The sequence below is a fragment of the Streptomyces sp. NPDC048290 genome (assembly GCF_040652095.1).
Taxonomy (GTDB): domain Bacteria; phylum Actinomycetota; class Actinomycetes; order Streptomycetales; family Streptomycetaceae; genus Streptomyces.
In genome coordinates, this window is the sequence record NZ_JBEZLM010000009.1 from 137976 (window position 1) to 195646 (window position 57671).

Consider the following 57671-nt stretch of genomic DNA (forward strand, 5'->3'; position numbering starts at 1 on the left):
GAGGACCAGGGACCGCCGTCCAGCGGCGCGAAGCCGCCCGAGGACCAGGGACCGCCGTCCAGCGACGCGAAGCCGCCCGAGGACCAGGGACCGCCGTCCAGCGACGCGAAGCCGCCCGAGGACCAGGGACCGCCATCCAGCGACGCGAAGCCGCCCGAGGACCAGGGACCGCCATCCAGCGACGCGAAGACGCCCGAGGACCAGGGACCGCCGTCCAGCGACGCGAAGCCGCCCCCAGGAGCCCGGTCCAGCGGCGTGAAGACGCCCCCAGGACCCCGCTCCGGCAGCCGGAACACGGCCCTCAAGGGCGCCGCCCAGCACCCCGAAGACGCCTCCCAGGAGCCCGGTCCAGCAGCGCGAACCCGCCTCTTAGGGGGCTGATACAACCATTTGGCGATCAACGTCGCAGGTCAGCGCCCCGCCGCCAAACCGACCACTCAGTTTGGCGAAAACGCCACGCGCGAACCTAACTGGCGAGTAACGTGCGTGCCCCGCCCTCCACCTCCCCGCGGTCCGCCGCCCGGACCCTGAGCCGCGCAAGGAGCACGGGATGTCATACGACCCGTTGCCGCAGCACGACCCGCCCTTCCCGCCCCGTCCGCCGCACTCCCCGTACACCCCGCCCCCGTCGCACAACGACTACTTCTGGCAGCCCGAGCAGCCGGGCCGACCCGAGGAACCCCCTATACCCCCCATACCTCCCATACCCGCGGCCTCCTACGGCCTGCCCACGCACGCCCCGCTGGGACAGCACAGCGATCTGCGGGTGCTGCGCGGCGCGTACCGCATCCAGCGGCGTACCGCCACGTTCACGGCGCTCGGCTACTTCACCTTCTTCCTGTTCCTGTCCGCCGGGGCGCCCTCGGTGATGGGCTGGACCCTGACCGACGGACTGCCGCTCGGGATGCTGCTCGCGCTGGCCCAGCTCCCCGTCACCTGGCTGGCGACCGCGCTCTACGAGCAGACCGCCCGGCGCCATGTCGACCCGATCGCCGAACGGCTGCGCCGCCAGGCCGACATCGACGCCCGGCGGGAGGGCGGTGCCCGATGAACGGATTCAGCGACTCCGACCAGTCCATGGCGCTGGTCGCGTTCACCGCGGTGGTCACCGTCACCCTGCTGCTCTGTGTGATGACCGGCCCGGACCGCGACGAGATCGACGAGTTCTACACCGGTTACGGCGCCCTGTCCCCGCTGCGCAACGGTCTCGCCATCGCGGGCGACTACATCTCCGCCGCGACCGTGCTGGGCACCGGCGGGGTGATCGCGCTCTACGGCTACGACGGTGTCGTCCTCGCCCTGAGCACCACCCTGTCGCTGTTGCTGCTGATGTTCCTGCTGGCGGAACCCCTGCGCAACGCGGGCCGCTTCACCATGGGCGATGTCTTCGCCCGCCGGATGCCGGGCCGCACGGTACGGATCGCGGCCTGTCTGGTGACGCTGGCGGCGCTGCTGCCGCTGATGCTGGTGCAGCTCGCGGGCACCGGTGAACTCCTCGCCTTCATCCTGGGCTTCTCCGGGGAGGGGCTGAAGACCGCCTGCATCGTGGTGCTCGGGGTGCTGATGATCTTCTACGCGGCGATCGGCGGCATGAAGGGCACCGCGCTGATCCAGGTGCTGAAGATGGTGATGCTGCTCGGGTCCGGCGCGGTGGTCGCGGCGCTGGTGCTGAACCAGTTCGACTGGAACCCGACGGCGCTGTTCACCGCGGCGGCGGACAACAGCGGCGCCGGTACGGCCTTCCTGAACCCCGGACTCCAGTTCTCCGCCGTCCCCCACCCGGGGATCGACATGATCACCGGACATCTGGCGGTGGTGCTGGGCGGCGGGGTGCTGCCGCACGTCACCATGCGGATGAACGCGGCCTCCAGCGCGCCGCAGGTACGCCGGTCGATGTCCTGGGCGGTGTCCAGCGTGGCCCTGTTCGTGGTCCTGATCACGGTCATCGGGTTCGGCGCGACCGCGCTGATCGGCCGTGCGGTGCTCTCCGCGGCGGACCCGCAGGGCAACTCGGCGTTCCTGCTGGGCTCCCGCGCGGCGTTCGGCCCGGAGGAGGCGACGCTCGGAGAGACGTTCCTGCTCACCACCGTCACCACCGCGGTCTTCCTCACCGTGCTCGCCTCGGTCGCCGGGATGATCCTGGCGTGCGCCAACTCCCTGGCCCACGATGTGTTCGCGACCCGGATGCGGGGGCTGTCCACGCGCCGCGAGATGACTTTCGCCCGGCTGTCCGCGCTGGCCGTCGGCGGGGTGGCGATCCTGCTGGCCACCATGGTCCAGCACCGCAGCCTCCAGCCGCTGGTCACCCTCTCCTTCTGCCTCGGCGCGTCCGCCCTCGCCCCCGCCCTGGTCTACAGCCTCTTCTGGCGCCGGTTCACCCGCACCGGCCTGCTGTGGACCCTGATCGGCGGCTCACTCTCGGTCCTGGCCCTGATGCCCGGCACCAACCTGGTCTCGGGCTCCCCCCTGTCCGCGTTCCCCGAGTACGACATCAACTTCTTCCCCTTCACCACCACGGGCCTGGTCACCATCCCCCTCGGCTTCGCCCTCGGCTGGCTCGGCACAATGGCCTCCGGCCGCCGCAAGGCCGACGAACAACGCCACCAGTACGAGGCGGTGGAGGGCTGGATCTTGGCGGGGGTGGTACGACGCCGGGGGTGAGGCGGCTGAGGGGAAGCCGCGCAGGGCTGTAGCCGCCGGAAGGACCGGCCGACCCTCCACCGTCCCCTCACTGACCGACGACAGATCCCGTCAGGCCCAGGCAGTCTCGCCCCGACCACTCAGGTCGGGGCTTCCCTCTTCATTGCGTTCCAGCGTCGGTACCCGATGTCAGCTTCCGAACCATGACCGCATACAGCGGAGAGTCGCCGGAAGGCTTTGCCTCGCCCACCTTGGCGTAGCTCCAACGCTCATACATGGCCTGGACTCCGGGGCGTTCAGTTTCCACCATGAGCGAAGCAACATCGGCCGTCACTTCTCCTATGAGAGCGTCGTGAATTCTCTGCGCACGCCCCGTGCCGCGCCATACCGGAACGACCATGAGTTCTGAGAGCGCAAAGACGGAGCCTCGCAGGTCGCGGGGGCGCGGATGCCCCTTCCACCAGCCACCCGGCCTGAGCATGGAGCCATACGCATAACCGACAGGGCGACCCTCCTCCCACCCTGAAATACATAGCCAATTTTCTCGGGAAGACCAGATATCGAAGAAGTAGGAAAAGCGTTCACGCGAGTGAAACTCGTCCGGGGTGTCGGCGTATGCCTCGTCATGGATATCCAGCAGCAGAGAACGCACATCCCGTGCGTCCACGTGCGTGTAGCGCTTCAGATCCATGCGGCAGACTCCTCAATCCATTCGACGACCTCGGAAGCGCTCGAAGCAGTCCCGGCCTGACGACCAGGGCTGCTTCATTGATTCAGAACTGCCAAGCGCCATCGATACGCTCTATGCTCTTGAAGCTGCCCTCGGCAACCCGCCGGGAGACTTCCACCCATTCTCGGACCACCCTCCGCTTGCCGTCCGGGATGAAAGGCCAATCCGCGCGATTCGCCAGCCTCCCCCCGTAAATCGGCTCCCATGAAACTGCGTAAATTTCCCCCAACTCGGGAGCGAGGGTTGCAAGACAGTGAAGGGTTCGGCGGTGGAACCACTTGCTCACGGCCGTGACCTTCAAACCGGATTCTCTGGCTTCTTGCAAATCCGGAAGCGTGAATTCAACATTCTCCCATGTGTTCGCGGCACGATCCTCACACCGAATAACAGAGTCAGGAACCCCTCGCTCCATGAGCTGCTGCCGGAAAACCTGCCCTTCTACAATTCCGTCATGCCGGTTGACTCCGCCCGTGACGATGATGAGAGGTGCCAGTCCCTGACGAAATCGCCGTGCGGCAATCTCGACCGGATTGACTTGGTTCGTACCGAAAAGGAAGAGGGCGGTCGGCTCGTTCTCCGGTGGAGGTGCCTCGATGTCCACGAAGTCCGTGATCTCGCTGACCTCCCCGAGGTTCAGTTCGTCGCCGCTCATACCAGTCCCTTCAAAACGAGACGCTCGATCCTCTGGACATCTGGCTAGAAATTTCCTGATACCGGATGCGGTATTCTTCGACTTCACGCGCTTTAGCGAAATTTCGCTTGAATGCGTCATCGAGCTTTTCCGCAAGGGCTATGGTCGGCCACGCTGGTCGGCTCCCCGCGAGTGCGGCGTGCCCGGCAGATACCGCTTCGTCAAGGTTTCCTGAGCCCGCATGGGCAAGTCCAAGAATGAGCAGGGCACGGGCATAGCTGGAGGGGTGTTCACCGCGCTGCCGCGCTTCGGAATTGTAGAGTGAATCCAATACGCGGTTCGTCGCGGACACGGCCTCTTCGTGACGCCCGAGCAGCATCAGCGATGTCGCAGTATAGGGCGGGTCTTCACCAGGAGAGATAGAGAAGGCCCCCGTCGCCTTCGAGCCGTCAGGCAGCTTGGCGATTTCCCCGGAGGCGTACTTCCTCGCCAATTCTGTGCGCCCGGCATCTCCAGCCATTGCTGACGCTCGCATTTCTTGTGTTGCCAATCTTGCGTGAACTACAGTCCCGGATCTAGTCACACTCTGCCCTTGCACTGTCAAGTTAACTGATTCATGAGGGCGCCCCTGATAAAAGGAGACGAGAGACTTGGTCAGAATCGCCCAGCCCGATAGTTCGGGATGACCTACTTCCTCACTGCGGCGTTGGGCATCACTACACCAAAGATGAGCTGCCGCGTGCGCTCCCATATCGCACGCGGCGATACCAAGCAGACAAGAAAGCCAGCCAATGGAGAGGGTCAATTCCTGACGAGTCCCAGAAGACGTCCCAGCGCCAAGGAACCGACTGGCGTAGCCCCGTACGGCCAATATTTCGTCGTATACCTCTGCGGGCGATACAGAGTAAATCCTCAGAGTGTAGTGGCTGATCAGATCCCCGAGGGCGATGGACACCATGCTCGAACTCTCGTCTCCGATTACCTCAAGGGCTTGCATGGCTCGATGGCCACGATCTATCTGCATCGCCTCATTCGAGGGGAAAGCGGTCGCCCCGTCTCGCCCGGCGTTCTCGATTCGCTTCTGAACGGAATCCGTTTTCGGATTCGCAGGCCCTTCAGCACCTTCCCACGGGCGGGGCGGCAAGCCCAACATCTCCCCTGGAATCCCGAACCCATCCGCCACCCGCGTCACGACTTCATGCCCTCGGATGCTTCTCACACCGCGGATAATGTCGCTGACCCGTGAACTGGTCATCTTTCCAACGGCAGCAGCCATGACGCTATGACTGGAACCGGTCCGTCGATTGACCAAACGAAAAATCTCCTGGAAGTCCCTGGCCATACAGGCTTGGCGCATGGCGTCACTCGTCAGGAGTGCGTCAGGAATCGTCAGTGGATACCCACTCCGCAGAGTTGTGCGGTCATCCATGGAGCCACCTCACCCGAACCGAAGTAATCCCTTCACAGCGTAGCCTCACGGCTACAGCGGGGAACCCCAGTTGAGTGCAGCCGGGGTTCCCCGCTCCGGCATGAGGGGTTCCCCGTTCGGCGTTCACGGATGGGTCGTGGCGGGTCGAAGCTCTTGAGGCAACAGGACCCCCGCGACGAACAAACGTCCGGGGGCGTGGCCACCAACCACCAAGGGGTTGACGACAGTGCCCAAAGCCACCTCCGGGCATCCGGTGAGCGGTCAGCGCGCGGACGTTGCCGCCGCCGCGCAGAGCAGCGACAGTCCAGCCGCGCTCCCGGACGGCTGGACGTCGTTCCGGTCGAAGTCCGACGGCGGCGAACCCCCGCACTGGTACGCGACAGCGCCGTACGACGTGGACGCACTGCGGGACCGCATCGGCGCCGACCGGGCCGGTGACCCCGCCTGGAACCTCGCCCACACCGTGGACGCACCGAGCCTGCCGGAACTGCGCGCGCGGGTCGCGGAACAGGTGGCGTTGCACCGTGCACTCGTGGGAGGGGAATCATGACGGCCCCAGCGAAGCGAGGCAGTACCCGTACCGGCTCGCTCCCGGCCCCGGAGTCGGTCATGCTCACCGACACCTCGGCTCAGCCCCGGCAAGCCGCCGAGAACCCCTGGTGGGAGGAGTACGGCGGACGGCTCGACCCAGTGTCCGGCGTCGTGGCCTTTCCCCGTTGCGCGCTCCCGCCATGCCCCTTCACCTGCCCGCAGTGCGGCGGGAACGGCAGTGCCGCGACCGTCTGACCCCCGCACGCCACGCCCGGGACTGAGGCCCAACGGCCTCAGGGCAGCCAACCCACCCCCGATCGACCACCCCACGAACTACTCCGCCGGTGCCCGCCCCCCGGTCAGCGCCGAAAGACTGCTGCGTACCTCATCCATCTGCGCCCGTACGTCGTCCCACCGCTCCCCGTGGTCGCACAGCACCCGTTCCGTCTCGCGGGCGATCCGGTCCGCGTGGAGTCGGGCGTCCGTGAGGAGGTCGGTGGCGCGGGCGTGGGCCTCGTCCTGGGCGCGGCGGGCGGAGTCCTCCGTCGCGGCGAACGCCCGCTTCGCGGCGGACAGTGCCGCCTCCGCACGGGCCACCCGGTCCGCGAGATGCGCGTCCGTCGCCGCGAGCGACGCGACCGCCTCCCGTTCCGCCGTCGTCCACCGCTCGGCGTGCTCCTTCTGCTGCTCGGTCAGCATCCCGGCGGTCCGCTGCCGTAGCTCGCGCAGCGCCGAGAGGGCCTCGCCGCGGCCCTCCTTGATCTCGCGCCGGGCGCCGACCCGCAGCGCGTCGGCCTCCGCGCGGGCCGCGAGCAGCCGCTGACGGGCGCGTTCCTCGGCGTCGGCGCGCAGCGCGTCCGCCTCGTCCCTCGCCTTCTCGCCCACGGTGAGGGCGTACGACTCGGCCTGCTCGATCTCCTCCCGCCCTGAGCGCCGGGCGCCGTCCCGCAGTTCCGCCGCCTCCTCGCGGGCCAGCCGGAACACCTCCCGCGCCCGCTCCGAGAGCGTGTCGTACGTCTGCGGCGGCAGCCCGGCGACCGTCTCGCGCAGCCGCTCCGCCTCCGCCTCCATGTCCTTGGCCAGCACGGTCAGCCGCGCGGCCCGCTCCCACGCCGCGTCCCGGTCCCGCGCGAGGTCCGCGGTGAACGCGTCGACGTGCTCGGGGCGGTAGCCGCGCCCCCGGACGGTCGCAAAGCCGTGTGGCGCCATCGACGCGCTGTTCATCCTGAACCCCTCTCCGCCGGACCGGACATAGCTGTGCGCTCAGTTCGATGTGCCGCACATCTTGGCGGATCAGGAAGAAAGGTTCATAACGCGACACTCCGCTTATACGTTACGAAGGTCGTCAGCATGGTATTCGTACGGCCATATGCCGGTACGTATGCGGAAGGGCCGTCCCCGGTACGGCGACCGGGGACGGCCCTTCCTCGACCCGCCTCAGCGGGCCGGGCGGATCACAGCAGTCCGTCCCACATCTGTTCCAGCAGCACGGACCACCAGCTCTCCGGGGAGCTGAGCGCCGCCGGGTCGAGGGCGGCCAACTGGGCCTGGAAGTCGACGGTCCAGCGGCCCGCCTGCTCCTGGTTCAGTCCGAACCGCAGCCGCCACATCCGCCCCAGCAGCGCCAGACAGCGGACGAACTCGGGCAGCCCGGTGTTCACGAACTGCGGCGGCACCGGCGCCCCGCCCGGCCCCGGCTCGACCGGCACGGCCACGATGTTCGCCGTGCCGTACTGCACACAGATCGCCTTGCCGAAGTCACTGCCCATGACGAGATACGACCCGGCGTCCGCGGCCGGCCGCACCCCGCGCTCGGCGGCCAGCTCCGCCAGCGTCGGCACCGGCCGCCCCGGCTGGGCCTGCGCCCAGAAGAACGGCCCCATGTCGGCCGGGAGTCCGGCCACCACCAGCGTGTGCGCCACGACCGGCGGCACCCCCTGCCGGGACACCGCGGCCTGCTCGAACCGGAACACCCCCGGCCCGAACGCGCCCGCCAGCTCCTGCGCCACTCCCTCCGGCGGGATCGGCGGCGCGGGCGGCACCGGCGGCAGCGGGGCGCGCACCGGCGCCGGGCGCGCGGGCCCGTCGGCGACCTGGTGCAACTCGCCCTGATGGGCGAGGAGTTGCCGCATCCCCTGCTGTCGTCCGGCGTGATCGGCGCCGTAGGGGGCGATGCTGGTGATGCGCGCCTGCGGCCACTGCTCCCGGATCATCCGCGCGCAGTAGGCGCCCGGCAGCTCGCAGGACTCCAGCTCGGTGTGCAGCTCCAGCACCTGGTCTGGCGGCACGTTCAGACCGCGCAGCTCATGGAAGATCTGCCACTCCGGGTGCGGGGTGCCCGGCGCGGACCGCCGGATCACCTGCTGCTCGGAGCCGTCCTGCGCGCGGTAGCGCAGCACGGCCTGATAGCCGGGCCCGACCGTCGGCTGCCCCTGCGGCGGATAGCCGTACGCGGGCGGCACCGGCCCCGGGGCCCCGGTCGGCACCCCGGGCGCGGGCGGCGGCGGAGGCACGGCCCCCCGCCCCACCGGCGGCCCGGCGAGCACGGTCTCCTCATGGTGGACGGCGTTCCGCGCGCCCCCGACCGGTGCGCCGGGCGGCGCGGGCGGCCCGACCGGCGGCACCATCTGCGTGGGCACGTACGCGCCGGACCCGCCACCGGACGAACCCCCCGGTACGCCCGGTGCTCCTGGTACGCCCGGCGGGGGCGGCGGCGGAGGCGAGGCCGCCCCCGGCCGTCCGCCCGGGACCCCCGGGGCCCCCGGAACTCCCGGCGCCCCGGGAGGCGGTGGCGGGGCGCCGCCCCGGCCGCCCCGGCGCGGCGGAGGAGCCGCCTTGCTGGTGGCGGCGTCGGCGATGTCCCCCACGTGCCCGGCCCCGGGCACACCCGCGGGAGGCGTCCCCGGCATCCCGGGCGCCTGCGGATAGCCGTACGAGGATCCGGGCGCACCCGGCCCCCCGGGCGGAGGCGTACCTCCCGGCGGAACGGCCCCGTGAGGAACATGCGAGGAAGGCGTCCCGTGCGAAACGGCCCCCGGCGGAGGAGGCGTCCCGTGTGGCACCGCCCCCGGCGAAGGCACCCCCGGCGGAGTCACCGCACCCGGCGGCACCGCCCCATGAGGCCCGCCGCCCGCTCCGCCCGGCGCCCCGTTCGTGTCGTCCAGCGCCGGTGCCGAGACCGTCGGCGGCAACCCGCTGCCCCCGGCCATCAGCGCGGTCTGCGCCTCCGGCGCCACCTGCGGCGGGGCGTCCTCGTCGTCGGCACCGCTCAGCGGCGGCGCGAACACGGTCACCGGCAGCGGTACGGAGCCGTCGTCGGCGCCCCCGGCGTTGGTGTCGGTCCCGGCCCAGGGCGTCGCCCCGGCGGGCGCCCCGGGCACCACCCCGGGCTGGGTCTCGGCCAGACCGCCGGACACTCCCCCCGAGGTCCCGACCCCGGACCCGGACCCGACCCCGATCCCAGACCCGGACCCGGACCCAGACCCGGACCCGATCCCGACCCCAGACCCGGACCCGATCCCGACCCCAGACCCAGACCCGATCCCGACCCCAGACCCAGCCCCCGTCCCGCCTCTCCCGCCACTCCCGCCTCTCCCGCCGGTCCCCCCACTCCTCCCGTCCGGAATCCCCAGCCGGTCCGCCGCCTCCTGGAGCCACTCCGGCGGAGTCAGCAGGAACGACGTCTGGTTGAGGTCCATCCGGGACGCGGCGGGCGCGGGCGCGGGAGCCGCGTCGGCGACCTGGCCGTACTCCTCCTCGTACCGGCGGACGACCTCGCCCACCGGGAGGGACGGCCACAGGGTGGCCTCGCCGCTGTCCCGGGCGAGGACCAGCCGCTGGGTGCCGCCGCCCGAGCGGGGACCGTCGGCGCGGTCCTCCGCCCACACCACGAACCCGAGGTCGAACTCCCGCACCCGCACCTCCCGGTGCTGGTAGGCGGGCAGCTCGCCGTTGATCCACTCCTCGCCGCGCTCCTGCGCCTGTGCGAACGTCACCATCGTCAGCTCACTCCCCCGCCCCGGACGCGACCGGCACGGTCTGCGCGAAGCCGCCGTCCACCATCAGGTTCGCCACCGTCTCCAGCTCCGGCGGAGAGCCCGCGAGCCGCGCCAGGAACGCGTCGAAGTCCTCGCCGCAGGGCAGCAGCAGCCGCGCCACCCGCTCGGCGGGCGGTACGGACGGGTCGGTGTCGCGGGCGTCGTCGTAGGCGCAGAACCACACCGAGCCGATCCGGTCGCCCTTCACCTTCACCGCGAGCAGCCCGCCCTGCACGAACCCCACCCCGAGGTAGTCCTTGGTGAGATGGTCGCGCAGACACTTGTTGACATAGACCAGGTCGTTGACCGCGGCCTCGTCGCGGACCGTGAAGAACGGCTGGTCGACCAGGAGTCCCAGCTCCGCGTCCAGCGCGGTGCCGACCGGGGCGCAGCCGCCCGCCGCCTTCAGGAAGGTGCGGTAGGCGCCGGGCAGCTGGTAGCCGAGGTCCTCCTCGACGCCACTGACCTGCTGTTCGGTCACCGCGACCCCGGACTTGGGCAGCCGGATGTGGGCGGGCCGGGTCTCCTGGAGCGGGCGGGTGCCGCGCTTGTCCTGGTCCACGGCGGACGTGGCGATCCCGCCGTGGTGCCGCAGCAGCGCCTTGACCTCGACGGGGACGAGTTCCAGCCGCCGAGTGCCGACCACGTGGTGCCAGGTCCAGCCGTGCGGGGTGGCCACCGGGGCGACCGTGTCCCACAGGGCGTGCCCGGCGGCGGACTGCGCCGCGTTCGCCGACACATAGTCCGTGAGGCGCAGTTCGTCGACGCCGAAGCCCTCCGGCGGCTCCGCGATCTGCGCGGCGGCGCGGGCGTAGGGCGAGAAGTCGGGGTAGCCGTGCTCGTCCACCCGTACCCCATGGGGATGACGAGCGGCCCGGACCGGGTCCGGGAAGTGCACGACCTGCCCGGCGTAGGCCGCGTTCGGCGGCGCGGCTCGCTGCCCGAGCCGACCTGCTGTCATGGCGGTTGCCCCCTGCGGCACTCTGTACGGACAGCGGTGACCCCGTTCGGCCCACCACACCCCGTATCCGACTGTCACTCGCTGTCTGCTGTCCGTTCCGCGCGGACCGCCGTCGTCATCGACACTCGTCGTCGATCGCCATCATCGACCGTCGTCATCGACCGCCGTCGTCGCCGATCGCGCGCAGCACGTGGCGACAGCCTATGCGGAACGCGAACACCGGTCACCGGCACCGGTGGCGGCGCCCGTCACACCTCCCGCACACCCCCACGACCCTTCACCGAACCCCGTGACCACCCGTCACGCCCTGGTCACAGGCTGCCCGGACGCTGGCGTGTCGGACCGCCCCAGCTTCCGCACGGGCCACGGCATTTGGCACTCTGGATCGGGCCGGGGGGATGCAAGGAGGGGAAGAACGATCATGAACGCGACACAAACGGGGGCGCACCAGGCCCCGTCCGGTGATCCACGTGTGGGCTGGAGCAGCGCCGAGCCCACGCACGCCCCGGCCCTGCTGCACCGCCGGGACGGGATACTCCCCACCGTCGCCGCGGCGCTCTCCGTGCGCGGCGCCACCCTCACCGGCACCGCCGCCCGCGGCGACCAGCCGCCCGCGCTGCACCCGTTGGTGCAGGACTTCCTGGACTCGCTGCCGAGCGACCGGCGGGACCGCTTCACCGGCCGCTGCGCCGAGACGATCCTGGTCTCCCGGCACATCACCACCGCCGACGCCGGGCGCAGCAAGCGCGCCGCGCGCAAGCCCATGACCAACGGCGAGGCCCGCAAGGCCCTCAAGCACGCCCGGCTCACCGCCCGCCACATCCGGGAGGACGGCGATCCCCTGCACGGCGGCTTCGCCGAGCCGTGCCGGGCGTGCGCCGCGCTGACCGCGCACTTCGGCGTCCGGATCGTCGACCCCGCCGACCGGGGCGCCTGACGGGCGCCGAGCCGCGCGCCCGCCGTCCGACCGAAACAAAGGCCAGATGCATCCCGACCGCACCTCCACCACCCGTTTCCCGGTCCCCGTCGACGCCGCCCTGCGCGCGGCGGGATGGACACCGGGCCGCTGGGACATCAAGCAGGCCGAGATCTGGGCCGACGCCCTGCGCGAGCACTCCTCCCCGGCGGGCCACACGCACGCCGTGTTCCCGGCCGCCGTCGAGGCGTGGGCGGAGTTCGGCGGGCTGCGCATCATCCCGACGGGGCCGGGCCGCCGGCTCGCCCCCGTCGGCCTCCATGTCGACCCGCTGCACGGACTGCACCTCGCCCGCACCCTGGGCGACCTCGGCCGCGCGCTGGACACCGAGGTCAGCCCCCTGGGCGCGGAACCGCACTCGCAGGCGCTGCTGGCCATAGACACCGGGGGCCGCGTGTACGCCCTGGACCACACCGGCGACTGGTACCTGGGCCCGGACATGGACCAGGCCCTGACCACCCTGATCTCCGGCACAGAACCCCACCGCCTCACCACCCCCTGACCCCCCGGTCCCTCGGAGAGCCGGCGAACGGGGGCCGCACGGCGAAACGGCTCCGCCCAAGAGGTACGGCCACCCCCGCCCCCTCCACCGCCGGGCCCGTGGACGCGCGCTCCCCGAGCCCCGGCATCGGGAGCACGGATCGTCGGCGGCTGCTCGAAGAAACGCGCGGCCGGGAGCCATGCCACGAACCGGGCCCGCCCACGCCGTACGACAACCGCACGTGAGGTGTCACGGCCCGAGGGGACCCCCGTCCAGCCGCCCGCCGGGTGTCACATCGCCGGGATGACCGCCGACACCCGGAACCCGCCCGCGTCCGTGGGGCCGGAGACGAACACGCCGCCGAGGCCGACGACCCGTTCCTTCATGCCCACCAGACCGTTGCCCCCGGACGGGAGCCGTACCAGCGACACCGCCGCCAGCTCGGGCGGCGGCTCGTTCTCCACCTGCATCGCGATCTCCGCCGCCCGGTGCGCGAGCCGGACGTACGTCTTCGCCCCGGCCGCGTGCTTGTGGACGTTGGTCAGCGCCTCCTGCACCACCCGGTACGCGGTCTGCTCGATCTCCCGGGCGTACGCCCGCACCTCGCCCTCGATGGACAGCGCGACGACCATCCCGGCCGCCGCGGACTGCCCGACCAGCTCGTCCAGCGCCGCCAGCGCCGGTCCCTCCGCGGCGCCCTCCTCGGCGGCCCGGTTCGCGGCGGCGGCAGCGGCCACCCCGACGGCCGCGAGCGGCACCGACGGCCCGGGAGCCGCCGTATGGCCACCGCCACCGCCGCCACCGGCGCCCTCGCCGCTGCGCAGCACGCCGAGCATCTCGCGCAGCTCGGTCAGCGCCTGCCGGCCCATGTCGCCGACCAGCGCCGCGTTCTTCACGGCCTTCTCGGGGTCCTTGCGGGCGACCGCCTGGAGGGCCGCCGCGTGCACCACCATCAGGCTCACCCGGTGCGCCACGACGTCATGCATCTCCCGGGCGATCCGGGTGCGCTCCTCGCCGCGCGCCCACTCGGCCCGCTCCTCGGCGCGCTCGGCGAGCAGTTGCAGCTCCCGCTCCAGGGAGTCGGCCCGCTCCCGCAGGCTCTCCATCAGCCGGCGCCGGGCGCCGACGTAGAGCCCGAGCAGGACGGGCGGCAGGGTCAGGCCGACGGCGGTGGTGATGGACGCGAAGGGGACGAACCAGTCACCCAGGTCCATGGGTCCGCTCTGGGCGCTCTGCCGGACCCGGACGAAGGTGACGATCGCCGTGCCCACCAGGGACATTCCGGCCAGTGAGCCGATGATCCGGCGCGGCAGCTCGGTCGCGGCGAGGGTGTAGAGGCCGACCAGGCCCATCAGGAAGCCCATCTGGGCCGGGGTGATCGCGATGGCGACCAGCACCACGGCGATCGGCCAGCGCCGCCGCACCAGCAGCGCCGCCCCGGCCATCAGCCCGAAGACGATCCCGGCTCCCACCGGAATCCCCGCGTCCCGCGCGAAGGGGATGCCCTCCAGCGCGCACTCCAGCGCGGAGACGGTGGCGAGCAGGATGTCGAACACCGCGCTGCGCCGTCGTGTCCACCACCACAGCCCCCCGGCAGCCCCGGCCGGGGCCGTGGCGTGGTCTACCCCCGTCGTGGTCATGCCTCCCAGCCTACGGGCGTGGCCGCCCCGTTTTCCGATGAGTTTCGACGACCGGGTCACCGCACCCCCGGTGATCGCCCGGCGACCGAACCGTCCGGACTTGTACCGTCGCCCGGAGGGCTCCCGGTACGGCATAGTGGTGTCCGTGCGCGAAGCCGATCAACGACATCGGGTGCAGCGCGTACGCCATCCCGGATCGTCTAAGGGCAGGACAAACGGTTTTGGTCCGTTGAATGAGGGTTCGAATCCTTCTCCGGGAGCCGACAGAGCGTCACCCTCGTGTCCGGGCCCTGACCGCAACAGCACCGTCAGGGCCCACTCTCATGTCCGGCCCGGGTGCCCCCGGTATTCTGCGGGTGTCCACACCCCTCTCCACAGCCGAAGGGCATCCCGTGAGCGCCATTCGCCCGGCCGCCGTCGTCGTACTCGCAGCGGGTGAGGGCACCCGTATGAAATCGGCCACACCCAAGGTTCTGCATCGGATCAGCGGTCGCAGTCTGGTCGGCCATGTGCTGGCCGCCGCGGACGAACTGGACCCGGAGCGGCTCGTGGTGGTCGTGGGCCATGCCCGGGAGCAGGTCACCGCCCATCTCGGGGAGATCGCCCCGCGGGTGCGCACCGCGGTGCAGGCCGAGCAGAACGGGACCGGGCACGCGGTACGGATGGGCCTGGAGGAGCTGGGCGGGGTCGTCGGCGGGACGGTCGTCGTGGTGTGCGGGGACACCCCGCTGCTGACCGGCGCCACGCTGGAGGCGCTGGCCCGCACCCACACCGAGGACGGCAACGCGGTCACGGTGCTGACCGCCGAGGTGCCGGACGCCACCGGCTACGGCCGGATCGTGCGGGACGCGGCCTCGGGCGCGGTGACCGCGATCGTGGAGCACAAGGACGCCTCCGACTCGCAGCGGGCCATCCGGGAGATCAACTCGGGCGTCTTCGCCTTCGACGGTCCGCTGCTCGCGGACGCGCTGGGCAAGGTCCGCACCGACAACAGCCAGGGCGAGGAGTACCTCACCGATGTGCTGGGGATCCTGCGCGAGGCCGGGCACCGGGTGGGGGCGTCGGTCGCCGGGGACCACCGGGAGATCGCCGGGATCAACAACCGGGTGCAGTTGGCCGAGGCCCGCCGCATCCTCAACGAGCGGGTGCTGACCGCCGCGATGCTGGCCGGGGTGACCGTGGTCGACCCGGCGTCCACCTGGGTCGATGTGACGGTCACCTTCGAGCAGGACGCCCTCGTCCACCCCAACACCCTGCTGCACGGCACGACCCATGTCGGCGAGGGCGCGGAGGTCGGCCCCAACAGCCGTCTCACCGACACCAGGGTCGGCGCGGGGGCCCGGGTCGACAACACCGTGTCCGACGGCGCCGAGGTCGGGGCGGCGGCGAGCGTGGGCCCGTACGCCTATCTGCGGCCGGGGACCCGGCTGGGCGCCAAGGCGAAGATCGGGACGTACGTGGAGACCAAGAACGCGTCCGTCGGGGAGGGCACCAAGATCCCGCACCTGTCCTATGTCGGGGACGCGACGATCGGCGAGTACAGCAACATCGGCGCCGCCAGCGTGTTCGTGAACTACGACGGTGAGCACAAGCACCACACGACGGTCGGCTCCCACTGCAAGACGGGTTCGGACAACATGTTTGTGGCGCCTGTCACGGTCGGGGACGGCGCCTACACCGCCGCCGGGTCCGTGATCACCAAGGACGTGCCGCCCGGTTCGCTGGCCGTGGCCCGTGGTCAGCAGCGGAATATCGAGGGCTGGGTGGCCCGCAAGCGTCCCGGCAGCGCGTCGGCGAAGGCGGCCGAGGCGGCTTCCCGGGAGCCGGGCGGCGAAGGCTGACCGGAAACCGATGCTCCGAACACGGCGTACCGTGATAAGTGCCCACCCGCACCCCACCAGCTGAGACGACGTCTCTCGCCCAGCTGAGACGCCGTGTCCACTTCCAGCTGAGACACCTCTGAGGAGACAGTGCTGTGACCGGGATCAAGACGACCGGCGAGAAGAAGTTGATGTTCTTCTCCGGCCGCGCCCACCCCGAGCTTGCCGAGGAGGTCGCCCACCAGCTGGGTGTCGGGGTCGTGCCGACCAAGGCGTTCGACTTCGCCAACGGTGAGATCTATGTGCGCTACCAGGAGTCGGCGCGCGGCGCCGACTGCTTTCTGATCCAGAGCCACACCGCGCCCATCAACAAGTGGATCATGGAGCAGCTGATCATGATCGACGCGCTGAAGCGCGCGTCGGCCCGCTCCATCACCGTCATCGTGCCGTTCTACGGTTACGCCCGTCAGGACAAGAAGCACCGCGGCCGTGAACCGATCTCGGCCCGGCTGATCGCCGATCTGATGAAGACGGCCGGCGCGGACCGGATTCTGGCCATCGATCTGCACACCGACCAGATCCAGGGCTTCTTCGACGGCCCCGTGGACCACCTGTTCGCGCTGCCGCTGCTCGCGGACTACGTGGGCGCCAAGGTCGACCGGGAGAAGCTGACCGTGGTCTCCCCGGACGCCGGCCGGGTCCGGGTCGCCGACCGCTGGTGCGACCGGCTCGGCGCCCCGCTGGCGATCGTCCACAAGCGCCGTGACAAGGACGTGGCCAACCAGGTCACCGTGCACGAGGTGGTCGGCGAGGTCCGCGGCCGGGTGTGTGTCCTGGTCGACGACATGATCGACACCGGTGGCACGATCTGCGCCGCCGCCGACGCGCTGTACGCGCACGGTGCGGAGGACGTCATCGTGACGGCCACCCACGGTGTGCTCTCCGGTCCCGCCGCGGACCGGCTGAAGAACTCCAAGGTGAGCGAGTTCGTGTTCACCAACACCCTGCCGACGCCGGGTGAGCTGGACCTCGACAAGATCACCGTGCTGTCCATCGCGCCGACCATCGCCAGCGCGGTCCGCGAGGTCTTCGAGGACGGCTCGGTGACAAGCCTCTTCGACGAGCAGTGAGCCCCGCGCGCTAGCCGCAGGTTGATCGATTTTTCCACGGCCTCCCCCGCCGAGTACTCTGGTGCAGTTGCTCGGCGAGGGAGGCCGTACCGCTGCTGTCGTGGTGGTGGGCTCTCCGTTATCGACGCGCTCTTCGTAGCAGGCCGTTCGTGGCCGGGTGACCACGTCCGTATCTACCTCTACGAGGAGTGATCCATGTGTCCGAGGTGAAGCTCGCCGCCGAGACGCGCACCGAGTTCGGCAAGGGCGCCGCCCGCCGTATCCGCCGCGACAGCAAGGTTCCCGTCGTCCTGTACGGGCACGGCACCGACCCCGTCCACCTGACCCTCCCGGGCCATGAGCTCCAGCTCGCGCTGCGCACCCCCAATGTGCTGATCGCGCTGGACATCGACGGCAAGCGCACCGAGCTGGCCATCCCGAAGGCCGTGCAGCGCGACGCGATCAAGGGCTTCCTCGAGCATGTCGACCTGCTGCTGGTCAAGCGCGGCGAGAAGGTCACGGTCGACATCCCGGTGCAGGCCGAGGGCGAGCTGGCCCCGGGCGGCAACCTGCTGGAGCACGTGCTGAACGCGCTGCCGGTCGAGGCCGAGGCCACCCACATCCCCGAGAACGTCACCGTCTCCGTCGAGGGCCTGGAGGCCGGCGCGTCCGTGCTGGCCAAGGACATCACCCTGCCCAAGGGCGTCACCCTGGCCGTCGAGGAGGACGCGGTGGTCCTCCAGGTGCTGGCCGCGCAGGCCGAGGAGGAGCCGGCGGAGTCCGCCGACGCCGCCGACGAGGCCGTCGCCGAGGCGTGATCGCCCCGGCCCGGCAACGGTAGCTTTCCAGCCGCCGCTCCTTCTCTTGTGGAGCGGCGGCTGTTTCCGTATTCAGTGGGAGCGTACGAGGGAGATGTGGACGTGACGAGCGGCGCCGATGCCCCCTGGCTGGTCGTGGGACTGGGCAATCCCGGGCCCGAGTACGCGATGAACCGGCACAACGTGGGGTTCATGGTGGCGGATCTGCTGGCGGACCGGATCGGGGGGAAGTTCAAGCGGGCCGGGAAGGCGCAGGCCCAGGTGGTCGAGGGGCGGATCGGACCGCCCGGACCGGCGAGCAGGCGGCTGATCCTGGCCAAGCCGATGTCGTACATGAATCTGTCCGGCGGGCCGGTGAACGCGCTGCGGGACTTCTACAAGGTGCCCCTCGCCCAGGTGGTGGCCGTCCATGACGAACTGGACATCGACTACGGGGTACTACGGCTGAAGCTGGGCGGCGGCGACAACGGGCACAACGGGCTGAAGTCGATGACCAAGGCGATGGGCCCCGACTACCACCGGGTGCGGTTCGGCATCGGGCGCCCGCCGGGCCGGATGCAGGTCGCCGACTTCGTCCTCAAGGACTTCTCCTCCACCGAGCGCAAGGAACTGGACTACTTCGTGGACCGGGCGGCGGATTCCGTGGAGGCACTGCTCGCGGAGGGGCTGGAGCGGGCGCAGAGTACGTACAACTCCTGACTTGTCCCCGGCTCGTCCGGACGGCCCGGCCCGGCGGGAGTTGACCGGGTGCGCGGTCATGGCCAAGGATCGCCGCCATGCCTTCTGCCGTCGCATCCAGTCAGGGCGCGGGCGCCGCGCTGCGCTTCGGGCGGTTCGCGGCGATGGGCACGGTCGCCGCGCTCATCCTGATCGCCGGGGTGTGGGCGTCCTGGGGCTCCGCGCAGTACGTGATGCTGACCAAGGGACGGGAGCGCGGCACCATCGAGGTCGCGCGCTGCGCCGACGCGGTCTGTACGGGGGCGTACACCCCGCTGTCGTCGGGGTCGACGGCGCGGAGGAGCGTCGCCCTGGAGGACACCGTGGCGGTGACCGAGGGGCAGACGTACACGGTGGTGATGAAGCCGGGCGGGGCCGAGGCCGTGCGCTCGGGGCCCGGTGGGGTGCTGTACGCGTGGGTGCCGCTGGGCGGCGCGCTGCTGCTGGCGTCGGTGGTGGTGGCCGGGGGGCTGCGGCGGACCCGGGCGGCGCTGGTGCTGGCGGGGGCCGGCGCGGTGCTGCTGACGGCGGCGTTCTTCGCCGTCTGACCGCGCCGACCCCTTTTGCTCTGCCGTTGCCCGTCAGCCCGTGTTGCGCAGGCCGGCCGCCACGCCGTTCACCGTGAGGAGCAGTGCGCGGGCGAGCAGCGGGTCGGGCTCGTCGCCGGCCGCCGCCGCGTCGCGCTGGCGCTTGAGCAGGGCCACCTGGAGGTAGGAGATCGGGTCCAGGTAGGCGTCCCGGATGGTGAAGGTCTGCTTCAGGACGGGCTGGGCGTCCAGCAGATCGGCCTCACCGGTGATCTTCAGGATCTCCGCGACGGTCCGTTCGTGCTCGGCTCGGATGGCGGCGAACACGTGCTTCAGCTCGTCGGGGACGAGGGTGTCCACATAGTGCCCGGCAATCCGCAGATCCGTCTTGGCGAGGGTCATCTCCACATTGGAGATGAAGTTCCGGAAGAAGTGCCACTGTCCGAACATCTCGTCCAGGACGGTGTCCAGACCCGCCTCGCGCAGCGCCTTCAGTCCGGAGCCGACGCCGAACCAGCCGGGCACGATCTGCCGGGACTGCGTCCAGCCGAACACCCAGGGGATCGCCCGCAGCCCGTCGAGACCGGCCCCGGAGTCGGGGCGGCGCGAGGGGCGTGAGCCGAGATGCAGATCGGCGAGCTGGTCGACGGGCGTGGAGGCGAAGAAGTACGCGGGCAGGTCGGGGTCGTCCACCAGCCGCCGGTAGGCGGCCTCGGCGGCGTCGCTGACCACGTCCATCGCCGCGTCCCAGCGGGCCAGCGCCTCCACCGACTGGCGGGGGGCGGTGTGCAGGGCGGACGCCTGGAGCGTGGCGGCGACGGTCAGCTCCAGGTTCTCCCTGGCCAGCGACGGGATGAGGTACTTGTCGGAGATGACCTCGCCCTGCTCGGTGACCTTGATCTCGCCCTCCAGGGTGCCCCAGGGCTGGGCGAGGATGGCGTCATGGGTGGGGCCGCCGCCCCGGCCGACGGTGCCGCCCCGGCCGTGGAACAGCCTGAGCCGCACGCCGTAGCGGTGGGCGACATCGCGCAGTCGGCGCTGGGCGCGGTGGATCTCCCACTGGCTGGTGGTGATGCCGCCGAACTTGGAGGAGTCGGAGTAGCCGAGCATGACCTCCTGGACATCGCCGCGCAGCGCGACCAGCCGCCGGTACGACGGGTCGGACAGCATGTCCTCCAGGATGGAGTCGGCGGCCTTCAGCTCATCGGTGGTCTCCAGCAGCGGCACGATGCCGACCTTCGCCCACCCGGCGTGCAGATCCATCAGCCCGGCCTCGCGGGCGAGCACGGCGGCGGCGAACACATCGTCGGCCCCCTGGCACATCGAGATGATGTACGACTCGACGACCTCGGGCCCGAACACCGCGAGGGCCCGCTTGACGGTCTGGAACACCCCGAGCGTCTTGGCCCCGGCCGCGTCGACCGGCGCCGGGCTGGGCGCCAGCGGGCGGCGCGAACGCAACTCCTTGGCCAGCAGCTTCGTCCGGTACTCGCGGGGCATGTCGGTGTAGCGCCAGGACTCCTCGCCGAGCCGGTCGAACAGCTGGCCGAGGGCGTGGTGATGGGCGTCGGCGTGCTCGCGGACGTCCATGGTGGCGAGCTGGAGGCCGAAGGCGGCCAGTGTGCGGAGGGTGCGGTTCATCCGGCCGTCGGCGAACAGGGCGCCCCGGTGCTCGCGCAGCGAGGTCTGGATCAGGGTCAGGTCGTGCAGCAGCTCGGTGGTGCCGAGATAGTCGCGGCCCGGCTCGTGCGGGATGCCCTTGGCGAGGCGCTGCTTGGTGTTGACCAGCTTCTGGCGGACGCAGGTGGCCTTGAGCCGGTAGGGCTCCTCGGCGTTGAGCCGCTTGTAGCGAGGGCTGATCTCGGGCAGCCGCTCCAGGTCGGCCTGGAGGGAGGCGAGGAGTTCCTCGGTGGCTCCGGTGTAGCGGATGGAGTTGGAGAGGAAGCCGCGCAGCTCGTCGATCATCTCCAGGGCGTCGTTGATGCCGTGCTCGTGCTGGAGGATCAGCACGTCCCAGGTGACCTCGGGGGTGACATTGGGGTTGCCGTCGCGGTCGCCGCCGATCCAGGTGCCGAAGGTGAGCGGACGGACGTCGGCGGGCAGCTCGACCCCGACCCGCTCCAGCTCCGCGGTGAGGTCCTCCAGGACGTCCCCTACGGCATTCGCGTGGAGTTCGTCGAGGTAATAGATGGCGTTGCGGGCCTCGTCGGCGGGCTCGGGACGGACCACCCGCAGCTCGTCGGTCTGCCACACCAGGTCGATGTTCTCGGCGAGCCGGACATCGTGGCGGCGCCGGTCGGACTCGATGACCGGGGTGTCCAGCAGCGCCGCGATCCGGCGGAGCTTGTTGAGCACGGAGCGGCGGGCGGCCTCGGTGGGGTGGGCGGTGAAGACCGGGCGGACGCTGAGATGGCGGACGGTCTGCCGCAGATGCTCGGGGTCGGCGTCCTTCAGCATGTCGGCCGTACGGGCGAGGAGTCCGCCCTCGGCGGCGCGCTTGGCGCGCAGTTCCCGGCCGCGGTGCACCTGTTCGGTGACATTGGCCAGGTGGAAGTAGGTGGAGAACGCGCGGACCAGCTTGGCGGCGGTCTCCAGCTCGGTTCCGCGCAGCAGCTCGGCGGCGGCCTCGCCGTCCTCGCGGGTGAGGCGGCGGACCTTCTCGACGAGTTCCAGCAGTTCGGGGCCTTCCTGGCGGACGAGGGTCTCGCCCAGGAGGTCGCCCAGCCGGCGGATGTCGGCGCGCAGTTCACTGCCGGTCGTCGGGGTCTGGTCGTCGGCACTGCTCACAGGTGCGGCTCCTTGCAGTGTGGAGGCTCGGCTGATGAGTTCGGGGCTCGTGTCGGGGGGAGGCCCTGGGCCGTGGCGCGGGGGGACCGCATTACGGGCCGGGCTTCCGGGCAGAAGTAAGAGCGGACCGCGCTGTCCGACCGCCTCCAAGGATAGGTGTCGGGCAGGACGCGCAGGCTGTCGGGCTCTTGCCGCCGGGCTACGCGCTGACATACTTACGACGCCGTAGGTTACGGAACCGTAGGGAAGCATCTGTCCAGGTGTTTCCCCTGTTCCGGTATCCCGGTACTTGTCCCGACCCACGACCCCACAGGGGACGCGCCATGACCACGAGCTCCGATGTGATCGACGAGACCACGCAACCGACCGCCCAGGCGACCGGGGAGCCACCGCAGTCCGCCACGCTGGGCGGCGACCGCAAGGGTTCTCTTGAGCAGTCCGCCCTGCTCCTCTTCATCGTCGTCCCGTTCCTCGCGCTGATCGCGGCGGTGCCGCTGGTGTGGGGCTGGGGCGTCAGCTGGCTGGACCTCGGCCTGATGGTCTTCTTCTACTTCCTGGGCTGCCACGGCATCACCATCGGCTTCCACCGGCACTTCACCCACAGCTCCTTCAAGGCCAACCGCCCGCTGAAGATCGCGCTGGCCATCGCCGGGTCGATGGCGGTCGAGGGGCCGCTGGTGCGCTGGGTCGCCGACCACCGCAAGCACCACCAGTTCTCCGACGCGGAGGGCGACCCGCACTCCCCCTGGCGGTACGGGGAAACCGTTCCTGCCCTGATGAAGGGCCTGTGGTGGGCCCACATCGGCTGGATGTTCGACGAGGAGCGCACCCCGCAGGACAAGTACGCGCCGGATCTGATCAAGGACCGGACGCTGCGCGCGATCTCCCGCCAGTTCATCGTGTGGACCTCCGTCTCGCTGGCGCTGCCCGCGCTGATCGGCGGGCTGGTGACGATGTCGTGGTGGGGCGCCTTCACCGGGTTCTTCTGGGGGTCCCTCGTCCGGGTGGCGCTGCTGCACCATGTGACGTGGTCGATCAACTCGATCTGCCACGCGGTGGGCAGGCGGCCGTTCAAGTCGCGGGACCGCTCGGGCAATGTGTGGTGGCTGGCGGTGCTCTCCTGCGGCGAGTCCTGGCACAACCTGCACCACGCCGACCCGACCTCCGCGCGGCACGGTGTGGACCGCGGCCAGATCGACTCCTCGGCCCGGCTGATCCGCTGGTTCGAGCTGGCGGGCTGGGCCTACGACGTGCGCTGGCCGTCACGCTCACGTATCGATTCCCGGCGCAACCAGGACCTGGACGGCTCCCGGCGCCGGAAGGAGACCGCCGAGGCGGCATGATTGACGCCGTGGCGACCGACTCCAGCATCCCCAGCAACGACAAGCCGCGGCGTACGACCCGCCGCACCCGGATGACCGGTGCGGAGCGCCGCCAGCAACTGCTGGAGATCGGTCGCACCCTGTTCGCCGCGAAGGGCTTCGAGGGCACATCGGTGGAGGAGATCGCGGCGAAGGCCGGGGTGTCCAAGCCGGTGGTGTACGAGCACTTCGGCGGCAAGGAGGGGCTGTACGCGGTGGTGGTCGACCGGGAGATGCGGCGGCTGCTGGACGGGGTGACCGGTTCCCTGACCGCCGGGCACCCGCGTGAGCTGCTGGAACAGGCCGCGTTCGCGCTGCTCGACTACATCGAGGAGTACACGGACGGCTTCCGCATCCTGGTCCGGGACTCCCCCATCCCCCAGTCGACCGGTTCCTTCGCCTCGCTGATCTCCGACATCGCCACCCAGGTCGAGGACATCCTCGGCAAGGAGTTCAAGAGCCGCGGCTTCGACCCCAAGCTGGCCCCGCTGTACGCGCAGGCCCTGGTCGGCATGGTCGCCCTGACCGGCCAGTGGTGGCTGGAGGTGCGCAAGCCGAAGAAGGCGGAGGTGGCGGCGCACCTGGTGAATCTGGCCTGGCACGGCCTGGACGGCCTGGAACCCAAGCCCCGCCTGATAGGCCACCGCAAGAACTGACCGGACCCTGCCACTTCAAGGGTAAACAACATTAACGTTGTGCCATCATGTGCGCATGACTGAGATCACGATCAGCGCGGCCCGTGCCCAGCTCGGCGATCTGGTGCGGCGCGCGGCGCACAGCCGGGAGACCATCGCGATCACCGACCACGGCCATGTGGCGGCGCTGCTCGTCTCCCCGCAGGTGATAGAGGATCTTGAGGACTCGCTGGCGGTGGCGGACTACCAGCGGCGCAAGCTCGCCGGGACGCTCGGCCCGGGTATCCCGCACGAGGAGGTCGGGCGCATCCTGGGGCTGCGACCGTGACCTACCGCATCATCTGGGAAGCGAGCGCCACCGATCAGGCCACCCGCTTCCTGAAGGAGGACCCGGTCGGCCTCGCCGCCGTCTACGAGGCCGTCGACCAACTCGCCGAAACACCCCGCCCCACGGAGTCGGTGGCCTACGGCCTCGACATCCGCCGCCTCCGGGTCGGCGACTATCGCGTCCTCTACGTCATCGACGACGACATCATCCACATCCTCGTTACCCACCTGGGCCGTACGGCCTGAACGACCGCCCGTCACCCCGGGACCGACGCCACCGCGAAGATACGGCGGAACGGGAACGGGGTGCCGTGCCCGGTCGCCGGGTACGCCTCGCGGAGCCGGACGCGGTAGTCGGTGAGGAAGACGTCCCGGGACGCGGGGTCACCGGACAGCGCGGTCAGCACCGGCCGCAGCGCGGTCCCCTTCACCCACTCCAGCACCGCGTCCTTCCCCTGGAGCAGATGGACGTACGTGGTCTCCCAGACGTCCGCCGCGCAGCCCAGGGCGGTGAGCGCGGCGTGGTACTCGACCGGCGTGCGGACCGCGTCCGCGTGGCGCAGCACGCCGGACAGCCGGGGGTCGGCGGCGGCCAGCTCGCGCAGCAGACGGTGGCTCGGGGCGTCGAAGTTGCCGGGGACCTGGAAGGCGAAGGTGGCGCCGGGGGCGAGGGCGGCGATCCAGTCGGAGAACCGGTCCAGATGCCCCGGCACCCATTGCAGCGTGGCGTTGCTGATGATCAGGTCGTGCGTCTCCTCCGGCGTCCAGGTGCGCGCGTCGGCCTCCGCGAAGTCGAGACCGCCGCCGCCCGGGGTGGGTCCGGCGAGGGATTCGGCGCCCGCCAGCATCTCCGTCGAGCTGTCGTAGCCGGTGATGTGGGCGGTGGGCCAGCGCTCGGCGAGGGTGGCGGTGAGCGTGCCGGGGCCGCAGCCGAGATCGGCGATCCGGGGCCGTTCGGCGGGCAGGTCCGGGACGCGGGCCAGCAGATCGGCGAAGGGGCGGGCGCGCGGCCCGGCGTGCCGCAGGTACTGGGCGGGGTCCCAGACGGGGCTGGTCATGGCGGTTCTCCTCGGGACGGCTGCTCGGGCGGCGGGCGTGATCGCCGCCCCGCCCTGTCCCACACGGCGTGACCGGCGCGATCCCCCTCCGCCTTTCCCAGACTGCAACCTAAACTATCTTGATGTCAAGAGACTTCATGTCGACACAACCACTACACTGATCGTCATGGAGGACGAGGTCGATCGGCTGGTCGCAGCGTGGCGCCGGGAGCGTCCGGACCTCGATGTGGAGCCGCTGGAAGTACTCAGCCGGGTGAGCAGGCTCGCCCGGCATCTGGACCGCGCGCGCCGACTGGCCTTCGCCGAGCACAGCCTGGAGCCCTGGGAGTTCGATGTGCTCACCGCGCTGCGCCGCGCGGGCACGCCGTACCAGCTCTCCCCCGGTCAGTTGCTCACCCAGACCCTGGTCACGTCCGGCACGATGACCAACCGTATCGACCGGCTCGCCAAGAAGGGGCTGGTCGAGCGGTTGCCCGACCCCAGCGACCGGCGGGGCGTCCTCGTCCGGCTCACCGACGAGGGGCGCGACCGGGCCGATCAGGCGCTCGCCGGGCTGCTCGACCAGGAGCGGGCGATCCTCGCGGAGCTGTCCCGCGCCCAGCGCGGCGAGCTGGCCGCGCTGCTACGCCAGCTGACCGCCCCGTTCGACAACATCCCCGGATAGGTCCACCGGCCCCACCCCGGCCCGCCGCGCCAGCGCGACCGCCGCCAGCGTGGAGTGCACGCCCAGTTTGCCCAGCACGTTCTGCATATGGGTGCGGACCGTGTGCGGCGACAGGAAAAGGCGTTCGGCCACCGCCTTGCGGCCCAGCCCGGCGACCATACAGCGCAGCACCTCCCGCTCACGCGGGGTGAGCGACTCCACCAGACGCTCACTCTCCGTGCGGTGCTTGCGGGCCGCCGTCAGCTCCCGCAGGACCCCGGTCAGCAGGGCGGGCGGCAGATGCGTCTCGTCGCGCAGCACGCCCCGGATCACCGTCAGCAGCCGGGACAGCGAGCAGTCCTTGGCGACCCAGCCGGACGCCCCGGCCTGGAGCGCGAGCGCCGCCCGCCGCGGATCGTCCTTCTCCGCGAGCACCACGATCCGGACGCCGGGCTGCGCCGAACGCACGCCCGCGACCAGCGAGATCCCGTCGACCAGACCGTCCTCGCCGACCTCCTGCACCGCCGGGCGTATCCCCGGCAGGGCGGCGCCGAGATCGGCGTCCACCAGCAGCACGTCGTAGCGTCGGCCCTCGGCCGCCGCGCGCTCCAGACTGCGCAGCGCCGCCGGGCCGCTGCCGGCCGCGGAGACATCGACGTCGGGCTCGGCCGCGAGCGCGGCAGCGAGCGACTCGGCGAAGATGCGATGGTCGTCGACGACCAGTACTCGGATGCGAACCACTGACAACCCCCACTGGTCCGGACTGCTACGACCGACGCGGGTACGACGCCCAGGAGGTCGTCACAGCCGCACGGCCGCCGCCGTGCAGAGACTGCTACCCCCCGATCGGGCGTCGTACCCGACTTTGGTCTCGCCCCCTGATGCACGCCGGCCCCCACCGGCGCTGTTCATCAGGGTACGGGCGGGCGGGGGCCGCGGAAGGTAATTTGCAGAACTGGCCGTCCGGCGCGCTTATCGTGTGCCGCATGTTTCGTCTTGTTGCGGAAATCGACCCGTCCCGGCGTGCCGAGCTGGGGGCGCGGCTGCGCGCCGCCAACACCGCGGCCTCGCCCGCGTTGCGCGCCCTGCGTGCCGCCGGGCAGGACCGGGAGGCTCCGCTCCAGTTGTGGGCGCTGGACGACACGGACGCGCTCGTGGGCGGGCTGGCCGGGCACACCTGGGCGGGCTGGCTGCATGTGTCGACGCTGTGGGTGGACGAGCGGTGGCGGGGTGGTGGGGTGGGTGGGGCGTTGCTCTCCGAGGCGGAGCGGGTGGCGCGGGCGGAGCGGGGGTGCCGGGCGGTGCGGTTGGAGACGTGGGATTTTCAGGCGCCGGAGTTCTATCGGAAGCAGGGGTATGACGTGGTGTGTGTGATCCCCGACTATCCGGTGGGGATCACGGAGTACACGTTCACCAAGCGGTTGTAGGGGGTGGTGGGGGGTTGTGGGGCGCGTGCGGGTGGGTGGGGGCTGGTCGCGCAGTTCCTCCCCCAGAGGGGGTACCCCCAGCGCCCCTGAGAGCGTCTCCCCTGCCCGGCGTCGGCCAGTTACGCCACTTTTCTCGCCCCCTGAGCGGGTACGGCCTCGAAGGTTCTCGGTGTCGCGAGACCGGCGTTCGCGAAAGCCGTCTCCACCGCCTTCTTGATCGTGTCCGTGTCCGTCGTCTCCGTCAGGACGATCGCTGAGCCGCCGAAGCCGCCGCCGGTCATCCGGGCGCCGAGGGCGCCGGAGGTGAGGGCGGTGTCGACGACCAGGTCCAACTCGGGGCTGGAGACACGGAAGTCGTCGCGGAGGGAGGCGTGGCCCTCGGTGAGGACGGGGCCGATCTCGCGGGTGCGGCCCGCTTCCAGCAGGGTGACGACCCGTTCGACGCGCTGGTTCTCGGTCACGACGTGCCGGACCAGACGGCGGACCTCCTCCTCGTCGCCGAGTTGGGCGAGGGCCTCGTCCAGTCCGTCGTACGGGATGTCCCGCAGGGCGTCGACGCCCAGCAGGGCCGCGCCCTTCTCGCAGCCCGCGCGGCGCCTGCCGTACTCGCCGTCGCTGTGGGCGTGCTGGACGCGGGTGTCCACGACCAGCAGGCGCATACCCTCGGCGGCGAGGTCGAGGGGGATCTGCCGGGTGGACAGGTCGCGGGTGTCGAGGAACAGGGCGTGTCCGGCCTCGCAACAGGCGGACGCGGTCTGGTCCATGATCCCGGTGGGGGCGCCGACATAGACGTTCTCGGCGCGCTGGCAGAGCCGGGCGAGCTTCCAGCGCGGGAGGTCCAGGCCGTGCAGGTCGCTGAGGGCGAGGGCGACGACCACCTCCAGGGCCGCCGACGAGGACAGGCCCGCGCCGGTGGGGACCGTGGAGGCGAGATGGATGTCCGCGCCGGTCACCGGGTGCCCGGCCTCGCGCAGCGCCCAGACGACCCCGGCGGGGTACGCCGTCCAGCCGCGGTCCGTGCCGGGGGCGAGGGCGTCGAGGTCGAGGTCGGCGACGCCGGTGTCCATGTCGGCGGAGTGCAGACGGAGCCGGCCGTCGGTGCGGCGGGCGACGGCGGCGACCGTGGTGTGCGGCAGCGCGAAGGGCATCACGAAGCCGTCGTTGTAGTCGGTGTGTTCGCCGATGAGATTGACCCGGCCGGGGGCGGCCCAGACGCCGTCGGGGTCCGTGCCGTAGAGGGCGCGGAAGTCCTGGGCGACCTGGTCGGCCGAGGGGGACGACGACGACGGCATTCAGCGCTCCTCTGACTCTGCGCCCGCGACTGTGTCCGCGGCGGCGATGTGCTGGGTGAAGCGCCAGGCGTCGGCGACGATGTCCGCGAGGTCCGTGCGGGTCGGGTGCCAGCCGAGGCGCTCGCGGGCGGTGTCGGCGGAGGCGACCAGGACGGCCGGGTCGCCGCCGCGGCGCGGGGCGGCGGTCTCCGGGATCGGATGGCCGGTGACCTGCCGGACGGTCTCGATCACCTGGCGCACCGAGAAGCCCTCGCCGTTGCCGAGGTTGCAGATCAGATGCGCGCCGGGGCGGGCGGCGGTGAGGGCGAGGAGGTGCGCCTCGGCGAGGTCGGCGACATGGATGTAGTCGCGGACGCAGGTGCCGTCCGGGGTCGGGTAGTCGTCGCCGTAGACCGCGATGGACGGGCGGCGGCCCTGGGCGACCTGGAGGATCAGCGGGATGAGGTGCGACTCGGGGTCGTGGCGCTCGCCGTAGCGGCCGTACGCGCCGGCGACGTTGAAGTAGCGCAGGGAGACCGCGCCCAGGCCGTGGGCGGCGGCCTCGCCGGTGATCATGTGGTCGACGGCGAGCTTGGTGGCGCCGTAGGGGTTGGTGGGGCGGGTGGGGGCGGACTCGGCGATCGGGATCTGCTCGGGTTCGCCGTAGGTGGCGGCGGTGGAGGAGAAGACCAGGGTGCGTACGCCCGCGTCGCGCATGGCGGCGAGCAGGGCCATGGTCCCGCCGACGTTGTTCTCCCAGTACTTCTCGGGCTTGACGACGGACTCGCCGACCTGGGAGGACGCGGCGAAGTGGAGGACGGCCGCGTAGGACGGGTCGAGCCACTTGGCGGCGTCGCGGATGTCGCCCTCGATGAAGGCGGCGCCGTCGGGGACGCCCGCGCGGAAGCCGGTGGAGAGGTTGTCGAGGACGGTGACCTCGTGCCCGGCCTCCAGCAGATGCTGGGCGACCACGCTGCCTACGTACCCCGCCCCACCCGTCACCAGGTACTTCATGAACTCGCTACCTCTCGCAGTCGCTCGGCCGCGCGCTCCGGCGGCACATCGTTGATGAACACGCTCATACCGGATTCGGAGCCCGCGAGGAACTTCAGCTTGCCGGACGTCCGGCGGATGGTGAAAAGCTCCAGATGGAGCGCGAAGTCGTCACGGCCGACGCCCTCGAAGTCCGTGAGCTGTCCGAACGGGGCCTGGTGCCAGGCCGCGATGTACGGCGTCGGGGGTTCGTCCGCTCCGAAGATCCGGTCGAAGCGCTTCAAGAGTTCCAGATAGATCTGGGGGAACTCGGTGCGGGCCGCCTCGTCGAGGGCGAGCAGATCGGGCACCCGGCGGCGCGGGTACAGGTGGACCTCGTACGGCCAGTGGGCGGCGTACGGGACGAAGGCCACCCAGTGTTCACCCGTGAGGACGACCCGCTCATCGGCGAGTTCACGGTCGAGGACGGCGTCGAAGAGGTTCTCCCCGCCGCTCGCCTCCCGGTGCGCGGCGAGGGAGCGGAGCATCAGGGCGGTGCGGGGGGTGACGAAGGGGTACGCGTAGATCTGGCCGTGCGGGTGCTGGAGGGTCACGCCGATCTCGGCGCCGCGGTTCTCGAAGCAGAACACCTGCTGGACGGCGGGCAGATGGGACAGCTCGGCGGTGCGGTCGGTCCACGCCTCCAGCACCAGCCGGACCTGTTCCTCGCCGAGGGCGGCGAAGGACGTGTCGTGGTCGGAGGTGAAGCAGACCACCTCGCAGCGGCCGGAGTCCCCGGCGAGGGAGGGGAAGCGGTTCTCGAAGACGACCACGTCGTAGGTGGAGTCGGGGATCTCGCTGAGCCGGTCGCCGTCCCGGGTGGGGCACAGCGGGCACTGGTCGGCGGGCGGGTGGTACGTACGGCCCTGGCGGTGCGAGGCGATGGCCACGGCGTCGCCGAGCAGCGGGTCGCGGCGGATCTGGGACGAGGTGACCGTCGGCTCCAGCGGTCTGCGGTCGACGGCGTCCCGCACCCGGTCGTCGCCGAGGTCGTAGTAGATCAGCTCGCGACCGTCGGCCAGCCGGGTCGAGGTCTTCTTCACGTACGGACTCCCCTTCGGAACCGATCACCTCAGCACATCAACAGAACCCAACACATCAAAACACAAGTCATCAGGGAGCGGCAGCCATCTGTCCCATCACAATCAAACAAAGAACATCAAGGGGAGGTGTTTGTTCCGCTCTGCCGGGGGATGCGGCGGCATGGGCTCCGGTGCTGTCCGGTGCTGTCCGGTGATGATCCGGCACTGTTCCGGTGCTGTTCCGGTGCCCTGTGCTCCTCCCATCCGTTCCCTTCGCGAAACGAAGCGAGCAGGCATGCAAATCCCCACAGTGCGGCCCCCCGACACGGGGCAGACCCCCCACTACCTGGCCGCGGAGCTGCGGCTCCCCACCAACTGGCTCGACTACACCATCCTCGGCATCTACTTCGTGGTGGTGCTGGGCATCGGCTTCGCCGCCCGCCGCTCGGTGAGGACCAGCCTCGACTTCTTCCTCTCCGGCCGCTCCCTGCCCGCCTGGGTCACCGGACTGGCGTTCATCGCGGCCAACCTGGGCGCCACCGAGATCCTCGGCATGGCCGCCAACAGCGCGCAGTACGGCGTCTACACGACCCACTGGTACTGGATCGGCGCCATCCCGGCGATGGTGTTCCTGGGCCTGGTGATGATGCCGTTCTACTACGGCTCGAAGGTCCGGTCCGTCCCCGAGTTCCTGCTGCTGCGCTTCGACCGCTCGGCGCATCTGCTGAGTTCGGCCCTGTTCGCTTTCGCGGCGATCCTGATCGCGGGGGTGAACCTGTACGCACTCGCGATCGTGGTGGAGGCGCTGCTCGGCTGGCCGCAGTGGGTCGCCATCGTCGTGGCGGGCTTCTTCGTCCTGGCGTACATCACCCTCGGCGGTCTCTCCTCCGCCATCTACAACGAGGTCCTCCAGTTCTTCGTGATCCTGGCGGCCCTGATACCCCTGACGGTGCTGGGTCTGAAGAAGGTCGGCGGCTGGGACGGGCTGTCCGACTCCCTCACCGAGACCCGGGGCGCCGACTTCATGACCGCCTGGGGCGGCACCGGCATCGGCAGCGACAACCCGCTGGGCGCGAACTGGCTGACGATCGTGCTGGGTCTCGGCTTCGTCCTGTCCTTCGGCTACTGGACGACGAACTTCGCGGAGGTCCAGCGGGCCCTGTCGGCGAAGAACCTCTCGGCGGCCCGTCGTACGCCCCTCATCGCCGCGTTCCCCAAGATCTTCATCGTCTTCCTGGTGATGATCCCGGGTCTGGTGGCCGCGGTCCTGGTCCCGCGGATCGGCACCCCCGGCTCGGACCTCCAGTACAACGACGCCATCCCGTACCTGATGCAGTCGCTGCTCCCGAACGGCGTCCTGGGCATCGCCGTCACCGGTCTGCTGGCCGCGTTCATGGCGGGCATGGCGGCGAACATCTCGTCCTTCAACACGGTGTTCACCACGGACATATGGGCGAAATACGTGGTGAAGGACCAGGAGGACGGCTACTACGTCCGCTTCGGCCGCCTGATCACCGCGATCGGTGTCCTGGCGTCCATCGGCACGGCGTTCCTGGCGTCGTCCTTCTCGAACATCATGGCGTACCTCCAGACGCTGTTCTCCTTCTTCAACGTCCCGATGTTCGTGGTCTTCGTCATCGGGATGTTCTGGAAGCGGGCGTCGATGAAATCCGGCTTCTGGGGCCTGCTCGCGGGCACGACGGCGGCGATGGTCAACTACTTCTGGATCTACGAACAGGGCGTCATCGACATCCCGTCCGACCAGGGCGCGAACTTCGTCTCGGCGATCGCCGGATTCGTGGCGGGCGGGGTGGTGATGGTCGCGGTCACCCTCTTCACGGCCCCCAAACCGGCCGCCGAACTCCAGGGCCTGGTCTACGGCACGCGCTCCCCCGGCATGTCCGAGCCGCCCGCCGAGGGCGACGACGCCTGGTACCGCCGGCCCGCGCTGCTGGGCTGGGGCGCGATCGTCCTGGCCGCCGCCTGCTACATCCCGTTCTCGTTCTGACGCCGGGAGGCTGAGCAAAGATGTCCGAGCATTCCTCTGAGAACCCCGGCCGCCAGGAGCCCGACCTCCAGCGGGAGGTCACGGAACTGGAGTCCAAGTCCGCGACAGCGGCCCGCCTCTTCGACATCCGCCGCATCATCGGCGGCCTGTTCGTCGTCTACGGCGTCATCATCACGATCACCGGTCTGACGGACTCCGACGCGGAGATAGCGAAGGCCCAGGGGATCAACATCAATCTGTGGACGGGGGTGGGGATGCTGTTTTTGGGGGTGTTCTTTGTGGGGTGGGTGTGGGTGCGGCCGGTGGTTGCGGTTCCGGCTGCGGGTTGGGGGGAAGGGGGGTCGGCTGAGCCTGAGGAGCGGGAGTTGTAGTGCTCACCCAGGCTCAGCCAACGCTCAGCCGCCGAGCTTTTGCGCCTGGGCGGTGACGAGGGCGGCGGGGAAGGTGAAGTCCTCACCGGTCCCGATCGCGGCGACGTTGACCAGGGTGAAGTGGGCGAGGGTGGCGCCGTCGCGGAAGACAACCGCCTTCCAGGGGGCGTCGACGCCCTCGACGGTGGCGAGGACGGTGAACGCGACCGCCTCCTCACCGCCGTCGGGGGCGGTGTCCTCGGTGACCTTGTTGGCGGTCAGCTTCTCGCTGCCGACGGTCCACTCGAACCCGCCCGAGCAGTCCGCGATCGCGCCGGTGAGGGACTTGAGCGCCTCGGCGGCGGCGTCGGCGCTGGCGTAGGAGGCGAGGGTGGCCATCCCGGTGTTCATGTTCATGAGGTCCGCTTCACTGCCGGCCCCGTCGCCCCTGTCGCCCCCGGTGACCCGGCGGTAGGTGACCGCGTCGGCTTCACCCAGGGCGGACCCGGCGACGGCTCGTCCGACCGGCGTGCACTCCTCACCGGTGACCTTCACGGCTTCGACGTCCCTGATGTCCGAGTCGGGCGCCTCGACGACCTTGTACCCCTCCAGGTCCGCCGTGACGAGCGACGCCTTCTCCAGCTCGGCGGCGGTGAGCGGCTTGACGTCGGCTGCGGGGGCGGCTTCCTTGCCGTCCCCACCACCGGAACCGCCGCCGGAGCCATCGCCGGAGCCGCCGCAGGCGGTGAGCAGGGCGAGGGAGAGGGTGGCGGTCAGGGTGAGGGCGGGGGTGCGGAGACGGGGGTGGCGTATGCCGGGTCTGTGCATGGAGTGCTTGATTCGCTTTCGTTCGTGCCGTACGAGTTTCGTACGAATACTGCCGTGTCGTCAGCCGGCTCTTCTACTGAGCGAGCTTCAAGAGTTGGGCGCCGATGACGGGAGGGGGTACGGCGAAGTCCTTGGTGGCAACGCCGTCCGGGATGGCGCTGAGGTAGGCGAGGGTGTTGCCTTGACGAAGGACCACGACTTTGACGGGCGTCTTCTCCTCGCCCTGCTCAACCCGTGCGCTCAGCGCCATGGCCTGCTCGGCGCCCTGCGGGGCGAGTTCGGGTAGCGCGGCCTCGAAGCGGTGCTCCGCGCCGTCGACGGTCACGGTGAAGCCTTCCGCGCATCGGTCGGTGGATGCGGCGAGGCGGTCCATCGCAGCGGAAGCCTTCCCGTCGCCGTACCCGGCGAGCACGACCGTCACGATCGCTCCCTCGCCGGTGACTTGGCGGGCTTCCGTGGACTCCGGGTCGGCTACGACGGCGCCGGACAGTGCCTGGGCGAGCGGGGCGCAGTCATCGGGAGCGTCCCGGACCTCGCGTCGATCAGCGGAGCCGGAGACTGCGAACCCGTCCACCTCGCTGGAGGCCAGGGACAGGCTCCCGAGCCCGCCAGCTCCGACCTCGGCGCTGCTTTGCGGAGTGGGGCGGAGCAGATCGTCAGCGCCGCCACCGCCACCGCTTATCGCGTTACAGCCGGACAGCAGCAGCGCCAGAACCACACCTGACCCTGCCCATCCCCATCTCTTCATGCGCGCCTGTTTTCCTCACTTGCCGTCGACCACTGCTGGCAAACGACGACGCCTAGTCGATCGACTTTGCCAGAACCCAGACTTCATACTCCTCAGTTGTCACTCCGCATGAAACACGACCGTCCAGAGATAGAGCAACAAACTCCGGCTCCCCTCGCACGAAACCAAGCCGCTGAGCCAGCTGCATCGAATTGGTGCGACGAACGTGAGCCCATGGCGCACTCACAGCACCCACACCGGCCACGCTGATGAGAAAATCACCCTGCTTCCCGAAGAGGCCCATTTCATCGGAAAGCCTGACCCATTGTTTCTGGACCTCAGAGAGGTGTCCGTTCGCCTCCAGAACATGGACCCGAACTGCGGGCTCTGCTTCGCCACTAACAATTGGGCGCCACACTTCCATGGGTTCCGGCGCCTCACCCCGCCACACATCTTGCACGACGAGCAGTCCCGCCGACTCCAGCAGCGATCTGCGGTCTTTGAAATCCAACACCCTCACCCCGATTCATAGTACATATGATGCGATCCGCCTACCGGTGAATATCGCTCAAACTCCGATTTCATATCCCATCCGAAGTTCACGCCTTCGCGAGCTGAATCCACCTTGGGTTGGCCTGCATGAAAGTGAGAGAAGGGGGCGTTCGGATCATTATTATGCTCGACAATCAACCTGGAGCCGCGCGACGTTTCGAATTGCTCATAAACCCCATGTGAACCCCGATTCGAATCAAACCTATATCCAGGCATTCCACGCTGGGTGACGTCGTCACCAACCCTCCATACTGCATCCGGAACTGAATCAGGTTGAATTCCAGCTCGGGCGTACGCCGCCACTCTCGCTTCGGACCGTGTCGCGAATGTCTGATTGTCCGGACCACACCCATTGGAATTATGGACCAAGATCGGCGTACTGCCCGCCACCACATAATACGTATGCAGATCACTGACAGTCAGGTTATGAACCGTCGCACCAGTCGCGGTCCACCGCTCGACCGCCTCGATCTGGACATACGTGCCGGCGCTGGTCCGGAGCCACTGGCCCGGGGTCAGTTTTGTCGCGTCGATCCACTCGGAGAGTTCCGGGACCCAGAACGGGTGGCCGTCGGTGGCAGTGATCTCGGAGGTCTTGGTGTCCGTCACCGCGATCGTCAGCTTGACCAGGTTCCTGGTGCCCTTGCCCTTGATCTCGGCGGTGACCGTCTCCACGGCCGTCTCGCCGGTCTCCGGGTCCGTGGCCAGGACCTTGTCGCCGTTCCTCACCTGCTCGATCGGCTTGGTGGTGCCGTTCGCCAGGAGGACCTGGGTGCCGGGTACGAAGCTGTTGCTGGTGTCGCAGCTCTCGCTGCCGCCACCTGACTGCTTCTTCGGCGCCGCCTTCGCCTGTTGCGGCTTGCTCTCCGCCTTCTTCGCCTCGGCGCGTTTCGTCTTCTGGACGGCGTTTCCGGTCTTCTCCGCCGCCTTCTTGGCCTGACGGGTCGCCGCTTGTTGCGCCTTCTTCTTCAGTTGGGCGGCCCGCTCGGCGGCCTTACGTTTGGCTTCCTTCAGTTTGCGGGCCAGTTCCCGGGCCTTCTGGGCCATTTCGATGATCTTGCGCGCCTTCTCCTTCGCCTTGTTCCAGGCAGAGATGGCGTTCGCGATGCGGTACGCCGTCTTCGCGACGGCCGGAGACTTCAGGATCTTGCTGAAAGGCAGCGCGCTGAGGAGTGCCTCACCGCAGGCCCACAGATCACCCCGTGTGAAGCACGCGATGACGGCGTCCAGGCCGAAGAGCTCGCGGAGCAGGTCTCCGCCGTGCTTGAGGATGATGTCCAGGAGGGTCATGCCGAGCTGGCCCTTGGCCCACGCCTCCTCCGAAGCCGACGGGCCGGCGTAGCCCTCGCCGCCGCCACCGCCCTCCGCCCGCGACATCAACCCCGTCGGGTCGGAGAACGTGACCGGGTTGTTCTCGCAGTAGACGTAGCCGTTCATCTGGACCGGGTCCGCCAGGTCCAGGACCGGGTCCGGGGAGAGGAAGCGGCCGGTCGTCGGGTCGTACAGGCGGGCGCCCAGGTGGACCAGGCCCGCGCCCGTGTCCTCGGTGCCGCCGATGTAGCCCTGGTGGGAGCGCCAGGTCGAGGCCTCGACGCGTTCCACGCCGAAGGGGTCGGTCTTCGAGAACTTGACCCTGTTGCCCGAGGCCAGGGCGATGTTGGCGTAGGCCGTGCCGTTCTGGTCGGTGATCTGCGCCGAGAGTTCCGCCGGGGCCGAGGCCTGCGCGTGCCGCATGACCGTGGGGGCGCCGGGCTGGGAGTAGTAGCGCTCGGTGTAGGCGTGGCCCCCGGCCGCGTTCATCGAGATCGTCGACTCGCCCAGGTGCAGGGTGCGTTCCGTGGCGGAGATCGACATCAGGCGGCTGCCGTCGGCGCCGTAGACGTACGTCGTCGCCTTGTCCGGCGCCCAGGACTGGGCTTGGCCGTTCGCGTCACAGGTGTAGAGCTGGAGGTCCGTGCCGTCGGTGGAGTTGGCGGCGGGGACGTCCAGGCACTTGCCGGAGTCGACATGGCGCAGCTTGTTGCCGGACGGGTCCGCCTTCCACTTCTGGCCGGAGGCGCTCGTGCAGTCGGCGATCACGACCGGGGTGCCGTTGGCCGTGCCGCCGTCCTTGGGTACCGCGCACTTGCCGAGGATCTTCAGCGTGCCCGTCGACGGGTCGGCGGTCGACGCCGGGTCGATGCGCAGCTTCTGGGCCTTGGAGCCGTTGCAGGTGTAGAGCTGGAGCGGGGTGCCGGGGGTCGTCAGGGACGACGTCAGATCCAGGCACTTGTCCGCCAGTCCCAGCCACGCGCCGGAGCCGTTCTTGCCGAAGCCGGTGACCGATTCGACCTGGCCGTCCCAGGTCCAGGTGAACGCCTGCTCGGAGTCGCCGTACGAGCGGGTCTTCGTGTTGCCCGCGGCGTCGTACGTCAGAGACGACTCCTTGGTGACCTCCGTGCTGGAGCCGTACTTGACCGAGGTCTCGGTCAGGGTGTGCGGCTTGCTGCCGTCCGCCTTGCCGTACTTGTAGTTGGTCGTCACGTCCTTGTCGGCGACCAGGCCCGGGTCGTGCTGGACCAGCTTCTCGCGGTTGCCGAGGGCGTCGTACGTATAGCTCTGCCAGTAGCCGTTGTTGGCGGCGGTCACATTGGTCGTGCCGTCGGTGTACTTCGGCGCGGCGAAGGTCTTGCCCGCGGCCGTGCATCCGGCCGCCGCGGTCCATGCCTCCGTCAGCTGGCCCAGTGCGTCGTAGGTGAAACACTGGCGGTCGGTCAGCGAGTTCGCGGAGTCGGCGATCGAGGTGACGTTGCCCGCGGTGTCGTACGTGTAGGCGCGGGAGTTGACCCGGTTCCCGGTGGCGCCCGTGCTGTCGCTGGTCGATTCGCGGTCGATGATGCTCTGGGTCAGTTCGCCCGTCGCCTCGTCGAAGAGGTTCGTCGTCCACACCCGGTTCGGGTGCTCGCCGCTGACCGTGCGCAGGACCTGGCCGTACGGGGAGTACGAGGTCTGCGCGGTGTACCAGGCCAGGCCGGAGGTGGAGACGGGCAGGCCGTCCTCGTTGTAGCGGATGACCAGCTTCTCGGCGGGCAGGGTGCCCACGGCCGGCAGGTTCACCGCGTCGAGGCGGCCCAGCTCCGAGTACTCGAAGGAGTAGGCGTACTCGGGCTCCAGCTGGTACTGCATGGCGACCGACTGCGGGATGGTGATCTTCTGGCCGGTCGGCTGGTAGTCGGCCGTGTAGCCGGTGACCTCGGTGGAGTAGCCCTGTCCGCCGGTGTAGCGGGTCTGCCGGCTGGGCAGGCCCGCGCCGCCGATGAGGGTGTCGTACTCGGTCTTCGTCAGCAGGGTTCCGGTGGCGGAGCCGGCGCGCTGCTCGGTGGGGCGGGACAACGCGTCGTACGCCGTGTGGACGGTCGCGTTCGGGCTCGTGACCAGGACCGGGCGGTCCATGACGTCGTACGCCGTGGTGGTGGTGCCCGCGTCCGGGTCGACGGCCTCGGTCTGCCGGCCGCGGGCGTCGTACTTCCAGGTCCAGCGGTTGCCCTCGGAGTCCTTGGCCTCCACCTGGTCGCCGCGCTTGTCGTAGGCGTACGTCGTGGCGCGGTACGCGGAGCGCAGGGCGTCGGTGAAGGTGTCGACCCGGGCCGTGCGGCCGAGCGCGTCGGTCCAGGTGCGCTGTGCGGCGGCGCCCTGCGGCGGGATGACCGTGGAGTGGTCGTAGCGGTACTCGTAGCGGGTCGCCTTGGACGGGACCTCCACACCGTTGAGGTAGGGGGTCTCCGACAGGGTGCGGCCGACGCCGTCGTACGCGTACAGGGTGGCGTTGCGGACCTGGTAGTCCGAGTCGAGGTCGAACATCTCGGTCGACGGGTCGCCGAGCGCGAAGTATCCGTTGTTGGTCTGCCGGATCGTGCCGTTGGCGCTGTAGAGGGTGTCCGTGATCAGCCGGCCACCGCCGACCGCCGGTTCCTGCCTCTGGCGTTCGCGGCCGAGTCCGTCGTAGATGACGGTGGACGTCTCGTAGGTGCCGTCCTCGGTGAGCGCGGCGGTGGCGACGGAGACCGGCTGGCCGATGGTGGTGTTGTAGGTGAACTTCACCGATGGGGACTTCGACGTCGGGCGGGTCGGGGACCACGCCTCGGTCGAGCGGCCCAGCGAGTCGTAGGCGAAGGTCGTCGTACGGCCGTTGGTGTCCCGCTCCGACAGGGCCACCCCGCGGCCGGGCTCCAGCTTGCTGACCTGGCTGTGGCCGAGCGCGTTGGCCACCTCGATCTCGTAGACCTGGCCCTGCGCGGGGCGGTAGGCCGTGGTCGACGGGTTGCCCCCGGCGTCCTTGGTGGACGTGGTGCGGCCGTAGGAGTCGTAGGCGACCTCGCCGTCCTTCGACCAGCCGCCGCCGGTGCCGTTGACCGCCCAGGTGATGGTGGGGTTGGGGGAGACCGGGACCGCTGTCGCGCTGAACGCGGTGGCCCCGTCGTAGCCGACCCGGGAGCCGTCGATCCAGTCCTCGGCGGTGGCGCCGGCGGCGTCCGCGCAGGTGCCCGCCGTGGTGAGGGTCTGCGCCGGCAGACCGATGAGGTGCTTGGTGGTGTTGTGGACGTACGTCAGGACCGTGCAGGTCTCGTCGCCGGTCTTGCCCGTGTCGCCCTGGTCCTCGACCTGGGTGGGCAGCCCGTAGGTGTCCTCGTAGGTGTGGATCGTCTTGAGCGAGCGCCAGGTGCGGGTGTCGTCGCCCGTGCCGGAGGAGCGGGTGGACGTCAGGCTCTGGCTGTCCAGGACCCGGTGCGCCTCCAGCGGCGGGATGCCGCCGGTGCGGGTGCGGCTGGCCAGCAGGATGGACTTGGGGTAGTCGATGCTGCGGGTGAGCAGATCACCGCCGTTCTTCGCGTACGTCAGGGTCTCCGCGACCCGGCCCGCGTACTGCTTGCGGTCCACGCCGACGGTGTAGCCGGCGGAGTCGAGGACCGTGACGGAGCGGCTGCCTCCGCCGGGCAGCGGGTCGCCGTGCATCCCGCGGAAGTAGCGGGTCTCCGTCATGCCCTTGGCGCTGGTCATGTACGGGGTGGCCGCGTCCTCCCCGGTGATCGTGCGGACCCGGGCGTAGCCGCGCCACTGGTCGTAGGTGCGGGTCTTCTTCTTGGAGAACTCCCCCTGGTTCAGCGCCCAGGCTCCGCCGCCGAGGTACTCGTACGAGGTGGTGACGGCGGGGACACCGACCATGGAGGGCAGTTCCTGCACCGAGGCGACCCGGTATTTGTAGAACCAGTCGATCTTCTCGACTTCGGGATCGGCGTGCCAGTACGCCGGATAGCACAGCCCGGTGTTGTCCTCCGGTGCGGGGAACTGGCCGTTGACCTTGCAGTCGTCGGTCGGGTTCTCGTAGGTGACGACGGTCTCGCCGCCGTACTCGCTCACCACGCGCTTGACGCGCAGCCGGTCGAAGGCCGGGTTCCGGTCGTTGCCGTCGCGCTTGACCCGGTTGGGCATCGGCTCGCTGTTGGCGAGGAACTGCACCGGGTTGAGCGCCTTCGGCTCACCGTCGGTGGCGTAGCCGGTGCGGGTGATGGACTCCAGCCACAGGGCGGTGCCCTCGTCGGTGAGATCGGCGGGCAGCGACTGCTGGAGGGTCCAGCTGTCCACCTTCGCCAGGCCCGTGGAGCCCTGGGTGCGCTGGGCCCAGGTGGTCACCTGGGCCAGGCGCTTGCGTGACCAGAAGGTGGGGACGGGGACGTAGCACTCCTTGCCGGAGGCGCAGTACAGGTCGGCCGGGGTGTCGTACCAGATGCGGTTCTTGGAGAACTCGCCCGAGGTGAAGTTGTCGTTGCTCGCGCCCTCCGCCGTGCAGACGAGGTTGCCTTCCTTGAAGCAGCGCTCATCGACGTCGAAGGTGACCCGGGCGAGGGGCGGGGCGTACATGTCGGCACTGGTCAGGCCGTACTCGATACGCCGGAGGTAGCCGCCGCGGTCGTAGGAGACCGGCGTCTTGTACTTGTTGTTCTTGGCGTAGTGGTTCTTCTCCTTCGTCCAGTACAGCGACATGGCGTTGCCGTTGACATCGACGACGTAGTCGAGGTTCCAGCGCCATGCCTGGGAGCAGAAGGAGCCGGCGAAGTCATCCGCCTGGTAGCAGGGCTCGCCCGGCTGGTTGCCCGCGACGGGGGCGGTGAGGACGGAGTTGGTCGCCGGGTCGCCGGTGCCGAAGCCGGGCAGCAGGTGCCGTCCGAACCAGTACTGGGTGCCGTCCCGGGTGGTGACGCGCCAGTACTCGCCGTCCGCGTCACCGTTGCCGAAGCCGGTGTACTTCAGCAGTTCGACGCGGGAGCCGTCGCCGTTGGCGGTGACCCACTTGTCGCCGTACGGCGAGGTCGCGCTGTCGGGCAGGACCAGTTCGGTGGTGGCTCCGCCCAGGGTGAGCGTCGCGTTGTCGGAGCCCCAGCACAGGTCGCTGGTCTTCTTGGTGTTGTTGTGGGTGCCCGCCTGGTCGTCGCGGCAGGACGTGTAGGTCCGGGTGATGGAGCCCGGGTTGTACTCCCAGCCGTCGCCGACCCAGGAGGGCTGGTTGTTGGAGGCCGACGTACGGCCGTCCACTGACTGGGAGTTGTAGCCGAACGACACGGCCGGCGCCGGTCCGCCGGGCGTCGGGGGGACCTGGAGGGGATAGCTGTAGTTGAAGGAGCCGGCGTTTCCGCCCGCGGACCACGAACCCGCGCTGACCAGCGGTGTCGCGCCGAAGTCGCCCTTGGAGCCGGCGCCGGAGTCGGTGGCGAGGAGAACGGAGGAACCGGAGCCCGCAGCCGCCGCCTTCGCCAGCGACGCGAGCCGGGCCCCGCTCTGCTTCCCCGGTCCGCGGTACATCGCGTCGGTGATGGAACCCTCGGTGGCACTGGAGGCCGTGGACACGGAGGAGGCGGTGGTACCGCCCGCGGCGAGTGCCGCGGCGTCGACCTCGGCGAGGATCTTGCGCTCGTAGACCGGTTTGCCGTCGGTGTCGGTGCCGGTCTGCTCGACCACGTTGTCCGTGACCACTTCGGTGGGCTCCGAACAGCCCGCGGTGTCCGGGGTCGTCAGGAAGCACGCCGGGTACTGCACGAACGACAGCCGGTCGGCCCAGTTGGCGCCGTACAGCTCGGAGAAGTCGGTGTAGTCCAGGGCGACGACCGCGTCGCCGGTGGCGGTGGCGGGCGGGGTGACCGTGAGAGCCACGCCCTCGATGCTGGTGGTGGCCAGTTCGTCCTGGCCGGCCACGGAGACCTGCCACTGCCCCTCCAGGGCAGTGGCCTGGGCGGGCGCGGCGTCGGCGGGAGCGCCGATCTCGACGGGCAGCGTGGTGGTGCCGTCCGTGCTGCTGATCGGTATCAGCTCGCCCGGGGTGAGTCCGGTGAGGTTCTTGGCCACGGTGCCGCCCTCGGGGGCGGTGATCTGGCTCGGCTCGTACTCGGCGGGCTGCTCGGCCGCACTGGTCGTCAACTCGGCGAGATCGCCGCCGTTCTCCCCGTCGGCCTTCTTGGGGACGGGCAGTTCCTCCAGCTCGACGCCGCTGCGGTCGTCCGTCTTCGGCGGCAGGGCCACGGCGCTGGGTGCGACACCGGCCACCAGTGCCACGACGAGCGAGCCGACCACGGCGGTGCGCAGCCTCGCCCGTGCCCGACGATCGGCCCGCGACAGCGCGTGTCGGCGTCTGCCGCTCCAAGAAAGTGATCCCCACACAGCGGCAGCCCCCGCGGACACAGTTCCTTCACTTGAGTTCACGAATGGTGAGTCACTGATTCACGGAAAGTCAACAGGTGTGAAATGGATCACGGGATATATGCCAGCGCTTTTATCAAATACCGCTGAAACGTTTCTTTTACGCCAAGATCACTTCAAGTCGGACGTAAAAGCATGTCAAATGTGAGGGAGTTGCGGCGGTTTGACGCAGAACACCCTGGGAAACGAAAGAGCTGCTCGCCTCACCCTTGAAGACGTACGAAAGGGGCCTGGCGCTCCCGGACCGAGGTCAAGGAAGGACAAAGGCAATAGAGGCTGTGGCGCAATTCCCCGCCATCAGCCATGCTCTGTGCTCGCTTTCCTGGCCGCCTTTTGCGCGCCCGAAAGGCGTCACAGAGTGCTGCAGAGTTCCGGAATCCCCGGAGCTTCAGGGGGAGGGGACGAAAAGCCCATGGAACGTCGTCGCTTCGGCCTGCCCACGACCGGGCGCGGCCGAGCGGGGGTGGCCGCCGTGGTCGCCGGCGCGCTCGGTCTCGGCCTGCTCACCATGCCGCTGCTCGACAGCGGCGATCCCCCCGGCTCCACCGACTCCCCGGGCTCCGCCCGGCCGAAACAGGCCGCCGCCACGCTCGACGAGGACGGGGCCCAGACGCGCGCCGTCTCCACCGGCAAGCGCGTCGAAGTGACCGCGCTGCGCGACGAGACCTCCACCGTCTACGCCCGCCCGGACGGCCGCTTCGAACTGGTCGCCCACGCCGCGCCCATCAGAGCCAAGGTGGACGGCGAGTGGAAGCCGATCGACACCCGGCTCACGCGCACCGACGACGGCTGGGCGTCGCGGGCGACGGTCGACCCGGTGGTCTTCTCGGCGGGTGGCGAGGGCGGCGCCCCGGGCGGTGCGGCCCCGGACGGCACCACCCGCGCCGAACCCGCGGTGTTCACGGTCGCGAAGGGCGGCCGGGCCCTGCGGGTCGCCGACGAGACCACGCCGTACAGCGAGTTGGCGACGATCACCAGTGACGGGCACACGGTGACGCTGAGTTGGCCCGGTGCCCTCCCCAGCCCGGTGATCAGCGGTTCCAGTGCGCTGTACCGGAACGTCTTCGACGGTGTGGATCTGCTGCTGACCGCACAGGAGAGCGGCTTCAGCCAGGTGCTCGTGGTGCACAGCAAGGCGGCGGCGCAGAACCCGGCCCTCGACTCCCTGTCCTACGGGCTGTCGTCCCCCCAACTGACCTTCCACCTGGACCCGGTCACCAGGGTCGTCACCGGCCAGGACCGCAACGGTACGGCGATCGCCGTCTCCCCCACGCCGTACATGTGGGACTCCGCGGGTGAGTACGCCGTCACCGAGGGCGCCGACCCCGCGCCCACCGAAGCCCCCGCCGAACCCACTCCCTCGTACTCGGAGGAACCGGGCGCACCGATCGGCGAGGGATCCGCACCGGACACCGGGTCGGACACCGCGGCACCGACCGAGAACGCCACGCCGGTCCCCCCGCCCACCAGCGGCGCCACACCCCGCCCCGAGACCACGGAGGACGCCGATCCCGCCGCTCACCGGGGGGACACGGCACCGCCGGGCGGCACCCACATGCACGCGGCACCGTACCGGAAGGCGCCGGACGCGGACGGACTGCCCGGCACCGCCCGGCGGGCGGCCCTGGACGACTCCGAGGTGTTCGCGCTGCCCGGACTGGCCGGCCCGGACCCCGGAACCCATATGGCCGTCGCCGGTGCCCGCCTGACCGCGCCCGGCACCACCTCCACCGGCCTGAGCATCGTCCCGGACGCAAAGCTGCTGGCCGACACCGCCACGGTGTACCCGGTGTTCATCGATCCCACCATCTACGGCAAGACCCAGCACTGGACGACGGCGTACAAGAAGTACCCCAGCTCCAGCTTCTTCGACGGCACCAACTACAACAGCGGAACGACCGAGGCCCGCGTCGGCTTCGAGTCGACCACCTGGGGGTTGTCCCGCTCCTTCTTCCGGCTCGGCTGGTCCACGAACATCAAGGGCGCGCACATCTCCTCGGCCACCCTCGACCTGCGGGAGACCTACGCCTGGTCGTGCAGCCCGCGCGAGATGCAGGTGTGGCTGACCGGCGGAATCTCCTCCAGCACCACCTGGAACAACCAGCCGGACTGGAAGACGGAGATCGACAGGAAGTCCTTCGCCCACGGCTGGAACTCCAGTTGCCCCGACGCCTATGTCTCCTTCGACGCCAAGGCGGTCACCCAGGACACGGCCGACAGCGGCGCGTCCTACCTGACCATCGGGTTGCGCGCCACCGACGAGGACTCGGCGTACTCGTGGAAGAAGTTCCTCGCGGAGCGTGACGGCGCGCCCAAGCTGCGCATCGTCTACAACCGCAAGCCGAAGACTCCGACGTCGTTGGCGATGATCCCCGGCACCATCTGCGACCGGGCCACGCCCTACATCCACGTCGGCAAGCGCGATGTCATCCTGTCGGCGGCCTCCTCCGACCCCGACGACACCTCCATCCGGCAGGATCTGAAGTATCTGGACTTCGAGCTGTGGCGCACCGACACCATGGTCCGGCTCGTGGACCAGAACGTGGTGGTGACCAGTACCGGCAAGGCGTCGGTCACGATCGACAAGGCGGACTTCACCAACGGCAAGACCTACGCCTGGCGGGTGCGCGCCATCGACCACAGCGGGGCCGCCTCGGCGTACGCCCCCACCGCCAGCCCGGGGTCGTGCCGGTTCATCTTCGACAGCGACCCGCCCAATGAGCCGATCGTCAGTTCCACCGACTTCCCTGCGGCCAACGACGAGGGCACGAACTGGTCCGAGGTCGACTTCGGCACACCCGGCTTCTTCACCTTCATGCCGGACGGCGACCAGGACATCGTCGAATTCGCCTACTCCTTCAACACGACGAGCTACAACAACCCCGTAACCCCCGGCAAGGCTCTCAAGCTGCCCCTGTCACCGCCGATGGCCGGCCCCAACGTGCTGTACGTGCGGGCCAAGGACGGCTCCGGCAACCTCTCACTGGGCACCAAGTACCTGTTCTACGTCAGCCCGCGCGACAAGGCCGACGGGCCGGGCGATCTGACCGGGGACACCATTCCCGATCTCCTCGTCATGAACAAGGACGGCGATCTGAACATGTTCCCGTCCACCGCCACCGGCGATCTCCACACCTCGCTCTCCGCCGCACACGACAACACCGTCGGGCTGCTCAGCGACCCCGACGGCGACGGCGAGCCGCATCGGCCGGGCTACTGGAAGGGCGCCGACGGCAAGCCCGCGCTGATCACCCATGGCGCGGACACCATCGGCGCCGACGGCCTCGGTGATGTCTTCGCCCGGATGCCCGACGGAAAGCTGTACGTCTATCCCGGCGACGGCTACGGCAGTCTCGACATCGCCCAGCGCATGAGCGTGCGGCTGCCCGCCGGCTCCCCCGACCCGGCGACCCTCGACCAACTCGTCGTGGGCGACTACGACCGGGACGGCCGGGTCGACCTGTTCGCCACCGCGGCCGGCGGCGAGCTGTGGGCCTTCGAGGGCTACACCGGCGCCACCTTCCTGAACGTCACCAAGATCTCCGCGACAGCCTGGCTCGAACGGGACCTCGTCTCGGTCGGCGACCATGACGCCGACGGCGCGCCCGACCTGCTGTGGCGCTCGGAGTCCAGCAGCCGTCTCCTGCTGCGCTACGGGGTCAAGGACAGCGCGGGTGGCGCCACCATCGCCTCGCTGTCGACGGCCGCCGCCTCCAAGACGGGCGCCGACGAGGTCTACGCGGAAGGCTGGGACAAGACGACGGTCCCCGTGACCCATCTGCGCGGCACCCCTGACGTCAACAAGGACGGCATTCCGGATGTGTGGGCGCTGGGCACCGACCATCAGCTCTACTTCCACAAGGGCGGAGCCTCGGTGATCGGCGCACGGACCGCGGTGATCAGCGCCGAGAGCAACTGGCGGACGGAGAAGCTGACCATCGGATGACGGCAGCGGGGTCCGGACCGGAGCGACCGGACCCGGTGGACAAAGGTGAGGGGCCGGGATTCAGCCGAATCCCGGCCCCTCAGCCCCCTACAGCTCCCGCTCCACCCCGTTCTCCCGCACCCGTCCCGGCGTCCCCGAGGGGAACGGGCCCGCGTGGTCCAGGAGGCCCGTTCTCGCGGCGAGGGCGGCGGCTTCCAGGCGGGAGCCGACGCCGAGTTTCATCAGGACGCGCTGGACGTGGGTGCGGGCCGTGGACGGGGCGATGCCCATGCCCGCGGCGATCAGCCGGGTGTCCTCGCCCTCGGCGACCCGGACCAGGACCTCCACCTCGCGCGGGGTGAGCATACGCAGCAGCCGGCGGCCCTCGTCGTCCGGCTGGGCGGCGGGGTTCAGGAGTTCGCTGAACGCGCCCTGGAGGAGTTGCGGGGCCACCGCCGCCTCGCCCGCGCGGGCCTTCATGATGGCGCGTTCCACACCCTCTATCCGCTCGTCGTGCCGTACATAGCCGGAGGCGCCCGCCGCGAAGGCCGCCGCGATGCCGCGCGGGCTCGGCACCGGTCCGAGGACCAGCACCGCCACCTGCGGACGCTCCCGTTTGATCTTCGCCACCGGGTCGAACGCGCCCGGCTCGGCCGGTGTCGCCGTCCCCAGCAGGCACACCTCCGGCGCACGCGCGATCACCAGTTCCGCCGCGCCCGCGGCGGGTGCCGCCGCGGCGAGCACCCGGTGCCCGCGCAGTTTCAGTGCCGAGGCCAGTGCCTCGGCCAGCAGGCGGTGGTCGTCGACCACCATCAGCCGCACTCCCATCGAGAACCCCCCAGTCCCCCCAGTCCCCCCATGGATGCCCACTACGGGTGGTCATCGCTCCCCATGATCGGAGCCCGTGACACCGGGCCCGGGACACCCCTGCTCCTCATGCCCCCGGAAGCTACACGCTTGTTCGACATTGCGCTTCCCCTACGGGAGAGAAGTGTCGTGGATCGTCGATAATCATCGCGTTCATGGGGTTTGTGAGGAACGTGCACCGCCCCGGCGCTGAGCTGGGGCGGTGCGGGCGCGTGGCGGAATCGCGCCGGTGGGGCGGGAGAAAGAGGTGGGTGGGGTCGCACAGGTGGCGCGCGGTGGCTACTTCGCGCCGAACCCCAGCGCCGTGAACACCTCTTCGCCCTCCGTGTACGGCTTGCTGATCAGTTTCTTGCCGAGGAACAGCCGTCCGTCGGTGTACCACAGCTCCGCGGACTCCGGCACCATCTTGCTGATCGCGTCCCGTACCGAGCGGCTGCCCGGGGTCTCCAGCAGGGTGGTCTGCTTCGTCGTGGCGGCGTCGACGGAGACGATCTGGTCGCCGCCGTCGTACGGGCCCTCCTTGTAGGCGATCAGATCGCCGCCGTCCATCCGCACCGGGAAGATCCGGTACTGGTCCCCGGCGTCGATCCGGTCGCCGGTGGTCTTCCCGGTCTCCAGGGAGTACGCCACGATCTCGTTGGTCGAGCCGTACTCGCCGCCGCCGTCGTGCTCCTTGGTCGGCACCCAGAGCTTGCCGTTGCCGACCACGAGGCCGTCGCAGCCGTCGGTCCGGCTGATCTCGCAGCGGTGCTCGTACTCGCCGTCCTTCAGCGCGATCTTGTAGAGCAGCTTGCCCTTGTCGTCGAGGGAGAAGACGTCCGAGGCGCCGGAGGCGGTGATGTCCGCCGAGTCCAGTCCGAACACCACCGGATCGGTGGAGATCACCTTGATGTTCTCCAGCCCGGCCGGGAGCTTGTAGCCCCAGGTGACCGCGCCCGTACGGGGGTCGATCAGCTGGACCTCGTACGTCTCCGAGCCGTACTCGCCGCACCTGTGGACCGCGACCAGCTGCTCACCGCCCGCGTAGCCCGCGTCCGCGCAGTTGCCGACCTTCGGCTGCCAGAGCACCTTGCCGCTGGTCAGGTCGAAGGCGGCGCCGCCGGTGAAGCCGCCGCCGATGGCGACCGTGGAGCCGGAGATGCTGGCCTCGGCGAACACCACCTCCACATCGTTGAGGGTGACGCTCTTGCTCCACAGCTTCTTGCCGGTGGCCACCTGGAACGCGGTGATCTGGGTGCACGGCTCGTGGTCGCCCTGGGCATTGCGCTTACGGGTCTCCGAGAGCACCACGCTCGTCCCGTCACCGGCGATCTGCCGGGCGAACCCGCAGGTCTGGCCGGTGAGCGGCAGGGTCCAGCGCTCGTCGCCGGTGTCCGGGTCGTAGCCGACGACCTCGTTCACCCCGCTCTTGGCGTACACCGAGTCGGTCAGCCAGGAGCCGATGACGCTGTCGATCTGCTCGTCCTTCACGGCCGGCGCGGGGATCTGGAAGAGCAGATCGGCCGCCGGGTCCGCCGGGACCCGCTCCGAGCCCTTCGGGGCCGTACCGGCGTCCGCGCCGCCGGAGCCGGTGGGGCTCGGGGTGCCGCCCGCCGTGTCGGCGTCGTCGGAGGACTGGGCGTACCAGACCCCGCCGCCGATGATCAGCGCGATGGCGACGACCGCCGAGACGATGATCGCCAGTTGGGCGTTGATCTTCCGGCGACCGGACGGGCCGGGTCCGCCGGGCTGTCCGGGGTGCGCCTGGAGCGGCACGGTCGGCTGCGGATAGCCGTAGCCGGGGGGCGGGGGCGGATACGCCGACGGGGACGGGGGCTGCTGGGTGGCGTACGGGTTCGGGGGCGGCTGGGCGGGATAGCCGTAGCCGGGCGGAGGGGACGGGGGCGACGACGGGTAGCCGTAGCCCGGCTGGGCGGGGGGCTGCTGCGGGGGGCCGAAGCCGTCGCCCTGGGGCGGCTCGTGGGGCGGCGGGGGCGGCGGGGGCTGGGTCATGGCGGAGTACCTCGGGGAGATGGCGGAGCGGAGCGCGGGAGCGAGGAGGCGGCAGGGGCTACTTGCCGTAGGCCAGCATCAGCTTCTCCTGGGACTCGTCGTTGCCCGTCAGCCTGGTCGTGGAGAGGAAGAACCGGCCGTCCTCCCAGGCCATGTCCCGGGAGAAGAAGCTGCCTTCGACCTGGGCGGCGCCCTGCGGGTTCTGGAGCAGGGTGCGCGGCTTGTGGTCGCCGGTGAGCGGGATGGACACCACCCGGCCGCCGGTGTCGTAGGACGCCTCGGCGTAGGCGATCAGCTGTCCGTCCTCGATCCGCAGCGGCAGCATCGACTGCTCCGTGGGGGACTTCACCCGCCACTTCTCCTTGCCGTCGGCCAGACCGATCGCGACGATCTCGTTGGCGCCGGTCGTGGCCTCGGTCGGCAGATAGAGGGTCGAGGCGTCGGCGGCGACGCCCTCACAGCCGGTCAGGTCGCGCTGGAGGATCGCCCAGCCGCACTCGGGGGCGAAGTTCTCGTCGAAGGCGACCTGGGCGGTGAAGGCTCCGTTCGCGCCGAGGACGGAGATGTTCCACTGCTTCTTGTCCTCGTTGGTGGAGTACACCACCAACGGGTCCACGGAGTAGGTGCGCGCCACCCGCCAGCCGTCGTCGAACTTCTGCGTCCAGCGGACCTTGCCGGTACGCGGGTCCAGTTCGCGCATCTCGTCGTGCGCCGTGTCGGTGCCCGCGCCGCAGGAGGCGACCTGGAGGAGCCGGTCGCCGCTGCCCGCGTACCCGGCGGGGAAGCAGGAGTCGTCGTAGGACTTGGTGTCGAAGAGCTTCTTGCCGGTGGTGATGTCGTACGCGGTCCCGGACTGGGAGCGGCCCACCATCAGGGTGTCGCCCGCGACCGACAGTTCCAGGCTGAGCGTGCTGTCGAACAGCGCGCCCTCCTCGACCTCGGTCTGCCAGCCCTTGGCGCCGGTGGCCAGGTCGATCTGCTGGAGCTGGTTGCAGGTGGCGCGGTCGCTGGTGCCGTTCATATAGGCGACGACGACGGTGTCGTCGGCGGACTGCTGCCGGGTGACCGCGCAGATCTGCTGGGGGAAGGTGATCGGGTCCCAGCTGGGGTCGCCGTTGGCCACGTCGTAGGCGAAGACCTGCTTGTAGGCGGCCTTCACCGCCGTCGTGCCGGTGATCCACATGCCGGGGGCGTCGGCGCCGTCGCCGGGGGCGTCCGGAGCCTCCTTGTACCAGAGCACCTTGGAATCGCCGTCCTCGCGGCCCGCGTTGAGGTCGTCCGGGTCGGCGCCCGCGGTGTCGCCCTCGCCGTCGCCGGGGTTGACCGGGTCGTCGGACGCGGTCGGGCCGGTGTCGCCGCTCTGCTCGGCGACGGGTTCCTTGCCGCCGTCGTCGTCGCGGGTGACCGCGAAGACCGTTCCGCCGATCACCAGCAGCACCGCCAGCGCCGCGCCGACGATCATCGCGGGCTTGCCCTTGAAGGGGTTGCGCGAGCCGGGGGGAGGGGGCGGCGGGGCGGGGTAACCGGGACCGCCGGGGTAGCCCGGACCGGGCTGCGGATAGCCGTAGGCGGGGGGCTGGGCGCCGTACGGGCCCGGGGGCTGCGGGTGCCCGTAGCCGGAGGGCGGGTACGACGGCTGCCCCGGTTGCGCGGGGGTGGTGTACGGGCCCGGCGGGGGGCCGTACGGGCCGGGGGCGGGCTGCTGCGGGGAGCCGTAGCCGGGTTGCGGCGGGGTCTGCGGGGGTGGGGGCGGCGCCTGTGGCGGGGGGCCGAAACCGCCCCCGGCGGGCGGCTGCTGGGGCGGCTGGTCCTGCGGTGCTCCGAACCCGCCCTGCGGCGGCGGCTGATTGGGCGGCTGAGCCATCAGCGTGTTCCCCCTGTTACTGACTTTTAGCCACGCCCGGAGGCTCGTGAGGGACTCGGACGCGCTCTCGTACGGTTCTCAGACCGGCCCTTTCTATCACCCGCCACCGACACCACAACGGCCCGGCGCCGCCCCTGTTCCCAAGGGAGCACCGGGCCGTGATGCGCCCGTGATGCGTCTTCACGCCCCCTTCACGAGGTGGGGGAAGCCCTCCGGATCCGGGCGGCGGGCGTCACGCGTCCTCCGCCAGTTCCAGCCACTTCATCTCCAGTTCCTCGCGTTCACCGCTCAACGCGCGCAGTTCGGCGTCCAGTTCGGCGACCTTCGCGAAGTCGGTGGCGTGGGTGGCGATCCGGTCGTGCAGCGCGGTCTCCTGGTCGGAGATCTTGTCCAGCCGACGTTCGATCTTCTGGAGTTCCTTCTTGGCGGCGCGCTGGTCGGCGGCGCTCTTCTCGGGCGCGGGGCGGGCGGCGGCGGCCGGGGCGGCGGAGGCGGCGGCCGTCTCCTCCATCCGCAGCCGGCGCTCCAGGTACTCGTCGATACCGCGCGGCAGCATCCGCAGGGCGCCGTCGCCCAGCAGCGCGTACACCGTGTCGGTGGTGCGCTCCACGAAGAACCGGTCGTGAGAGATGACGATCATCGAGCCGGGCCAGCCGTCGAGGACGTCTTCGAGCTGGGTGAGGGTCTCGATGTCGAGGTCGTTGGTGGGCTCGTCCAGGAAGAGGACGTTGGGCTCGTCCATGAGCAGCCGCAGCACCTGGAGGCGGCGGCGCTCACCGCCGCTGAGGTCGCCGACCGGCGTCCACTGCTTCTCCTTGTTGAAGCCGAAGGTCTCGCAGAGCTGTCCGGCGGTCAGCTCCCGGCCCTTGCCGAGGTCGACGCGCTCGCGTACCTGCTGGACGGCCTCCAGGACCCGCAGGGCGGGGTCGAGTTCGGCGACCTCCTGGGAGAGATAGGCCAGCTTGACGGTCTTGCCGACGGCGACCCGCCCGGCGGTGGGCTGGATCTCGCCTTCGCTGCGGGCCGCGTCGGCGAGGGCGCGCAGCAGGGAGGTCTTCCCGGCGCCGTTCACCCCGACCAGGCCGATCCGGTCGCCGGGGCCGAGCTGCCAGGTGACGTGCTGGAGCAGCACCTTGGGCCCGGCCTGGACGGTGATGTCCTCCAGGTCGAACACCGTCTTGCCGAGCCGGGAGGACGCGAACCGCATCAGCTCGCTCCTGTCCCGGGGCGGCGGTACGTCCCGGATCAGCTCGTTGGCGGCCTCGACGCGGAAGCGGGGCTTGGAGGTACGGGCGGGGGCGCCCCGGCGCAGCCAGGCCAGCTCCTTGCGGACCAGGTTCTGCCGCTTGGTCTCCTCGGTGGCGGCGATCCGCTCGCGCTCGGCGCGGGCGAAGACATAGTCGGAGTAGCCGCCCTCGTACTCATGGACCGAGCCGCGCTGGACGTCCCACATGCGGGTGCAGACCTGGTCCAGGAACCAGCGGTCGTGGGTGACGCAGACCAGGGCGGCGCGGCGCTCGCGCAGATGGCGGGCGAGCCAGGCGATGCCCTCGACGTCGAGGTGGTTGGTCGGCTCGTCCAGCACGATCAGGTCCTGCTCCTCGATGAGCAGCTTGGCCAGCGCGATGCGCCGCCGCTCACCGCCGGACAGGGGTCCGATGACGGTGTCCAGGCCCTTGGGGAAGCCGGGCAGGTCGAGGCCGCCGAAGAGCCCCGTCAGGACGTCCCTGACCTTGGCGTCGCCCGCCCACTCGTGGTCGGCCATGTCGCCGATCACCTCATGGCGGACGGTGGCGGCGGGGTCGAGGGAGTCATGCTGGGTGAGCACGCCGAGGCGCAGCCCGCCGGAGTGGGTGACCCGCCCGGTGTCGGCCTCCTCCAGCCGGGCCAGCATCCTGATCAGCGTCGTCTTGCCGTCCCCGTTGCGCCCCACCACCCCGATCCGGTCACCTTCGGAGACGCCGAGGGACACTCCGTCCAGCAGGGCACGGGTGCCGTACACCTTGCTGACGTTCTCGACATTGACCAGGTTGACGGCCATTTTTCTCCTGCTGCGCGGGGGTCGGTCAGCCTTCAAGCGTAGGGCCTGACCGGAACGGGGCGACGCGCGAGGGGGCGGTCACTCTTTGTGATGAGGGGATGGGGGACGGACGGTGGCGGGACAGGGAGTGCAGCAGGCTCTCCGCCATGGGAGAAACCTTGAGCGCCGAGCCGGGTGACAGCGTCCGGTGGCCCAGGCCGCCGGAGCGCGGCTACACCGTGGACGACCTGCTCACCCTGGACAGCCTCCCGCCACGCACCCAGCTGATGGACGGGAGCCTCGTTTTCGTGAGCCCGCAGCGCTACTACCACTTCTCCGTGATCGACCTGCTGATGAGCGGCCTGAGGCGGACTCTTCCGACGGAGCTGACGCTCGCCCGGGAGATGCCCCTGCGGCTCGACGACGGCAACGCCCCGCTGCCGGATGTCATGGTGCTCCGTGCCGGTGCTCTGACCAGTCTCGATCAGGACTGTTTCGAGGCGCGGGACGCGCTGCTCGCCGTCGAAGTGGTCACGCCGGAGTCCGCGTCGCGCGACGGTACGACCAAGCCGTTGAAGTACGCCGCCGCCGGTGTCCCGCACTACTGGCGGGTCGAGCGGGACATGGGGACGGATCAGCCGGTCGTCCATGTCTACGAACGTGTTCCGCTCACCGGGGCGTACCGGCACATGGGCCTTCGGCGGGAGCGGATCAGGGTCGCCGAGCCCTTCGACGTCGACTTCGAACTGGCCCTCGCCAGGCCCTGACGGACCCGTCAGACGACCGTCGCCCCCGGCGCCGGTGCTGTTGTCGTCCGTACCGTCCGGCACACCCCCGTCAGCGCCTCCGCGATCTTCGTCGCCGAGGGGGCGTCGGGGGCCAGGAACGCCGTCGTGGGGCCCGAGCCCGAGACCAGGGCGGTCAGGGCGCCCGCCTCGCGGCCCGCGGCGAGGGTGGCCGCGAGGGACGGGCGCAGGGACAGCGCCGCCGGCTGGAGGTCGTTGGAGACCGTGGCGGCCAGGGCGTGCGGGTCGCCCTTCGCCAGGGCTGCCAGGAGGGGGTCGGAGGGCATCGGCTCGGGGATCTCGCGGCCTGACTCCTCCGCCAGGCGGTCGAACTCGCGGAACACCGCCGGGGTGGACAGACCGCCGTCGGCCAGGGCGAAGACCCAGTGGAAGGTGCCGCCGACCTCCAGCGGGGTCAGCTTCTCGCCCCGGCCGGTGCCCAGCGCCGCCCCGCCGACCAGGCTGAACGGCACATCGCTGCCCAGCTCGGCGCAGATGTCGAGGAGTTCGGCGCGGGAGGCGCCGGTGCCCCACAGGGTGTCGCAGGCCAGCAGCGCGGCGGCGCCGTCCGCGCTGCCGCCCGCCATGCCCCCGGCGACCGGGATGTCCTTGGCGATGTGGAGATGGACGGCGGGGTCGCGGCCGTACCGCTCCGCGAGGGCGAGGGCCGCGCGGGCGGCGAGGTTGGTGCGGTCCAGGGGGACCTGGTCGGCGTCGGGTCCCGAGCAGGTGACCCGGAGGGCGTCGGCGGGGGTGACCGTCACCTCGTCGTGGAGGCCGACCGCGAGGAAGACGTTGGCCAGGTCGTGGAAGCCGTCGGGGCGGGCCGCGCCCACCGCGAGCTGCACATTGACCTTGGCCGGGACGCGTACCGTCACGCTCACGGGCTTCACCTGCTCCACGTGCTACGGCTCCTTGTGTTCGGCGATACGAGGCTAGGCACTGCGGTGTTCGGCGATGCGGGCGAACTCCTCGACCGTCAGCGACTCCCCGCGCGCCTGCGGGGACACTCCCGCCGCGACGAGCGCCGTCTCGGCCGCCGCCGCCGACCCCGCCCAGCCGGACAGCGCGGCCCGCAGGGTCTTGCGGCGCTGTGCGAACGCCGCGTCCACCACCGCGAAGACCTCCTTGCGGGCCGCCGTCGTCTTCACCGGCTCCGTGCGGCGCGTCAGGGACACCAGGCCGCTGTCCACGTTGGGCGCGGGCCAGAACACCGTGCGGCCGATGGCCCCGGCGCGCTTGACGTCGGCGTACCAGTTGGCCTTCACCGACGGGACGCCGTACACCTTCGAGCCGGGTGGGGCGGCCAGGCGGTCGGCCACTTCCGACTGGACCATGACGAGGGTGCGCTCGATGCTGGGGAAGGTCTCCAGCATGTGCAGCAGCACGGGGACGGCCACGTTGTAGGGGAGGTTCGCGACCAGCGCGGTGGGCGCGGGGCCGGGCAGTGCGGTGACCCGCATGGCGTCCGAGTGGACCAGCGCGAAACGGTCCGCCCGCTCCGGCATCCGCGCGGCGATGGTCGCGGGCAGCGCGGCGGCGAGCACGTCGTCGATCTCGACGGCCGTGACCCGGTCGGCGACCTCAAGGAGCGCCAGGGTCAGCGAACCGAGCCCCGGTCCGACCTCCACCACCACGTCGTCGGGCCGGACATCGGCGGTGCGGACGATCCGGCGGACCGTGTTGGCGTCGATGACGAAGTTCTGGCCGCGCTGCTTGGTCGGCCGGACGCCGAGCGCCGCGGCGAGGTCACGGATGTCGGCGGGGCCCAGCAGGGCGTCAGGGGTGGAGCTGCTCACCGCACCAGGGTACGGGCCGCCAGGGGGTCAGCCGCCCAGCCGGGCCCCGCAGTGCGGCCAGGGGCTCGCCCCGCGCTGCACATACAGCTTCTTCGCCCGGAAGGTCTGCTCGGTCGCGGGGGCGTCCTGGGGGCGCCCGGAGCCGCCGAGGCTCTGCCAGGTCTGGGTGTCGAACTGGTACAGCCCGCCGTACGTGCCCGACGGGTCGACCGCGCCCGGACGGCCGCCGGACTCGCAGACCGCGAGGGACCGCCAGTCGAGATGGTCCGCGCCCGCCACGCCCGACGGCATGGCCCGGGTGCCGACCCGCACCACCCGGTCCTGGGGCGGGCGCACCACCTCGGCGCCGATCCGGCGCGGCTGCTGGCGCACCCCGTTGACGGTCCGCAGGGCGTACGCGACCCGGCGCAGCCCCGGCCGTCCGGCCTGGTCGATGACCTCCTGCCCGGTGAACAGCGCCGGGTCCTCGGTCCGCCGTACCGCGAAGGGGATCTCCTCCTCGCGGATCTCGCGGGAGCCGGTGATCCGCAGCACGGTGACGGTCTGTCCGTCGCGGGGGAAGCTGCCCGGCGCCACCGAGAGGGCGTCCTCGCCGCGCAGGGTGACCCCGGCCGCGTGCACGGCCTCGCCGACGGTCGCCGCGTTGGTGCGGACGGTCCGGGCCCGGCCGTCGGCCATCACGGTCACCGCGCGTTCGGTCCGGACGTCCAGGGCGAGTCCCGCGCGGCCGATGGGGCGGGAGCGGGCGGCGGAGAGGTAGGCGCCCTCGGCACGCACCCCGAGCTGGCTCAGGGCCTCGCCGACCGTGCGGCCGGTGGTCCACACCTCGTGGCGCCGCCCGTCGAGGGTGAGCCGCAGGGGGCGGCCGTAGCGGACGGCGATCTCGTCGCCGCTGGTCAGTCCGGTGCCGGAGGCGGGGGTCACCTGGTCGTGGGCGCCTACCTGGACGCCCTGGTCGGCGAGGAGTTCGCGCACGTCGTCGGCGAAGGTGTGCAGGGTGCGGGGCTGTCCGTCGACGGTCAGTTCGACGGCCTTGTCCTTGGCGACGAACGCGGTGGTGCCCCCGGCGAGGAAGGCGACGACCAGGGCGCGGGGCAGCAGTCGGCGGACGGGGCCGACGGTCCCGCCGCCCGGAGCCCTGCGGCGGTGGGCGGAGCGGCCGGGGGCGGGGTCGTCGGGGGCGGCGGGGGCGGCGGCGGGGGCGTCGGCGGCGGGGGCGGTGCCGGACTGGCGGGGCAGGCGGGTCTCGCCGGGCGGGTCACCCGGAGTCTCGGACGCCTCGGACGCCTCGGATGTTTCGTACGTCCCGTACGGCCCGGGTGTCCCGTACGGCCCGGGTGTCCCGTACATCCCGGGCGTCTCGTACGCGGTCCCGTACGGGAGCGTCTCCGCCGCGTGCGGGGCGGTGCCGGTGCCGTACGGGCCCGGATCGGCGTAGGGGTTCGCGTGCGCGTACGCGGTCGCGTACTCGTGCTGCTGACTGCTCACGCCGACACGCTCCTGGGGCAAGGCGGGTCCGGATCGGGCTCCCAGAACGTAGCGGAGGGTTCGTCACTCTCCAAAGCGGCGCGGCTACTACACGTGTTCGCCATAGCCGAAGGCGCGGGCCGTGTTGG

45 protein-coding genes, 1 tRNA gene and 1 pseudogene (1 of these 47 only partly in view) are annotated in these 57671 nt (G+C 70.5%); 21 read left to right on the forward strand and 26 right to left on the reverse strand.

The window, feature by feature from the left end:
* Positions 1-305 (reverse strand): annotated as a pseudogene (locus AB0D49_RS17625) (hypothetical protein); the annotation flags it as partial.
* Between the two features lie 245 nt (positions 306-550).
* Between AB0D49_RS17625 and AB0D49_RS17630 the strand changes: the two are divergent.
* Both AB0D49_RS17630 and AB0D49_RS17635 read left to right on the forward strand, forming a co-directional pair.
* Positions 551-1051, forward strand: a complete 501-nt coding sequence (locus AB0D49_RS17630) for a DUF485 domain-containing protein (protein WP_362757989.1) — start codon at positions 551-553, stop codon at positions 1049-1051.
* On the forward strand, positions 1048-2661 hold the full coding sequence (locus AB0D49_RS17635) for a cation acetate symporter (protein WP_362757991.1): 1614 nt from the start codon (positions 1048-1050) through the stop codon (positions 2659-2661). The genes AB0D49_RS17630 and AB0D49_RS17635 overlap by 4 nt, the downstream gene beginning before the upstream one ends.
* Before the next feature lie 139 nt (positions 2662-2800).
* On the opposite strand, the gene AB0D49_RS17640 is transcribed toward AB0D49_RS17635, so the two are convergent.
* The 3 genes from AB0D49_RS17640 to AB0D49_RS17650 all read right to left on the reverse strand — a co-directional run bounded on the left by AB0D49_RS17640 (position 2801) and on the right by AB0D49_RS17650 (position 5430).
* Positions 2801-3331 carry a GNAT family N-acetyltransferase gene (locus AB0D49_RS17640; RefSeq protein WP_362757993.1) on the reverse strand — a complete coding sequence of 177 codons (531 nt, stop codon included), beginning with the start codon at positions 3329-3331 and terminating at the stop codon, positions 2801-2803.
* Positions 3332-3413: 82 nt separating this feature from the next.
* On the reverse strand, positions 3414-4022 hold the full coding sequence (locus AB0D49_RS17645; protein ID WP_362757995.1) for a YdcF family protein: 609 nt from the start codon (positions 4020-4022) through the stop codon (positions 3414-3416).
* Positions 4023-4032: 10 nt separating this feature from the next.
* Complete coding sequence (locus AB0D49_RS17650; protein WP_362757997.1) at positions 4033-5430, reverse strand: hypothetical protein; 1398 nt, start codon at positions 5428-5430, stop codon at positions 4033-4035.
* Between the two features lie 226 nt (positions 5431-5656).
* Between AB0D49_RS17650 and AB0D49_RS17655 the strand changes: the two genes are divergently transcribed.
* A complete protein-coding gene (locus AB0D49_RS17655) occupies positions 5657-5980 on the forward strand; it encodes a hypothetical protein (RefSeq protein WP_362757999.1) in 324 nt (107 codons plus the stop codon).
* Between the two features lie 314 nt (positions 5981-6294).
* Here the strand turns inward: AB0D49_RS17655 and AB0D49_RS17660 are convergent, their stop codons facing one another.
* The 3 genes from AB0D49_RS17660 to AB0D49_RS17670 form a co-directional block, all read right to left on the reverse strand.
* A complete protein-coding gene (locus AB0D49_RS17660) occupies positions 6295-7185 on the reverse strand; it encodes a cellulose-binding protein (RefSeq protein ID WP_362758001.1) in 891 nt (296 codons plus the stop codon).
* A gap of 230 nt (positions 7186-7415) precedes the next feature.
* Positions 7416-9959, reverse strand: coding sequence for an SUKH-4 family immunity protein (locus tag AB0D49_RS17665; protein ID WP_362758003.1), 2544 nt, complete (start codon positions 9957-9959; stop codon positions 7416-7418).
* Positions 9960-9966: 7 nt separating this feature from the next.
* The gene (locus tag AB0D49_RS17670; protein ID WP_362758005.1) at positions 9967-10959 is read right to left on the reverse strand and encodes an SMI1/KNR4 family protein; all 993 of its coding nucleotides are present in this window, start codon (positions 10957-10959) and stop codon (positions 9967-9969) included.
* Between the two features lie 421 nt (positions 10960-11380).
* Here AB0D49_RS17670 and AB0D49_RS17675 point away from each other — a divergent pair, with 421 nt between their 5' ends.
* Positions 11381-11896: a YwqJ-related putative deaminase gene (locus tag AB0D49_RS17675; protein ID WP_362758007.1), complete on the forward strand. Its 516-nt coding sequence runs from the start codon at positions 11381-11383 to the stop codon at positions 11894-11896.
* Positions 11897-11942: 46 nt separating this feature from the next.
* Entirely contained in the window at positions 11943-12437 is a 495-nt protein-coding gene (locus tag AB0D49_RS17680; RefSeq protein ID WP_362758009.1) for an SUKH-3 domain-containing protein, read from the forward strand.
* 269 nt (positions 12438-12706) lie between these two features.
* On the opposite strand, the gene AB0D49_RS17685 is transcribed toward AB0D49_RS17680, so the two are convergent.
* On the reverse strand, positions 12707-14056 hold the full coding sequence (locus tag AB0D49_RS17685) for a histidine kinase (protein ID WP_362758011.1): 1350 nt from the start codon (positions 14054-14056) through the stop codon (positions 12707-12709).
* Between the two features lie 189 nt (positions 14057-14245).
* Between AB0D49_RS17685 and AB0D49_RS17690 the strand changes: the two genes are divergently transcribed.
* The 6 genes from AB0D49_RS17690 to AB0D49_RS17715 all read left to right on the forward strand — a co-directional run bounded on the left by AB0D49_RS17690 (position 14246) and on the right by AB0D49_RS17715 (position 19068).
* A tRNA-Gln gene (locus AB0D49_RS17690) sits at positions 14246-14316 on the forward strand.
* A gap of 132 nt (positions 14317-14448) precedes the next feature.
* On the forward strand, positions 14449-15897 hold the full coding sequence (gene glmU / locus AB0D49_RS17695; protein WP_362758013.1) for a bifunctional UDP-N-acetylglucosamine diphosphorylase/glucosamine-1-phosphate N-acetyltransferase GlmU: 1449 nt from the start codon (positions 14449-14451) through the stop codon (positions 15895-15897).
* A 134-nt stretch (positions 15898-16031) separates the two neighbouring features.
* The gene (locus AB0D49_RS17700) at positions 16032-17006 is read left to right on the forward strand and encodes a ribose-phosphate diphosphokinase (RefSeq protein ID WP_362758015.1); all 975 of its coding nucleotides are present in this window, start codon (positions 16032-16034) and stop codon (positions 17004-17006) included.
* Between the two features lie 197 nt (positions 17007-17203).
* On the forward strand, positions 17204-17803 hold the full coding sequence (locus AB0D49_RS17705; protein WP_362758017.1) for a 50S ribosomal protein L25/general stress protein Ctc: 600 nt from the start codon (positions 17204-17206) through the stop codon (positions 17801-17803).
* A 96-nt stretch (positions 17804-17899) separates the two neighbouring features.
* The gene (pth, locus tag AB0D49_RS17710; protein ID WP_362758019.1) at positions 17900-18502 is read left to right on the forward strand and encodes an aminoacyl-tRNA hydrolase; all 603 of its coding nucleotides are present in this window, start codon (positions 17900-17902) and stop codon (positions 18500-18502) included.
* 77 nt (positions 18503-18579) lie between these two features.
* Positions 18580-19068, forward strand: a complete 489-nt coding sequence (locus AB0D49_RS17715; protein WP_362758021.1) for a hypothetical protein — start codon at positions 18580-18582, stop codon at positions 19066-19068.
* Positions 19069-19101: 33 nt separating this feature from the next.
* On the opposite strand, the gene ppc is transcribed toward AB0D49_RS17715, so the two are convergent.
* Complete coding sequence (ppc, locus tag AB0D49_RS17720) at positions 19102-21834, reverse strand: phosphoenolpyruvate carboxylase (RefSeq protein ID WP_362758023.1); 2733 nt, start codon at positions 21832-21834, stop codon at positions 19102-19104.
* 323 nt (positions 21835-22157) lie between these two features.
* Between ppc and AB0D49_RS17725 the strand changes: the two genes are divergently transcribed.
* Genes AB0D49_RS17725 through AB0D49_RS17740 form a run of 4 tightly spaced genes read left to right on the forward strand, consistent with a single transcriptional unit; the run spans position 22158 to position 24403 of the window.
* Positions 22158-23177 (forward strand): fatty acid desaturase, encoded by a 1020-nt coding sequence (locus AB0D49_RS17725; RefSeq protein ID WP_362758025.1) that lies wholly within the window; start codon positions 22158-22160, stop codon positions 23175-23177.
* A complete protein-coding gene (locus AB0D49_RS17730; RefSeq protein ID WP_362758027.1) occupies positions 23174-23851 on the forward strand; it encodes a TetR/AcrR family transcriptional regulator in 678 nt (225 codons plus the stop codon). The genes AB0D49_RS17725 and AB0D49_RS17730 overlap by 4 nt, the downstream gene beginning before the upstream one ends.
* 55 nt (positions 23852-23906) lie before the next feature.
* The gene (locus AB0D49_RS17735; RefSeq protein WP_362758029.1) at positions 23907-24158 is read left to right on the forward strand and encodes a type II toxin-antitoxin system Phd/YefM family antitoxin; all 252 of its coding nucleotides are present in this window, start codon (positions 23907-23909) and stop codon (positions 24156-24158) included.
* Entirely contained in the window at positions 24155-24403 is a 249-nt protein-coding gene (locus AB0D49_RS17740) for a type II toxin-antitoxin system RelE/ParE family toxin (protein ID WP_362758031.1), read from the forward strand. Before AB0D49_RS17735 ends, AB0D49_RS17740 begins: the two co-directional genes overlap by 4 nt.
* Positions 24404-24414: 11 nt before the next feature.
* Here the strand turns inward: AB0D49_RS17740 and AB0D49_RS17745 are convergent, their stop codons facing one another.
* The gene (locus AB0D49_RS17745) at positions 24415-25215 is read right to left on the reverse strand and encodes a trans-aconitate 2-methyltransferase (RefSeq protein WP_362758034.1); all 801 of its coding nucleotides are present in this window, start codon (positions 25213-25215) and stop codon (positions 24415-24417) included.
* A 166-nt stretch (positions 25216-25381) separates the two neighbouring features.
* Here AB0D49_RS17745 and tamR point away from each other — a divergent pair, with 166 nt between their 5' ends.
* On the forward strand, positions 25382-25879 hold the full coding sequence (gene tamR / locus AB0D49_RS17750; RefSeq protein ID WP_355739605.1) for a MarR family transcriptional regulator TamR: 498 nt from the start codon (positions 25382-25384) through the stop codon (positions 25877-25879).
* Here the strand turns inward: tamR and AB0D49_RS17755 are convergent.
* Positions 25838-26599, reverse strand: coding sequence for a response regulator transcription factor (locus tag AB0D49_RS17755; protein ID WP_362758036.1), 762 nt, complete (start codon positions 26597-26599; stop codon positions 25838-25840). The two genes, tamR and AB0D49_RS17755, sit on opposite strands and share 42 nt — an antisense overlap.
* Positions 26600-26844: 245 nt before the next feature.
* Between AB0D49_RS17755 and AB0D49_RS17760 the strand changes: the two genes are divergently transcribed.
* On the forward strand, positions 26845-27285 hold the full coding sequence (locus AB0D49_RS17760; RefSeq protein WP_362758038.1) for a GNAT family N-acetyltransferase: 441 nt from the start codon (positions 26845-26847) through the stop codon (positions 27283-27285).
* Between the two features lie 119 nt (positions 27286-27404).
* Here AB0D49_RS17760 and galK read toward each other — a convergent pair whose 3' ends face one another.
* The 3 genes from galK to galT are packed head-to-tail and all read right to left on the reverse strand — an operon-like array spanning position 27405 to position 30631.
* Entirely contained in the window at positions 27405-28577 is a 1173-nt protein-coding gene (gene galK, locus AB0D49_RS17765) for a galactokinase (RefSeq protein WP_362758040.1), read from the reverse strand.
* A complete protein-coding gene (gene galE, locus AB0D49_RS17770) occupies positions 28578-29570 on the reverse strand; it encodes a UDP-glucose 4-epimerase GalE (protein ID WP_362758042.1) in 993 nt (330 codons plus the stop codon).
* Entirely contained in the window at positions 29567-30631 is a 1065-nt protein-coding gene (gene galT, locus AB0D49_RS17775; protein WP_362758044.1) for a galactose-1-phosphate uridylyltransferase, read from the reverse strand. The genes galE and galT overlap by 4 nt, the downstream gene beginning before the upstream one ends.
* Before the next feature lie 274 nt (positions 30632-30905).
* Here galT and AB0D49_RS17780 point away from each other — a divergent pair, with 274 nt between their 5' ends.
* Both AB0D49_RS17780 and AB0D49_RS17785 read left to right on the forward strand, forming a co-directional pair.
* Positions 30906-32618, forward strand: coding sequence for a sodium:solute symporter family protein (locus AB0D49_RS17780; protein ID WP_362758046.1), 1713 nt, complete (start codon positions 30906-30908; stop codon positions 32616-32618).
* 20 nt (positions 32619-32638) lie between these two features.
* A complete protein-coding gene (locus AB0D49_RS17785; RefSeq protein ID WP_362758048.1) occupies positions 32639-32989 on the forward strand; it encodes a hypothetical protein in 351 nt (116 codons plus the stop codon).
* A 24-nt stretch (positions 32990-33013) separates the two neighbouring features.
* Here the strand turns inward: AB0D49_RS17785 and AB0D49_RS17790 are convergent, their stop codons facing one another.
* From AB0D49_RS17790 to AB0D49_RS17805, 4 genes are all read right to left on the reverse strand, one after another.
* A complete protein-coding gene (locus tag AB0D49_RS17790; RefSeq protein ID WP_362758049.1) occupies positions 33014-33796 on the reverse strand; it encodes a hypothetical protein in 783 nt (260 codons plus the stop codon).
* A gap of 73 nt (positions 33797-33869) precedes the next feature.
* Positions 33870-34544: a hypothetical protein gene (locus tag AB0D49_RS17795; RefSeq protein ID WP_362758051.1), complete on the reverse strand. Its 675-nt coding sequence runs from the start codon at positions 34542-34544 to the stop codon at positions 33870-33872.
* Between the two features lie 52 nt (positions 34545-34596).
* Positions 34597-35043 carry a hypothetical protein gene (locus tag AB0D49_RS17800; protein WP_362758053.1) on the reverse strand — a complete coding sequence of 149 codons (447 nt, stop codon included), beginning with the start codon at positions 35041-35043 and terminating at the stop codon, positions 34597-34599.
* Positions 35040-42677 (reverse strand): ricin-type beta-trefoil lectin domain protein, encoded by a 7638-nt coding sequence (locus AB0D49_RS17805; RefSeq protein ID WP_362758055.1) that lies wholly within the window; start codon positions 42675-42677, stop codon positions 35040-35042. Before AB0D49_RS17805 ends, AB0D49_RS17800 begins: the two co-directional genes overlap by 4 nt.
* Before the next feature lie 538 nt (positions 42678-43215).
* On the opposite strand from AB0D49_RS17805, the gene AB0D49_RS17810 reads away from it, so the two are divergent.
* Complete coding sequence (locus AB0D49_RS17810) at positions 43216-46749, forward strand: DNRLRE domain-containing protein (RefSeq protein WP_362758057.1); 3534 nt, start codon at positions 43216-43218, stop codon at positions 46747-46749.
* Positions 46750-46836: 87 nt separating this feature from the next.
* Here the strand turns inward: AB0D49_RS17810 and AB0D49_RS17815 are convergent, their stop codons facing one another.
* From AB0D49_RS17815 to AB0D49_RS17830, 4 genes are all read right to left on the reverse strand, one after another.
* The gene (locus AB0D49_RS17815) at positions 46837-47556 is read right to left on the reverse strand and encodes a response regulator transcription factor (RefSeq protein ID WP_362758059.1); all 720 of its coding nucleotides are present in this window, start codon (positions 47554-47556) and stop codon (positions 46837-46839) included.
* Between the two features lie 318 nt (positions 47557-47874).
* Positions 47875-49587 carry a PQQ-binding-like beta-propeller repeat protein gene (locus tag AB0D49_RS17820; protein WP_362758061.1) on the reverse strand — a complete coding sequence of 571 codons (1713 nt, stop codon included), beginning with the start codon at positions 49585-49587 and terminating at the stop codon, positions 47875-47877.
* A gap of 58 nt (positions 49588-49645) precedes the next feature.
* The gene (locus AB0D49_RS17825; protein WP_362758063.1) at positions 49646-51451 is read right to left on the reverse strand and encodes a PQQ-binding-like beta-propeller repeat protein; all 1806 of its coding nucleotides are present in this window, start codon (positions 51449-51451) and stop codon (positions 49646-49648) included.
* A gap of 232 nt (positions 51452-51683) precedes the next feature.
* Positions 51684-53492, reverse strand: coding sequence for an ABC-F family ATP-binding cassette domain-containing protein (locus AB0D49_RS17830; RefSeq protein WP_362758065.1), 1809 nt, complete (start codon positions 53490-53492; stop codon positions 51684-51686).
* 146 nt (positions 53493-53638) lie between these two features.
* Between AB0D49_RS17830 and AB0D49_RS17835 the strand changes: the two genes are divergently transcribed.
* Positions 53639-54238 (forward strand): Uma2 family endonuclease, encoded by a 600-nt coding sequence (locus tag AB0D49_RS17835; protein ID WP_362758067.1) that lies wholly within the window; start codon positions 53639-53641, stop codon positions 54236-54238.
* 8 nt (positions 54239-54246) lie between these two features.
* Here AB0D49_RS17835 and AB0D49_RS17840 read toward each other — a convergent pair whose 3' ends face one another.
* The 4 genes from AB0D49_RS17840 to AB0D49_RS17855 all read right to left on the reverse strand — a co-directional run.
* The gene (locus AB0D49_RS17840) at positions 54247-55149 is read right to left on the reverse strand and encodes a 4-(cytidine 5'-diphospho)-2-C-methyl-D-erythritol kinase (RefSeq protein WP_362758393.1); all 903 of its coding nucleotides are present in this window, start codon (positions 55147-55149) and stop codon (positions 54247-54249) included.
* Between the two features lie 42 nt (positions 55150-55191).
* On the reverse strand, positions 55192-56055 hold the full coding sequence (gene rsmA, locus AB0D49_RS17845) for a 16S rRNA (adenine(1518)-N(6)/adenine(1519)-N(6))-dimethyltransferase RsmA (RefSeq protein ID WP_362758069.1): 864 nt from the start codon (positions 56053-56055) through the stop codon (positions 55192-55194).
* Between the two features lie 27 nt (positions 56056-56082).
* On the reverse strand, positions 56083-57543 hold the full coding sequence (locus AB0D49_RS17850; RefSeq protein WP_362758071.1) for a ubiquitin-like domain-containing protein: 1461 nt from the start codon (positions 57541-57543) through the stop codon (positions 56083-56085).
* 87 nt (positions 57544-57630) lie between these two features.
* Positions 57631-57671 carry the 3' portion of a TatD family hydrolase gene (locus AB0D49_RS17855; protein ID WP_362758073.1) on the reverse strand. It continues 862 nt past the right edge of the window, so 41 of the gene's 903 nt are visible here — the last part of the coding sequence; the start codon falls outside the window, past its right edge; its stop codon occupies positions 57631-57633.

Excerpts from the sequence above, each read along its gene's own strand:
- AB0D49_RS17735 (WP_362758029.1), top strand. The coding sequence starts at position 23,907 with ATGACTGAGATCACGATCAGCGCGGCCCGTGCCCAGCTCGGCGATCTG.
- AB0D49_RS17675 (WP_362758007.1), top strand. The coding sequence starts at position 11,381 with ATGAACGCGACACAAACGGGGGCGCACCAGGCCCCGTCCGGTGATCCA.
- AB0D49_RS17790 (WP_362758049.1), bottom strand. The coding sequence starts at position 33,796 with ATGCACAGACCCGGCATACGCCACCCCCGTCTCCGCACCCCCGCCCTC.
- AB0D49_RS17830 (WP_362758065.1), bottom strand. The coding sequence starts at position 53,492 with ATGGCCGTCAACCTGGTCAATGTCGAGAACGTCAGCAAGGTGTACGGC.
- AB0D49_RS17635 (WP_362757991.1), top strand. The coding sequence starts at position 1,048 with ATGAACGGATTCAGCGACTCCGACCAGTCCATGGCGCTGGTCGCGTTC.
- AB0D49_RS17715 (WP_362758021.1), top strand. The coding sequence starts at position 18,580 with ATGCCTTCTGCCGTCGCATCCAGTCAGGGCGCGGGCGCCGCGCTGCGC.
- AB0D49_RS17630 (WP_362757989.1), top strand. The coding sequence starts at position 551 with ATGTCATACGACCCGTTGCCGCAGCACGACCCGCCCTTCCCGCCCCGT.
- AB0D49_RS17760 (WP_362758038.1), top strand. The coding sequence starts at position 26,845 with ATGTTTCGTCTTGTTGCGGAAATCGACCCGTCCCGGCGTGCCGAGCTG.
- AB0D49_RS17645 (WP_362757995.1), bottom strand. The coding sequence starts at position 4,022 with ATGAGCGGCGACGAACTGAACCTCGGGGAGGTCAGCGAGATCACGGAC.
- galK (WP_362758040.1), bottom strand. The coding sequence starts at position 28,577 with ATGCCGTCGTCGTCGTCCCCCTCGGCCGACCAGGTCGCCCAGGACTTC.
- AB0D49_RS17745 (WP_362758034.1), bottom strand. The coding sequence starts at position 25,215 with ATGACCAGCCCCGTCTGGGACCCCGCCCAGTACCTGCGGCACGCCGGG.
- tamR (WP_355739605.1), top strand. The coding sequence starts at position 25,382 with ATGGAGGACGAGGTCGATCGGCTGGTCGCAGCGTGGCGCCGGGAGCGT.
- AB0D49_RS17665 (WP_362758003.1), bottom strand. The coding sequence starts at position 9,959 with ATGGTGACGTTCGCACAGGCGCAGGAGCGCGGCGAGGAGTGGATCAAC.
- AB0D49_RS17780 (WP_362758046.1), top strand. The coding sequence starts at position 30,906 with ATGCAAATCCCCACAGTGCGGCCCCCCGACACGGGGCAGACCCCCCAC.
- AB0D49_RS17640 (WP_362757993.1), bottom strand. The coding sequence starts at position 3,331 with ATGGATCTGAAGCGCTACACGCACGTGGACGCACGGGATGTGCGTTCT.
- AB0D49_RS17810 (WP_362758057.1), top strand. The coding sequence starts at position 43,216 with ATGGAACGTCGTCGCTTCGGCCTGCCCACGACCGGGCGCGGCCGAGCG.
- AB0D49_RS17835 (WP_362758067.1), top strand. The coding sequence starts at position 53,639 with ATGGGAGAAACCTTGAGCGCCGAGCCGGGTGACAGCGTCCGGTGGCCC.
- AB0D49_RS17650 (WP_362757997.1), bottom strand. The coding sequence starts at position 5,430 with ATGGATGACCGCACAACTCTGCGGAGTGGGTATCCACTGACGATTCCT.
- AB0D49_RS17820 (WP_362758061.1), bottom strand. The coding sequence starts at position 49,587 with ATGACCCAGCCCCCGCCGCCCCCGCCGCCCCACGAGCCGCCCCAGGGC.
- AB0D49_RS17815 (WP_362758059.1), bottom strand. The coding sequence starts at position 47,556 with ATGGGAGTGCGGCTGATGGTGGTCGACGACCACCGCCTGCTGGCCGAG.
- AB0D49_RS17725 (WP_362758025.1), top strand. The coding sequence starts at position 22,158 with ATGACCACGAGCTCCGATGTGATCGACGAGACCACGCAACCGACCGCC.
- AB0D49_RS17795 (WP_362758051.1), bottom strand. The coding sequence starts at position 34,544 with ATGAAGAGATGGGGATGGGCAGGGTCAGGTGTGGTTCTGGCGCTGCTG.
- AB0D49_RS17660 (WP_362758001.1), bottom strand. The coding sequence starts at position 7,185 with ATGAACAGCGCGTCGATGGCGCCACACGGCTTTGCGACCGTCCGGGGG.
- AB0D49_RS17785 (WP_362758048.1), top strand. The coding sequence starts at position 32,639 with ATGTCCGAGCATTCCTCTGAGAACCCCGGCCGCCAGGAGCCCGACCTC.
- AB0D49_RS17670 (WP_362758005.1), bottom strand. The coding sequence starts at position 10,959 with ATGACAGCAGGTCGGCTCGGGCAGCGAGCCGCGCCGCCGAACGCGGCC.
- AB0D49_RS17730 (WP_362758027.1), top strand. The coding sequence starts at position 23,174 with ATGATTGACGCCGTGGCGACCGACTCCAGCATCCCCAGCAACGACAAG.
- AB0D49_RS17825 (WP_362758063.1), bottom strand. The coding sequence starts at position 51,451 with ATGGCTCAGCCGCCCAATCAGCCGCCGCCGCAGGGCGGGTTCGGAGCA.
- AB0D49_RS17685 (WP_362758011.1), bottom strand. The coding sequence starts at position 14,056 with ATGACCACGACGGGGGTAGACCACGCCACGGCCCCGGCCGGGGCTGCC.
- AB0D49_RS17680 (WP_362758009.1), top strand. The coding sequence starts at position 11,943 with ATGCATCCCGACCGCACCTCCACCACCCGTTTCCCGGTCCCCGTCGAC.
- galE (WP_362758042.1), bottom strand. The coding sequence starts at position 29,570 with ATGAAGTACCTGGTGACGGGTGGGGCGGGGTACGTAGGCAGCGTGGTC.